This is a genomic window from Salinivibrio sp. MA351 (genome assembly GCF_001996065.1).
GTDB classification, from domain to species: Bacteria; Pseudomonadota; Gammaproteobacteria; order Enterobacterales; family Vibrionaceae; genus Salinivibrio; species Salinivibrio costicola.
Genome location: NZ_MUFG01000007.1, coordinates 57,672 through 115,342, shown reverse-complemented (window position 1 = coordinate 115,342; position 57,671 = coordinate 57,672). Strand labels below are relative to the sequence as shown.

Annotated in this window: 53 protein-coding genes and 1 tRNA gene (2 of these 54 cut by a window edge); 37 read left to right on the top strand and 17 right to left on the bottom strand. The window is 49.9% G+C overall.

What is annotated here, in order from left to right; all coding sequences use genetic code 11:
* The 5 genes from accD to purF all read left to right on the top strand — a co-directional run.
* Positions 1-702, top strand: partial view of an acetyl-CoA carboxylase, carboxyltransferase subunit beta gene (gene accD, locus BZG78_RS06160; RefSeq protein WP_077660671.1) — the 3' portion only. 231 nt of this gene lie to the left of the window's left edge; only the last 702 of its 933 coding nucleotides appear in the window; the start codon falls outside the window, past its left edge; the stop codon is at positions 700-702.
* A 65-nt stretch (positions 703-767) separates the two neighbouring features.
* Positions 768-2,018 carry a bifunctional tetrahydrofolate synthase/dihydrofolate synthase gene (gene folC, locus BZG78_RS06155; RefSeq protein WP_077660670.1) on the top strand — a complete coding sequence of 417 codons (1,251 nt, stop codon included), beginning with the start codon at positions 768-770 and terminating at the stop codon, positions 2,016-2,018.
* A 12-nt stretch (positions 2,019-2,030) separates the two neighbouring features.
* Positions 2,031-2,588, top strand: a complete 558-nt coding sequence (locus BZG78_RS06150; RefSeq protein ID WP_021022876.1) for an SPOR domain-containing protein — start codon at positions 2,031-2,033, stop codon at positions 2,586-2,588.
* Positions 2,589-2,649: 61 nt separating this feature from the next.
* A complete protein-coding gene (locus BZG78_RS06145) occupies positions 2,650-3,147 on the top strand; it encodes a CvpA family protein (RefSeq protein ID WP_021022877.1) in 498 nt (165 codons plus the stop codon).
* Between the two features lie 31 nt (positions 3,148-3,178).
* Positions 3,179-4,693: an amidophosphoribosyltransferase gene (purF, locus tag BZG78_RS06140; protein ID WP_077576276.1), complete on the top strand. Its 1,515-nt coding sequence runs from the start codon at positions 3,179-3,181 to the stop codon at positions 4,691-4,693.
* A gap of 55 nt (positions 4,694-4,748) precedes the next feature.
* Here purF and BZG78_RS06135 read toward each other — a convergent pair whose 3' ends face one another.
* Positions 4,749-5,348: a Yip1 family protein gene (locus BZG78_RS06135; protein WP_077460340.1), complete on the bottom strand. Its 600-nt coding sequence runs from the start codon at positions 5,346-5,348 to the stop codon at positions 4,749-4,751.
* Between the two features lie 507 nt (positions 5,349-5,855).
* Here BZG78_RS06135 and BZG78_RS06130 point away from each other — a divergent pair.
* Together BZG78_RS06130 and rfaH are read left to right on the top strand one after the other, a co-directional pair.
* On the top strand, positions 5,856-6,911 hold the full coding sequence (locus tag BZG78_RS06130; protein ID WP_021022880.1) for a response regulator: 1,056 nt from the start codon (positions 5,856-5,858) through the stop codon (positions 6,909-6,911).
* Between the two features lie 160 nt (positions 6,912-7,071).
* Positions 7,072-7,572 (top strand): transcription/translation regulatory transformer protein RfaH, encoded by a 501-nt coding sequence (rfaH, locus tag BZG78_RS06125; protein WP_077646337.1) that lies wholly within the window; start codon positions 7,072-7,074, stop codon positions 7,570-7,572.
* Between the two features lie 109 nt (positions 7,573-7,681).
* Here rfaH and folD read toward each other — a convergent pair whose 3' ends face one another.
* A complete protein-coding gene (gene folD, locus BZG78_RS06120; protein ID WP_077460343.1) occupies positions 7,682-8,542 on the bottom strand; it encodes a bifunctional methylenetetrahydrofolate dehydrogenase/methenyltetrahydrofolate cyclohydrolase FolD in 861 nt (286 codons plus the stop codon).
* A 299-nt stretch (positions 8,543-8,841) separates the two neighbouring features.
* Here folD and BZG78_RS06115 point away from each other — a divergent pair.
* From BZG78_RS06115 to BZG78_RS06070, 10 genes are all read left to right on the top strand, one after another.
* A tRNA-Arg gene (locus BZG78_RS06115) sits at positions 8,842-8,918 on the top strand.
* 340 nt (positions 8,919-9,258) lie between these two features.
* Positions 9,259-10,563, top strand: coding sequence for a trigger factor (gene tig / locus BZG78_RS06110; RefSeq protein ID WP_077460344.1), 1,305 nt, complete (start codon positions 9,259-9,261; stop codon positions 10,561-10,563).
* Positions 10,564-10,840: 277 nt separating this feature from the next.
* Positions 10,841-11,464 carry an ATP-dependent Clp endopeptidase proteolytic subunit ClpP gene (clpP, locus tag BZG78_RS06105; protein ID WP_021022248.1) on the top strand — a complete coding sequence of 208 codons (624 nt, stop codon included), beginning with the start codon at positions 10,841-10,843 and terminating at the stop codon, positions 11,462-11,464.
* 144 nt (positions 11,465-11,608) lie between these two features.
* Entirely contained in the window at positions 11,609-12,886 is a 1,278-nt protein-coding gene (gene clpX, locus BZG78_RS06100; RefSeq protein WP_077576279.1) for an ATP-dependent protease ATP-binding subunit ClpX, read from the top strand.
* A gap of 138 nt (positions 12,887-13,024) precedes the next feature.
* Positions 13,025-15,397: an endopeptidase La gene (lon, locus tag BZG78_RS06095; RefSeq protein ID WP_077660669.1), complete on the top strand. Its 2,373-nt coding sequence runs from the start codon at positions 13,025-13,027 to the stop codon at positions 15,395-15,397.
* Positions 15,398-15,583: 186 nt separating this feature from the next.
* Positions 15,584-15,859: a nucleoid-associated protein HU-beta gene (hupB, locus tag BZG78_RS06090; protein WP_077460346.1), complete on the top strand. Its 276-nt coding sequence runs from the start codon at positions 15,584-15,586 to the stop codon at positions 15,857-15,859.
* 169 nt (positions 15,860-16,028) lie between these two features.
* Positions 16,029-17,912, top strand: coding sequence for a peptidylprolyl isomerase (gene ppiD, locus BZG78_RS06085; protein WP_077660668.1), 1,884 nt, complete (start codon positions 16,029-16,031; stop codon positions 17,910-17,912).
* A 212-nt stretch (positions 17,913-18,124) separates the two neighbouring features.
* Complete coding sequence (locus BZG78_RS06080) at positions 18,125-18,433, top strand: helix-hairpin-helix domain-containing protein (protein ID WP_021022253.1); 309 nt, start codon at positions 18,125-18,127, stop codon at positions 18,431-18,433.
* Between the two features lie 110 nt (positions 18,434-18,543).
* The gene (gene yfbR, locus BZG78_RS06075) at positions 18,544-19,146 is read left to right on the top strand and encodes a 5'-deoxynucleotidase (protein WP_021022254.1); all 603 of its coding nucleotides are present in this window, start codon (positions 18,544-18,546) and stop codon (positions 19,144-19,146) included.
* A complete protein-coding gene (locus tag BZG78_RS06070; RefSeq protein ID WP_077660667.1) occupies positions 19,136-20,491 on the top strand; it encodes an anti-phage deoxyguanosine triphosphatase in 1,356 nt (451 codons plus the stop codon). Before yfbR ends, BZG78_RS06070 begins: the two co-directional genes overlap by 11 nt.
* Here the strand turns inward: BZG78_RS06070 and BZG78_RS06065 are convergent.
* Together BZG78_RS06065 and BZG78_RS06060 are read right to left on the bottom strand one after the other, a co-directional pair.
* Positions 20,481-21,110, bottom strand: a complete 630-nt coding sequence (locus tag BZG78_RS06065; protein WP_077660666.1) for a tRNA-uridine aminocarboxypropyltransferase — start codon at positions 21,108-21,110, stop codon at positions 20,481-20,483. The two genes, BZG78_RS06070 and BZG78_RS06065, sit on opposite strands and share 11 nt — an antisense overlap.
* Before the next feature lie 76 nt (positions 21,111-21,186).
* Entirely contained in the window at positions 21,187-22,407 is a 1,221-nt protein-coding gene (locus BZG78_RS06060) for a pyridoxal phosphate-dependent aminotransferase (protein WP_077576283.1), read from the bottom strand.
* Between the two features lie 292 nt (positions 22,408-22,699).
* On the opposite strand from BZG78_RS06060, the gene BZG78_RS06055 reads away from it, so the two are divergent.
* From BZG78_RS06055 to BZG78_RS06030, 6 genes are read left to right on the top strand one after another with little or no spacing between them, the layout of a single operon-like run.
* Complete coding sequence (locus BZG78_RS06055; protein WP_158011785.1) at positions 22,700-23,998, top strand: isochorismate synthase; 1,299 nt, start codon at positions 22,700-22,702, stop codon at positions 23,996-23,998.
* Complete coding sequence (gene menD / locus BZG78_RS06050) at positions 23,998-25,767, top strand: 2-succinyl-5-enolpyruvyl-6-hydroxy-3-cyclohexene-1-carboxylic-acid synthase (protein ID WP_077660664.1); 1,770 nt, start codon at positions 23,998-24,000, stop codon at positions 25,765-25,767. The genes BZG78_RS06055 and menD overlap by 1 nt, the downstream gene beginning before the upstream one ends.
* Positions 25,767-26,549 carry a 2-succinyl-6-hydroxy-2,4-cyclohexadiene-1-carboxylate synthase gene (gene menH / locus BZG78_RS06045; protein ID WP_077576285.1) on the top strand — a complete coding sequence of 261 codons (783 nt, stop codon included), beginning with the start codon at positions 25,767-25,769 and terminating at the stop codon, positions 26,547-26,549. The genes menD and menH overlap by 1 nt, the downstream gene beginning before the upstream one ends.
* 60 nt (positions 26,550-26,609) lie before the next feature.
* A complete protein-coding gene (gene menB, locus BZG78_RS06040; RefSeq protein WP_077576286.1) occupies positions 26,610-27,476 on the top strand; it encodes a 1,4-dihydroxy-2-naphthoyl-CoA synthase in 867 nt (288 codons plus the stop codon).
* A gap of 8 nt (positions 27,477-27,484) precedes the next feature.
* Positions 27,485-28,519 (top strand): o-succinylbenzoate synthase, encoded by a 1,035-nt coding sequence (gene menC, locus BZG78_RS06035; protein ID WP_077660662.1) that lies wholly within the window; start codon positions 27,485-27,487, stop codon positions 28,517-28,519.
* A complete protein-coding gene (locus tag BZG78_RS06030; protein WP_077660661.1) occupies positions 28,516-29,901 on the top strand; it encodes an AMP-binding protein in 1,386 nt (461 codons plus the stop codon). Before menC ends, BZG78_RS06030 begins: the two co-directional genes overlap by 4 nt.
* Here the strand turns inward: BZG78_RS06030 and BZG78_RS06025 are convergent.
* Positions 29,898-31,760, bottom strand: coding sequence for an MFS transporter (locus BZG78_RS06025; protein ID WP_077646351.1), 1,863 nt, complete (start codon positions 31,758-31,760; stop codon positions 29,898-29,900). The two genes, BZG78_RS06030 and BZG78_RS06025, sit on opposite strands and share 4 nt — an antisense overlap.
* A gap of 115 nt (positions 31,761-31,875) precedes the next feature.
* A complete protein-coding gene (locus tag BZG78_RS06020) occupies positions 31,876-32,271 on the bottom strand; it encodes a TM2 domain-containing protein (RefSeq protein ID WP_077660660.1) in 396 nt (131 codons plus the stop codon).
* Between the two features lie 188 nt (positions 32,272-32,459).
* On the opposite strand from BZG78_RS06020, the gene BZG78_RS06015 reads away from it, so the two are divergent.
* A complete protein-coding gene (locus BZG78_RS06015) occupies positions 32,460-33,329 on the top strand; it encodes a TIM44-like domain-containing protein (RefSeq protein ID WP_077660659.1) in 870 nt (289 codons plus the stop codon).
* Positions 33,330-33,426: 97 nt separating this feature from the next.
* On the opposite strand, the gene BZG78_RS06010 is transcribed toward BZG78_RS06015, so the two are convergent.
* Positions 33,427-33,693, bottom strand: a complete 267-nt coding sequence (locus BZG78_RS06010) for a YkgJ family cysteine cluster protein (protein ID WP_021022267.1) — start codon at positions 33,691-33,693, stop codon at positions 33,427-33,429.
* Between the two features lie 164 nt (positions 33,694-33,857).
* Here BZG78_RS06010 and BZG78_RS06005 point away from each other — a divergent pair, with 164 nt between their 5' ends.
* The 8 genes from BZG78_RS06005 to BZG78_RS05970 all read left to right on the top strand — a co-directional run bounded on the left by BZG78_RS06005 (position 33,858) and on the right by BZG78_RS05970 (position 40,394).
* A complete protein-coding gene (locus BZG78_RS06005) occupies positions 33,858-34,298 on the top strand; it encodes a YcgN family cysteine cluster protein (protein WP_021022268.1) in 441 nt (146 codons plus the stop codon).
* A 101-nt stretch (positions 34,299-34,399) separates the two neighbouring features.
* Entirely contained in the window at positions 34,400-34,759 is a 360-nt protein-coding gene (locus tag BZG78_RS06000; protein WP_077460358.1) for a hypothetical protein, read from the top strand.
* Positions 34,760-34,808: 49 nt separating this feature from the next.
* Entirely contained in the window at positions 34,809-36,932 is a 2,124-nt protein-coding gene (locus BZG78_RS05995) for a protein-disulfide reductase DsbD domain-containing protein (RefSeq protein WP_108743362.1), read from the top strand.
* A complete protein-coding gene (locus tag BZG78_RS05990) occupies positions 36,929-37,447 on the top strand; it encodes a protein disulfide oxidoreductase (protein WP_077660658.1) in 519 nt (172 codons plus the stop codon). The genes BZG78_RS05995 and BZG78_RS05990 overlap by 4 nt, the downstream gene beginning before the upstream one ends.
* Before the next feature lie 29 nt (positions 37,448-37,476).
* A complete protein-coding gene (locus BZG78_RS05985) occupies positions 37,477-38,208 on the top strand; it encodes a DsbA family protein (RefSeq protein ID WP_158011784.1) in 732 nt (243 codons plus the stop codon).
* Between the two features lie 119 nt (positions 38,209-38,327).
* On the top strand, positions 38,328-39,308 hold the full coding sequence (dusC, locus tag BZG78_RS05980; RefSeq protein WP_021022274.1) for a tRNA dihydrouridine(16) synthase DusC: 981 nt from the start codon (positions 38,328-38,330) through the stop codon (positions 39,306-39,308).
* A gap of 8 nt (positions 39,309-39,316) precedes the next feature.
* Entirely contained in the window at positions 39,317-39,952 is a 636-nt protein-coding gene (locus BZG78_RS05975) for an SEC-C metal-binding domain-containing protein (protein WP_077576294.1), read from the top strand.
* Between the two features lie 4 nt (positions 39,953-39,956).
* Entirely contained in the window at positions 39,957-40,394 is a 438-nt protein-coding gene (locus tag BZG78_RS05970; protein WP_077660657.1) for a (deoxy)nucleoside triphosphate pyrophosphohydrolase, read from the top strand.
* Between the two features lie 85 nt (positions 40,395-40,479).
* Here BZG78_RS05970 and dsbB read toward each other — a convergent pair whose 3' ends face one another.
* Positions 40,480-41,019, bottom strand: a complete 540-nt coding sequence (dsbB, locus tag BZG78_RS05965) for a disulfide bond formation protein DsbB (protein WP_077460364.1) — start codon at positions 41,017-41,019, stop codon at positions 40,480-40,482.
* Between the two features lie 88 nt (positions 41,020-41,107).
* Positions 41,108-42,700 (bottom strand): Na(+)/H(+) antiporter NhaB, encoded by a 1,593-nt coding sequence (gene nhaB / locus BZG78_RS05960; protein ID WP_077660656.1) that lies wholly within the window; start codon positions 42,698-42,700, stop codon positions 41,108-41,110.
* Between the two features lie 393 nt (positions 42,701-43,093).
* On the opposite strand from nhaB, the gene fadR reads away from it, so the two are divergent.
* Positions 43,094-43,945 carry a fatty acid metabolism transcriptional regulator FadR gene (gene fadR, locus BZG78_RS05955; protein WP_077660655.1) on the top strand — a complete coding sequence of 284 codons (852 nt, stop codon included), beginning with the start codon at positions 43,094-43,096 and terminating at the stop codon, positions 43,943-43,945.
* A 136-nt stretch (positions 43,946-44,081) separates the two neighbouring features.
* On the opposite strand, the gene BZG78_RS05950 is transcribed toward fadR, so the two are convergent.
* Genes BZG78_RS05950 through BZG78_RS05940 form a run of 3 tightly spaced genes read right to left on the bottom strand, consistent with a single transcriptional unit; the run spans position 44,082 to position 48,910 of the window.
* A complete protein-coding gene (locus BZG78_RS05950) occupies positions 44,082-45,629 on the bottom strand; it encodes a SpoVR family protein (RefSeq protein ID WP_077576297.1) in 1,548 nt (515 codons plus the stop codon).
* 41 nt (positions 45,630-45,670) lie between these two features.
* Entirely contained in the window at positions 45,671-46,942 is a 1,272-nt protein-coding gene (locus BZG78_RS05945; RefSeq protein WP_077460368.1) for a YeaH/YhbH family protein, read from the bottom strand.
* Positions 46,943-46,975: 33 nt separating this feature from the next.
* The gene (locus BZG78_RS05940; RefSeq protein ID WP_077660654.1) at positions 46,976-48,910 is read right to left on the bottom strand and encodes a PrkA family serine protein kinase; all 1,935 of its coding nucleotides are present in this window, start codon (positions 48,908-48,910) and stop codon (positions 46,976-46,978) included.
* A 276-nt stretch (positions 48,911-49,186) separates the two neighbouring features.
* Here BZG78_RS05940 and BZG78_RS05935 point away from each other — a divergent pair, with 276 nt between their 5' ends.
* Positions 49,187-49,948 (top strand): MipA/OmpV family protein, encoded by a 762-nt coding sequence (locus BZG78_RS05935; protein WP_077660653.1) that lies wholly within the window; start codon positions 49,187-49,189, stop codon positions 49,946-49,948.
* A gap of 116 nt (positions 49,949-50,064) precedes the next feature.
* Here the strand turns inward: BZG78_RS05935 and BZG78_RS05930 are convergent, their stop codons facing one another.
* Together BZG78_RS05930 and gap are read right to left on the bottom strand one after the other, a co-directional pair.
* Positions 50,065-50,946 carry a D-hexose-6-phosphate mutarotase gene (locus BZG78_RS05930; protein ID WP_077660652.1) on the bottom strand — a complete coding sequence of 294 codons (882 nt, stop codon included), beginning with the start codon at positions 50,944-50,946 and terminating at the stop codon, positions 50,065-50,067.
* 113 nt (positions 50,947-51,059) lie between these two features.
* The gene (gene gap / locus BZG78_RS05925) at positions 51,060-52,055 is read right to left on the bottom strand and encodes a type I glyceraldehyde-3-phosphate dehydrogenase (protein ID WP_021022285.1); all 996 of its coding nucleotides are present in this window, start codon (positions 52,053-52,055) and stop codon (positions 51,060-51,062) included.
* A 185-nt stretch (positions 52,056-52,240) separates the two neighbouring features.
* On the opposite strand from gap, the gene BZG78_RS15405 reads away from it, so the two are divergent.
* Entirely contained in the window at positions 52,241-52,417 is a 177-nt protein-coding gene (locus BZG78_RS15405; protein WP_158009962.1) for a hypothetical protein, read from the top strand.
* Here BZG78_RS15405 and BZG78_RS05920 read toward each other — a convergent pair.
* On the bottom strand, positions 52,391-53,239 hold the full coding sequence (locus BZG78_RS05920; protein ID WP_077576300.1) for a DUF2989 domain-containing protein: 849 nt from the start codon (positions 53,237-53,239) through the stop codon (positions 52,391-52,393). The genes BZG78_RS15405 and BZG78_RS05920 overlap by 27 nt on opposite strands.
* A gap of 153 nt (positions 53,240-53,392) precedes the next feature.
* On the opposite strand from BZG78_RS05920, the gene BZG78_RS05915 reads away from it, so the two are divergent.
* Positions 53,393-53,674, top strand: a complete 282-nt coding sequence (locus BZG78_RS05915; RefSeq protein WP_077460372.1) for a DUF1315 family protein — start codon at positions 53,393-53,395, stop codon at positions 53,672-53,674.
* 156 nt (positions 53,675-53,830) lie between these two features.
* Here the strand turns inward: BZG78_RS05915 and ansA are convergent, their stop codons facing one another.
* Together ansA and sppA are read right to left on the bottom strand one after the other, a co-directional pair.
* Positions 53,831-54,844, bottom strand: coding sequence for an asparaginase (gene ansA / locus BZG78_RS05910; RefSeq protein ID WP_077576339.1), 1,014 nt, complete (start codon positions 54,842-54,844; stop codon positions 53,831-53,833).
* Positions 54,845-54,976: 132 nt separating this feature from the next.
* Positions 54,977-56,863 (bottom strand): signal peptide peptidase SppA, encoded by a 1,887-nt coding sequence (gene sppA, locus BZG78_RS05905; protein WP_077660651.1) that lies wholly within the window; start codon positions 56,861-56,863, stop codon positions 54,977-54,979.
* 215 nt (positions 56,864-57,078) lie between these two features.
* On the opposite strand from sppA, the gene BZG78_RS05900 reads away from it, so the two are divergent.
* On the top strand, positions 57,079-57,671 hold the beginning of the coding sequence (locus tag BZG78_RS05900) for an NADPH-dependent 2,4-dienoyl-CoA reductase (protein ID WP_021022291.1). 1,420 nt of this gene lie beyond the right edge of the window; 593 of the gene's 2,013 nt are visible here — the first part of the coding sequence; it begins with the start codon at positions 57,079-57,081; its stop codon lies beyond the right edge, outside the window.

Here is a 57,671-nt window from a genome sequence, read left to right as displayed (position 1 = left end):
GAACTGGAGCCTAAAGACGTATTAAGATTTCGTGATTCGAAAAAGTATAAAGATCGCCTGTCAGCCGCGCAAAAGTCCAGCGGGGAAAAAGATGCACTCGTGGTCATGAAAGGCAGTGTGCTAGACGTGCCCGTGATTGCTTGTGCGTTTGAATTTAAGTTCATGGGCGGTTCGATGGGCGCAGTCGTCGGCGCACGGTTTGTTAAAGCGGTCGAGCACGCGATCGAAAACCATTGTGGCTTGGTGTGTTTTTCGGCCAGTGGTGGGGCGCGCATGCAAGAAGCCTTGATGTCATTGATGCAAATGGCGAAAACCAGTGCGGCACTTGAGCGTTTATCGCGTCACAACTTGCCATTCATTTCGGTACTCACTGATCCAACTTACGGTGGGGTGACCGCGAGCTTTGCTATGCTCGGAGACATTAATGTCGCAGAGCCAAAAGCGATTATCGGTTTTGCTGGCCGTCGTGTCATTGAGCAAACCGTACGCGAGAATCTGCCAGACGATTTCCAAACCAGTGAGTTCTTGCTTGAGCATGGTGCGATCGACATGATTGTTGATCGTCGTGAGATGCGCCAGCGTTTGGCGGGCCTATTGGCGAAGCTGGGTAACATTAAGTCGCCATTAGTCGTCGATGTTGAGCAAGATAAACCTCAACCTCCAGAAGAGCCTGAAGTGGCACCTTCCTCTCAAGAGCAATAATTGACCGTGTTCCATGGCGTTATCCTTGGTATCATTTGCCCATCATCGAGTAACTGACCAAGTCAATGTCTGAACTACAGCATCCAACAGCCACATCCTCAATGGATACGTGGCTGTCTTATCTAGAAAATATCCATACCAGTGCCATCGATCTTGGCCTTGAACGCGTCGCGGCAGTTGCGGAGCACGCCCAATTGACCAAGCCTGCGCCTAAAGTGATTACCGTTGCAGGGACCAATGGCAAGGGGACCACCTGCGCCTTATTAGAGGCAATATTACAGCACGCGGGTTACCGTACGGGGGTTTACAGCTCACCACATCTTATTCATTACAATGAGCGGGTCCGTGTCAATGGCGACGTGCTGGCCGATAGTGAGCATACTCAAGCGTTTGAGGTAATTAACCAGGCACGTGGCCAAACCAGTCTGAGCTTTTTTGAATTTGGTACCTTAGCCGCGTTACAGCTATTTAAACATCATGCGCTTGATGTCGTGATCCTCGAAGTGGGTCTCGGTGGCCGTTTAGATGCCACCAATGTGGTGGATCATGACGTATCAGTGATCACCAGTCTCGCGCTCGATCATTGTGATTGGCTGGGCAATGACATTAATCAGATTGGCTATGAAAAAGCAGGCATATTCCGGAAAGATAAACCGGCGATATGTGGTCAGCCTGCGCCACCTGCGAGTGTTGCCGCGCATGCTGATGCGATTGGCGCGGAATTAAATCAGTTAGGCTATCAGTACCACTATGCCATGACAGGCGATACGTGGCGTTGGGCGGCCGGTGCTTTTGAACTGACAGAGCTACCTATTCCGGCTATTCCGCTACAAAATGCGGCAACGGCTTTAATGGCGCTGGGCGTCGCTGACCTCGACATTGCTGATACACACATTACTGAGGGATTAGCGTCTGTCGCGGTTACCGGTCGGATGCAAGTTATTACTGACGCCCCTTACACGATTTTTGACGTCGCCCATAATCCGCATGCTGCCGCTTACCTAGCAAAGAAACTCGCTGAGCAAAAAGCGAGATTGACAGGACGCGTGCATGCCGTGGTGGCGATGTTAGCAGACAAAGATATAGAGGGTACCTTAGCCTGTTTTGATGGCATTGTGGATTGCTGGTACCCCGCTTCTTTAGCCGTACCTCGTGGCGCGTCAGCCGATAAATTGCCGGTGGTGGCATCAATGCAATTCAGCTCACCGAGTGACGCCTATCAACATGCGTTGAGTCAGGCTGAACCTGAGCGAGACTGTGTGGTCGTATTTGGGTCGTTCCATACCGTTGGGCAGGTGATGGAAACGCTTAATTAAAACGGAGTCATTGTGGCCAGTAAGTTACAAAAAAGAGTGGTCGGCACCCTAGTGTTAGTCTCTATCGGTGTGATAGTGCTACCTGATGTGCTCGATGGCAAAAAAGAGCATTACCAAGAAAACTATCAAAGCATCCCCCTGCGGGATGACTTTGATGGCACAGTGAGCCAAATGCCGGTTGAAGAACCCGAGGTGATTGAGGTGACAGCGCCCGATACCCAGGTAAACGATACCCGTTCAGCTGACACAAATGCGCAGGCTGAGACGGAAAAAAGTGACCCAACGCCCACGCCATCAAGTACAGCGTCAGTCAACGACGGAGACAGCGCATGGATGATCCGTTTGGGGACCTTCCGTAACCAAGAGAATGCTCGTCGCTTGGTTAAGCAATTACGTGACAAAGGGTATCAAGCACATATCTTACCCAGAGACATTCAACCCGGTGACTTAGCAAAAGTGGTCGTCGGGCCACATGTTTCTAAAACCACACTCGAATCGCAACTGACTGATCTGCAATCGCTGACAGGATTGAAAGGACAGTTGCGCAAATTTGACCCACTTACCCAATAAGAAAACGTTTGCGTGAGCATTTTTTCTGTTAGAATGCGCACGTCTCGAGCAAGTGAATACGATGAATTGGATTGATTATCTTATTATTGGCGTCATTGGTTTTTCGGCGTTAGTGAGTGTGATTCGAGGCTTTGTAAAAGAAGCCTTGTCATTAGTGATTTGGTTTGGGGCGTTTTTTATTGCCAGCCAATTCTACACGCAGCTAGCGGTGTATTTGACCAATATCCAAGATGCGGTTATCCGTAATGGTAGTGCTATCGCCTTGTTGTTTATTGCCACCTTATTGGTCGGCGCAGTAGTCAATTATGTGATTGCCCAGTTAGTAGAAAAAACGGGATTGTCTGGCACGGATAGAGTGCTTGGTATGGTGTTTGGCAGTGTGCGCGGCGTGTTAATCATCGCGGCGGTGCTTTTCTTCCTCGATGCCTTTACATCGGTCGCCAACAACCAAGCGTGGGGACAATCGCAACTTATTCCTAACTTTGCGGTAGTGATCGAATGGTTCTTCCACTATCTCGAGAACAGTTCCAGTTTCTTACCTGAGATCGCAGGATCTTAGGCTGATATTCGCGTAACAAGGAATCGCTGACATGTGTGGTATTGTTGGAATCGTTGGTAACACTCCGGTCAATCAGTCCATTTACGATGCACTGACTGTGCTTCAACATCGAGGACAAGATGCAGCCGGCATTGTCACTATCGATGACAATCGTTTCCGGCTTCGAAAAGCCAATGGGTTAGTCCAGGATGTGTTCCAACTGAAGCATATGCAGCGCTTGCAAGGCCAGGTTGGAATAGGGCATGTAAGGTATCCAACAGCGGGCAGCTCTAGTGCATCAGAAGCACAGCCTTTCTATGTCAACTCGCCGTATGGGATTACTCTCGCCCACAATGGTAACTTGACCAATGCTGAGGCGTTGCGCCAATCTTTATTTGAAAAAGATCGTCGTCACCTTAATACAACGTCTGACTCTGAAATTCTCCTCAATGTCCTTGCCCATCAACTGTCGACTGCGACTTCTCATCCTCTTACTGTTGATGATATGTTTACTGCGGTGAAAGCGGTCCATCGACAAGTCTCCGGCGCTTATGCCGTTGTGGCAATGGTGATTGGGCATGGCGTTATCGCTTTTCGTGATCCTAAAGGCATCCGCCCGCTTTGTTTAGGGAAGCGCGATACGCAAACAGGTACCGAGTATATGGTTGCGTCTGAAACCGTTGCATTGGATGCCGTGGGTTTCGATTTCGTGCGTGATGTCTCACCCGGAGAGGCGGTTTATATCACCTTAGAGGGACAACTTCATACCTGTCAGTGTGCGGACTCACCGAGTCTTAACCCTTGCATCTTTGAGTTCGTTTACTTTTCTCGTCCCGACTCATTTATCGATAAAGTATCCGTTTATGGGGCCCGTATTCGTATGGGTCAAAAGCTTGGCGCTAAAATTCAGCGCGAGTGGGAAGACGTGGATATTGATGTCGTCATTCCTATCCCTGAGACATCTTGTGATATCGCGTTAGAAATTGCGCAAGTGCTAGGTAAACCCTACCGCCAAGGCTTTGTTAAAAATCGCTATGTAGGTCGTACGTTTATTATGCCGGGGCAGCAGATGCGTCGAAAATCCGTACGTCGTAAACTCAATGCCATCCGTTCAGAGTTTAAAGACAAGCGCGTACTCTTGGTCGATGATTCGATCGTGCGAGGCACAACCTCAGAGCAGATCATCGAGATGGCACGTGAAGCAGGCGCCAAAGAAGTCTATATGGCCTCCGCGGCCCCTGAAGTACGCTTCCCCAATGTCTATGGCATTGATATGCCGAGCGCCAACGAGTTGATTGCTCATGGTCGCGAAGTGGATGAAATTGGCCAATTAATTGGTGCCGATGGCTTGGTTTATCAAGATCTGCCTGATCTCGTCGCCGCTGTTGGTGAGGCCAACCCAGCGATTGAGCGCTTCGAAACATCGGTGTTTAGTGGCGAATATGTCACCCAAGATGTGGATCAGGCGTACCTCGAGTATTTACAAAGCTTACGTAGTGATGATGCTAAAACTGTACGAGAGCAGCAACAAGAGCTTGCGAACTTAGAGATACATAACGAAGATTAAACAAATACGCCGCGAGATTATCGCGGCGTATTTGTCTTTTTAGCGAGAGAAGGTCTTAGTGTGTGAAAACAGGCCCCATGCCGACATTCCACAGAATCACGGAGGCGGCAAGGATAGCGACCAACAGGACTAAGCCGCAGGTGACGACGGAGCTTGCATAAATAAAACCGCGCTCTTCAGGGATCTCCATGAGTATCGGCACGCCGGTATACAGCAGATAAACGGAATAAGCGACACCGATCAAGCCGACAATCATGACAAACCATACCACCGGATAGAGCGTTGCAAGCCCGACCATAAAAATCGGCGTCGCCGTGTAAGCGGCCAGCTCAAGGCATTGCGTATAGTTAGGCGCAGAGCCAAATGTTCGACTCATCCACAAGGTTAGGTAGGCAAGGGCAGCAACCCCACCGAGTAACGCTAAATACATAGCACTGGCAATAAAAAGCGCGCTTTGTGGCGTCATGAAAATGGGCTCTCCCGCGCCGATTTGCCAGCCGATATTGACACTCGCGTAGTAGGCACACACAGGTGGGATCAACGCTAACAATAGCGCATGTCCGATGCTACTTGAAACGCCCTCGTGTCGTTCGCCAATTGTTTTCCATTCTTTTTTGGGATGGGTATATAACCCGACTAAGTGACCTAAAATCATAGTAACCCCGCTCGTTATTCCCTAAATATAAACAAAGGTGCAATGGTCGGCGCACGACAGCTGGTAACGGCTAGCTCGGCTGTGCGAAGACAGATGCCCAAATCTTCTTTCCTTACCTAACGAATAGCTCTTGACATCATAATTGGCAAGTTTTGTGCGCTATAACAACCTTCCTCACGAGGCAAAGGGCGAAGTCGCTCGGAAATAAAGCGAGGAAAATATGCATTATGTGATGATTGTCATGTATTAATTGTTGAACATCTCACTTTTAATACAGAGTGGCGTACCCTGGAGTGTTGCTGATTTTTAAGTGTTTTTTATCGTACTCCTTGTTGTACGTTAAGATGCATGTGAGTTTATATTGATAAAATTGTTATTTTAAACAGCTGTTTATTGTTCGCTATCAAATTAAATATCATAAGCAGGCACGGGGTGTCTGAGTTCAGCTACGATTAGTACAGAGCGATTTAAAACAGCCGCTGCTTTGCAGTCCGGGAGGAGAGCGTCGTGTTGCACAGTAAAGATATTTTAATTGTTGAAGATGATCCCGTCTTTAGTCGAATGATTGCCTCGTTTCTTGAAAGAGAAGGTGCGACGGTCCGTGAAGTAGAAAATGGGCTAGAAGGGCTACAAGCATTGAGGCAATCTATCCCAGATTTACTGATCAGCGATCTTTCCATGCCGGTCATGACGGGGCTTGAGTTCGTTGAGGAAGTGAGCCTCGAATACCCGATGCTGCCCATGATTGTGATTTCAGGTACCGGAGGCATGGCCGACGTTGCCCAGGCGCTTCGCTTTGGAGTAAAGGATTTTTTACTCAAGCCCATTGAAGACATCAAATCGGTTAAAAAAGCCATTGAAGCGGTGATTGATGATGCCAACGATGATGTGCATGCCAGTGATGACTTTAGTCAACAGTGGTTTAAAGTGAGTGAAGATGCGGACAAAGGCGCCTCAGAAAGCGAACTAAAATGGCACCTTGATGCGCTACGTCATAATCCTGGCAGTGCGCGAGAGTTGCTGATGGGGTTGATGCCTGAGCCAGACTCACAACAAGGCGCGTGGCGTTTGTCATATCACTCGCTGCAATCGGCAGACGCCAATCCTATTGTGCTCGACTATGCTTGGCTGCTCGGCGGGAAAATGGCGTTCTATGTGGTTGACTCAGCGTCAGCTGAAGAAGATGGGACGGCAACGACTTTGATGATTCGGGCCTTTTTTAATGATTTTGTCCGCTCAAGTGATGTGAATGAACGCGGATTCCTGACGCTGGTAAAACGGATTGAAGATGCGATTCGCGCATCGGCTTATACATCACCGGTCCGTGCCATGTTTGGTGTCTTAAACATGGTTGATAGCCAACTTGATATTCTGCCAGCAGGTTTAAAAGCCACGATTGATAGTAGCGGAACCACGAAATTAGTTCGTAGTGAGCATTGGCTAGGTCGCGATGCCTTTAGCAGTGAATTCCAAACTGTGGATATGCAATCAGGCGATGCGCGTGTGTCTTTAAACGAAGTCGGCCTGAATAGCTTTAGCGTTGATATTCAAAAGATTGCCTAATATAGGCCATCAATGATTGTGGTGTCCCGTCATCTCCATATCACCAGTTCAAGCGATGCACGTCCCGCTCTGCTTGCTGGTGATGATTTACATCCGTATACTCACGTCGCTCTGGATGGGTTGTTACCTTACCTTCGATAGATATCAGGGACAGATCGGCATGAAACATTGGTATTTACTTTATTGTAAACGCACGGAACAACAACGTGCGGAACAAAACTTGAAGCGGCAAGGCGTGGACTGTTACTACCCGATAGTCACAGTCGAAAAGTTGCGTCGAGGCAAATACCGGCAAGTTGAAGAACCGCTCTTTCCGAATTACATCTTTGCTTGTTTTGATCCTGAATCGGTTCAATACACGTCTGTTCGCTCTACACGTGGCGTTGTTGATTTTGTTCGCCAAGGTGCGAAGCCGATCCACGTCGATATTCAATTAATTCAACACTTGATGATGATGGAAGACAGTGATGAGCAACGAGAATTACTGTATCAAGGCTTCAAGCCTGGTCAAAAAGTAACCGTTGAGAGTGGCCAGTTTGCCGGGGCTGAAGCGATTTTTAAAGAAAAAGACGGCGAAAAACGCTGTATCCTTTTAATCAAAATACTCAACCAACAAACAGAATTACGGATCAATAACTCAGATATAAAAGCGTCATGCTAAGCGACTTACGCGTCGTAGAACGTGCCGATAGGTCGTTGTATCAGGCCAAAAAAGATGGGCGAAATCAATGTGTGAAAGCTAATCAAATTGACTTCGCCACCTTGTGATGCTAGCCAACGTCGTGATACTGCTCGCACGCCATGAGTGTGTTTTCAATCAAGGTGGCGACTGTCATAGGGCCGACCCCGCCAGGTACAGGGGTGATATGACTGGCTCTTTCATACGCGACATCGTACTCAATATCCCCGATTAATTTACCGTCATCCATGCGGTTGATGCCCACATCAATCACGATTGCCCCGGGTTTTATCCAATCGCCAGGGATGAACTTAGGTTTACCGACCGCAACCACGAGCACATCGGCTTGTCGAACATGCGTTTCTAAATCTTGGGTAAATCGATGGCAGGTGGTGGTGGTGCAGCCGGCGAGCAACAGCTCCAACGTCATCGGGCGACCGACAATATTGGATGCTCCCACAACCACAGCATGTTTACCACGTAGCGGTACATTATAACGATCGAGAAGAGTAATAATTCCTTTCGGCGTGCACGAGCGTAGTGTCGGCATACGTTGGCACAAGCGGCCCACATTAAAAGGATGAAAACCATCTACATCTTTATCTGGGCGGATTCGTTCCAATACGGACGTGGCATCAATCCCCGCCGGCAACGGCAGTTGAACGAGAATACCATCAATGCAGTCATCGTCATTCAAAGTGTCAATCAACGAGAGGAGCTCATGCTGTGAGCAAGAGGCTGGGAGGTCATAGGAGCGTGATACAAATCCGACTTCGTCACAGACTCGGCGTTTACTCCCCACGTAAACTTGTGATGCAGGGTCCGATCCGACCAAAATAACGGCTAAACCAGGTGCGCGGCGACCTGCCTCTGTGCGGGCGGCGACGCGTGCAGCGACCTCACGACGCACCGTTTGCGCGATCAGCTTTCCATCAATCAATTGTGCGGCCATAACTATCCTTTGGCTAAAGCAATATTCGTCAGTATTGTGACAAAAATCGTGGCTAAAAGCTATTGCGCAAACGTTTGCCTTGGCTTTGATAACGGAATATTCCAGATATACTATTGAGAGAGAATATCACGTCATTGTCTAGCCCTTCGCGTCATTAGGTTGGCAAAGTGGCCCAAAAAAAGCGATAGGCGGTGATTGACAATAAAATGGCGCGGTTTTGAGCAACTAGGTCAACATTTTAGGGAAAAGCGTTGACGGGACCTGACGTCGCTTTATAATCCACGCTGCATATCGTTATTGCGCCCTTAGCTCAGTTGGATAGAGCAACGGCCTTCTAAGCCGTGGGTCACAGGTTCGAATCCTGTAGGGCGCGCCATTTTTATGCGTCTCCCCGTATTTGCCTTGTCTGAGTGCTCTGAAAATAATCAATCGCGCATAAAACAGTAAAATCTGTGATCTTACGCGGTTGAATTGTGAGATATCACCCCAATTTCGATATTGAAACGCCATCGGTTGCCCCTTGTCTCGACTCAGTTGACGGGTGCCGCTATAATAGCGCGTCTTAATTTTCAGTCTCGGATGAGATAGCTCGATACGCCAATTGCGTGTATCCGGATTCGCAGGGGCTATGACGGACTCATAGCTCGGATGATGCCACCAGTCAAACTGGTAAACATCACTCAGTACCCCTGAGTAAATTTGAGGTTAAATTTATAATGCAAGTTACCGTTGAAACCACCGAAGGCCTTAAGCGCCAAATGACCATCACAGTGCCTGCTGCCAATATCGATGATGCAGTCACTAAAGAGCTACGCAATATCGCTAAGAATCGTCGTTTTGATGGTTTCCGTAAAGGTAAAGCGCCATTGAAAATGGTGTCACGTATGTACGGTGATACCGTGCGTCAAGACGTGCTGGGCGAAGTGATGCAGCGTCACTTTATTGAAGCGATGATCCAGGAAAAAGTGAACCCAGCGGGCGCACCAACCTTTACCCCTGTAGAGAACGAAGCAGGAAAAGATCTGGTATTTAAAGCTGACTTTGAAGTGTATCCAGAGGTTGAGCTACAAGGCCTAGACGCGATCAGCGTCGAAAAGCCAAAAGCCGACGTACAAGAAAGCGACGTTGAAGAAATGCTCACCACCTTGCGCAAGCAACAAGCGAGCTGGGTAGAAGCAGAAGGTGAAGCGAAAGATAACAGCCGTGTGACGCTGGACTTCGTCGGCACCATCGACGGTGAAGAATTTGAAGGCGGCAAAGCCGAAGGCTTCCAGCTAGAAATGGGTCAGGGTCGCATGATCCCAGGCTTTGAAGACGGTCTTGTCGGCAAAAAAGCGGGCGAAGAATTCACCATCGACGTGAACTTCCCTGAAGACTACCATGCTGAAAACTTGAAAGGCAAAGCGGCTCAGTTCGCGATTAAACTGCATCAAGTAGAAGAGCAAGAGCTACCCGAGCTAACAGAAGAATTCGTTCAGCGCTTCGGTATTGCAGATGGCAGTGTTGAAGGCCTGAAAGCGGAAGTACGCAAAAACATGGATCGCGAACTCAAGCAAGCGATCAAAAACAAGGTAAAAGAACAAGTACTGGACGGTCTGGTTGAGCAAAACCAAATCGACGTACCGTCAGCCTTGATTGACCAAGAAATTGGCACATTGCGTCAGCAAGCGGCACAACGTTTTGGTGGCAACATGGATAGCGCTTCTCAGCTACCGCGTGAGCTATTTGAAGAGCAAGCGAAGCGTCGTGTTAGCGTCGGCCTGCTGCTTGGCGAAGTGATCAAGTCTGAAGAGCTTAAAGCCGATGATGAGCGCGTTAAAGCACTGATCGAAGAAATGGCGTCTGCGTATGAAGACCCATCAGAAGTTGTCGCTTACTATGAAAAAGACGAGAAGCTGATGGAAAATATGCGTAACGTTGCGCTTGAAGAGCAAGCGATCGATGCGTTATTAGCAAAAGCAACCGTTACTGAAGCTGAAGTCGGTTTCAGTGATCTAATGAACGCTTCTCAGCAAGCGTAATTCGGATTAAAAAACGTCTGTGTTTTATTGACACTGCGTAAACGTATCTGCTTACAATGGCCCTAATGACTTGTCATTCGGGCCATTTTTTCCATCTATTGGTCGCAATGGTGATGAAACCAATCGACGTTAGAGAGCCTTGTTTTTAAGTAAAAACTCTCGATGGATCATCAAGCTGCATACACCGATATAAGATTTTAGTGACCTGTTACAGCATTTTGTGCTAAACCTTGGTTAAGGCAAGAGTGATAACAAATTCGATTAGGGATATTACGTTATGAGCCATCAAGATAGAAATGCCATGCCACCCATTACGGACGCCCTTGTCCCTATGGTGGTGGAACAAACCTCGCGCGGTGAGCGCTCTTACGATATTTACTCTCGCCTACTCAAAGAACGCATTATCTTCCTGACAGGGCAAGTGGAAGACCAAATGGCGAACTTGATTGTGGCGCAGATGCTGTTCTTGGAATCTGAGAACCCAGAAAAAGACATTTATCTGTATATTAACTCACCAGGCGGCGTGGTGACTGCGGGGATGGCGATTTATGACACCATGCAGTTTATTAAACCGGACGTGAGCACCTTATGTACAGGCCAAGCCTGTTCGATGGGCTCTTTCCTGCTTGCGGGTGGCGCCAAAGGTAAGCGTTATTGTTTACCAAACTCGCGCGTGATGATTCACCAGCCGCTAGGGGGCTTCCAAGGCCAGGCGTCTGATATTGAAATTCATGCGCAGGAAATGATCAAAACGAAGCACCGTCTCAACACTATATTGGCTGAACATACTGGCCAGCCGATGGAAGTGATCGAGCGCGATACTGACCGTGATAATTTCATGGCGGCGCAAGAAGCGGTGGACTATGGCTTAGTTGACGCCGTATTGAGTCAACGAGACTAAACCCAATTCGCCGCAGAGCGTTGAAATGAGACAAACTTCGCTCATTAGCCAAGGCTTGATGGTTGTTGGGTCGGAAAAAGTGGCCGATTTGTTGTAAACTCAACATAAGGCAACGACGGGCAAGTGCCCCAAAGAGGTTAGCGAATGACAGACAAGCGAAAAGACGGTGGAAGCGGAAAGCTGCTTTACTGCTCATTCTGTGGTAAGAGCCAACACGAAGTTCGCAAGTTAATTGCTGGGCCATCGGTCTACATTTGTGACGAATGTGTTGACCTATGTAATGACATTATCCGTGAAGAGATCAAAGAAGTGATGCCGAAGCGTGAAGGTGATTCTTTGCCTGCGCCAAGCGAAATTCGCGAGCATCTGGACGATTATGTCATTGGCCAAGAGCAAGCCAAAAAAGTGCTTTCGGTTGCGGTATACAACCACTATAAACGCTTGCGAAACGGCGATAAAAGCGCCGAGGGCGTGGAGCTAGGTAAGAGTAATATCCTGCTGATTGGCCCCACAGGGAGTGGTAAAACACTGCTGGCTGAAACCCTCGCCCGCTTCTTGGATGTGCCATTTACGATGGCTGACGCAACGACATTAACCGAAGCCGGTTATGTGGGTGAAGACGTCGAAAATATCATCCAAAAGCTGCTGCAAAAGTGTGACTACGACGTCGCTAAAGCAGAGCGCGGCATCGTGTATATCGATGAAATCGACAAGGTGTCACGTAAATCGGATAATCCATCGATTACCCGTGATGTTTCTGGCGAAGGCGTACAGCAAGCCCTGCTTAAACTGGTCGAGGGAACGGTTGCATCGATCCCGCCACAAGGTGGACGTAAACATCCACAACAAGAGTTTCTCCAGGTTGATACCTCGAAAATTCTATTTATTTGTGGTGGTGCGTTTGCAGGACTAGACAAAGTGATAGAGCAGCGTGTTGATACCGGCTCTGGCATTGGTTTTGGCGCGCAAGTAAAAGGCGCGACTGAACGGTCAGTCGATGAGTTCTTCGGTAAAGTAGAACCAGAAGATATGGTTAAATATGGCCTGATCCCTGAGTTTATCGGCCGTTTGCCAGTGACTGCTGTGCTTAGAGAGCTTGACGAAGACGCACTCGTACAGATTTTGCGTGAGCCAAAAAATGCCATCACCAAACAATACAGTGCGCTGCTTGAGCTGGATGGTGTCGAGCTTGAGTTCCGTGATGACGCCCTACGTGCGATCGCCAAAAAAGCGATGACCCGCAAAACAGGTGCACGAGGTTTGCGTTCGATTGTGGAATCTGTGCTGCTAGATACTATGTATGATCTGCCATCCATGAAAGGGGTGACCAAGGTCGTCATTGATGACTCAGTGATCCGAGGCGAATCCGCACCTCTATTGATGTATGAGCACACTGAGAATCAAGCCGCAGGCGGTGAATAACGCTTTCACTTGTTTTATCAGCGATAAAGAAAAAAGGGAGTTATCACTCCCTTTTTTATTTTCTGACGGTTGAGCCGTTGAAACCTGTCCAACAGACCCCATATACTCTTAATCAGATTGAACGGAAGAGAGAAGCATATGAACTTGGAGCGTTCCGAGCGCATTGACATTCCGGTGCTGCCACTTCGGGATGTGGTGGTTTATCCTCACATGGTGATCCCGCTCTTTGTGGGAAGGGAAAAGTCGATACGCTGCCTTGAAGCGGCGATGGACAACGATAAGCAGATTCTATTGGTGGCGCAAAAAGATGCGGCAACCGATGACCCAAGTATCTCAGATTTATATACCGTTGGTACGGTAGCAACCATCCTACAGCTTCTTAAACTTCCAGATGGAACGGTAAAAGTTCTGGTCGAAGGGATGCAGCGTGCAAGTATTGACCAGTTTAGTGAAGACGATTTCTTCACCGCGCAAGCTGATTATCTGACCACGCCAAGTTTGGATGAGCGCGAGCAAGAAGTCCTGGTACGGACGGCGATCAGCCAGTTTGAAGGCTTTATTAAGCTCAATAAAAAGATTCCGCCGGAAGTACTGACGTCGCTAAATGGGATTGAAGAGGCGGCCCGTCTCGCCGATACCATTGCGGCCCATATGCCGCTTAAGCTTGAAGATAAGCAACAAGTTCTTGAGCTTGTTGATATTTCCGAGCGTCTAGAATATCTGATGACGATGATGGAATCTGAGATTGACTTGCTGCAAGTCGAAAAGCGGATCCGTGGTCGCGTCAAAAAACAGATGGAAAAAAGCCAGCGCGAGTATTATCTCAACGAGCAAATGAAAGCCATCCAGAAAGAACTGGGTGAGCTAGACGATGCGCCGGATGAGTTTGAAACGCTGAAGCAGAAAATCGAAGAATCAAAAATGCCGCAGGAAGCACGGGAAAAAACCGAGCAAGAACTGCAAAAGCTTAAAATGATGTCGCCGATGTCTGCCGAAGCCACAGTGGTGCGCAGTTATATTGACTGGATGATCAGCGTACCTTGGGCGAAACGCTCGAAAGTGAAGAAAGATTTAGCGCGCGCTGAAGAAGTATTGAATGCCGATCATTACGGCCTTGAGCGTGTCAAAGACCGGATTTTGGAGTATCTTGCGGTTCAAAATCGGATGAAAAAACTAAAAGGTCCGATTCTTTGTTTAGTCGGTCCTCCGGGGGTCGGTAAAACGTCTTTGGGGCAATCTATCGCTCGGGCGACGGGACGTAAATATACCCGTATGGCACTGGGCGGGGTTCGCGATGAAGCGGAAATCCGAGGTCACCGTCGTACCTACATCGGTTCGTTGCCCGGTAAATTGATCCAGAAAATGTCAAAAGTTGGCGTGCGTAACCCACTATTTTTGTTGGATGAGATCGATAAAGTCTCCTCTGACATGCGTGGCGATCCTTCCTCTGCGTTGTTAGAAGTGTTGGATCCCGAACAAAATAACGCCTTCAACGATCATTACTTAGAAGTGGACTATGACCTTTCTGATGTAATGTTTGTAGCAACATCGAACTCGATGAATATCCCTGGCCCATTGTTGGATCGGATGGAAGTGATTCGTCTATCGGGTTACACCGAAGATGAAAAATTGAATATTGCCAAGCGTCATTTAGTGGATAAACAAGTTTCACGGAATGGTTTGAAGCCGCACGAGATCACTATCGAAGACTCGGCGATTATCGGCATTATTCGTTACTACACTCGTGAAGCGGGCGTGCGTAATCTAGAGCGTGAAATTTCTAAGCTGTGCCGTAAAACGGTTAAAGAAATTTTGCTCGATAAAGACCTAACGCAAGTCACGGTAACCAATGACAATCTATCCGACTATTTGGGTGTGCGTCTCTTCGATTATGGTAAAGCCGATGAGCAAAATCGTATCGGTCAAGTTACCGGTCTCGCTTGGACCGAAGTGGGCGGTGATCTGTTAACGATTGAAACCGAGTCCATGCCTGGTAAAGGTAAACTGACACATACCGGCTCATTGGGTGATGTGATGCAAGAATCGGTGCAAGCGGCCATGACAGTGGTGCGTAGCCGAGCCGATAAGTTGGGGATTAATAGCGACTTCTATGAAAAGCGTGACATCCATGTGCACGTTCCAGAAGGCGCGACACCGAAAGACGGCCCCAGCGCGGGCATCGCGATGTGTACAGCTTTGGTCTCAAGCCTCACGGGTAACTCAGTGCGCTCCGACGTGGCGATGACTGGCGAAATCACGCTGCGCGGCGAAGTGCTTCCGATTGGTGGATTGAAAGAGAAGCTGCTAGCGGCACGGCGCGGTGGAATCAAAACGGTGGTGATTCCAAAAGAAAATGAGCGTGACTTGGAAGACATTCCAGCCAATGTGAAAGAAGAATTATCGATTCATCCAGTACGATGGATTGATGACGTGTTAACCATCGCATTAGTGAATAATCCGCTTGGGATTGAGCTGGTTGACGCTGAAAAGAGTGACATGCAGCAAAATTAAGCAACGTAAAACGCTGACAGACCGCAAAAGGCTTGTCAGCGTTTTTTTTGCTCGCTAACGTTGCTCTGGCGTACTGTCTGCATGGGGCAGGCAGTTGCTTACAACGTCTTGCGTCGACAAAGCGTCTGTTATTGAAACCGCAATGCGCATAGGATTTGCGGAGAAGTTATTTAAGGGGATGAAAAAGTGAATAAGTCGGAACTGATTGATCATATTGCAGAGAGTGCTGATATTTCTAAAGCCTCGGCGGGGCGAGCACTGGATGCGTTCGTAGACTCTGTCTCTGACACACTCAAGTCAGGTGATCAAGTCGCACTCGTCGGTTTTGGTACCTTCTCAGTGCGCGAACGTGCCGCACGTAAGGGACGCAACCCGCAAACCGGTGCTGAAATTGATATTGCCGCTGCAAAAGTACCGGGCTTTAAAGCCGGTAAAGCGTTAAAAGACGCGGTAAACGAGTAATTATCACGTGAGGTCGTGCCGAATTATTCGCGTTTGACAGGGTGTTGGAGCTGCAAAGCCACTAACAACCGCGTATAATTCGGTGCACAAGAGCGTAAAGGCGCATCAAAAGATGCGCCTTTTTAGTTGAAAAACAACCAGTCCAAACCAGTTGGAGTACCGGCCCGTTATGATGGAACGTATACGCGAAGGCACCAATAGTCTTCCGGTTAAGATCATTTTAAGCCTTATTATCTTTTCCTTTGCTTTTGCCGGTGTCGGTAGTTATCTGGCCGGTGGATCCACACCGCCTGCTGCAACCGTCGGTGATAAAGAAATTAGCCGAGCGGAACTGGATCGCGCGTATCAAAATGAGCGTGCACGTATGCAGCAACAAGCGGGCGAGCAATTCAATCAGCTTCTCGGTAACCCCGAATACGTAAAACGTTTTCGCCAAAATATTCTTGATCGTATGGTGAATGACTTGCTTTTAGAGCACGAAGCCAGTGAATTAGGATTACGCGTCAGTGACGCACAAGTGAAAGCGGCGATCCGTGCCATGCCTCAATTCCGTCAGGCGGGTCAGTTTAATAACGAGCGTTATCAAGCAGCATTGCGTCAAACCGGTATGAGTGCAGATGAATTTGCTAACTATATGCGCACAGATTTAATGCGCCAGCAGTTGGTCAATGGCTTACAAACAACCGCATTCGTATTACCTAGCGAACTGGAAAGCTTATACCGTCTCGAAGCACAGAGCCGTGAAGTGCGCACTTTAACCTTGCCAGTTGAGGACTTTGCCAACCAGGTGTCGTTAACGGATGAGGAGCTGGAAGCCTATTACCAAGCGAATCGTGATGATTATATTCAACCACGTATGGTGAAAGTCGCGTATGTGGAATTAACCGGTGAAGGGCTAGCCAGTGACATTCAAGTCACGGATGAAGATATCGCCACTTACTACCAAGACAACCAGTCTCAGTATGGCTCACAAGAGCGCCGTAAGGTTAGCCACATCTTAATTGAAGGAACAGGAGACGACGCCAAAGCTCGTGCTCAACAAGCGTTAGATCGCCTCAATCAAGGTGAAGCGTTTGCGACCTTGGTCAAGGAAGTTTCTGATGACACCTTTAGTGCCGAGCAAAACGGATCATTGGATTGGATTGAACCCGGTGTGATGGATCCTGCGTTTGAAAAAGCCGCTTACGCACTGGCGCAAAAAGGCGATATTAGTGGCTTAGTTAAATCTGATTTCGGCTATCATATCATTCGCTTAGATGATATTGACCCAGCCGATGTTACGCCATTGTCTGACGTAAAAGACGACATTCGTCTTGCTCTGCAACAAGAGCAAGCGGCGGATCGTTTCTATGCACAGTCAACGCAACTGGCTGAAGTGGCGTTTGAAGAGGCGAATGGCCTTGAGCCAGCCGCAGAAGCGGTGAATGCGAAGGTGCAGTTTACGGGTTACTTTGCGCTCGATAATGCCCAAGGCTTAATGGCGCGCCCTCAAATCCAGCAAGCGCTTGATAGCTATGATGTGCGTGAAAATGGCCTTAACTCTGAGCTGATTGAGCTGTCAGGTGAGCACGCGATTGTGGTGCGTCTCGACGACGTGAAGCCTGAAAAGCAATTGAGTTTTGCCGAAGTAAAAGACCAGGTGCAGGCGACGCTCGCGGCAGAAAAAGGCCGTCAGCAGGCGCAAGAAAAAGCGGACCAATTGGTCGCGCAACTTGAGCAGACCGGTACGCTAGATCAGGGTGATTATGTGTTCAGTGATGCGCAAGTGATCAATCGTGTTTCTCAGCAGCAAGCGGTGTCGGAGCTCGCTTTCTCGTTGCCTCAGCCTAACGATACAGGCGCAAGTTATGGGGTGACGCAGAACCGTCAGGGCGATATTGTGGTGGTTGCGCTGGATAACGTGATTAACCCAGCGATGCCAGACATTAGCCCACAAAGCCAAATGGCCGATCGCGTTGCACGTGCGATGAGCAATATGTCTTTGTCTGCCACACTCGAAGCGCTGCGTGAGCAAGTGGATGTGACTTATGCAGAGGTTGACGCACAACAATAAGCGAGTGTAGTGAGCGTTTAAACGTGAGAAAGCGCTCAGCGTGAGCGCTTAACAGGATCGCAGAGAGTTAGACGTCTCTCGCATTCGTTTGTGTGAAAATAGAAAAACGACGCTAGGATTTTGTCCTGCGTCGTTTTTCTGTTTGCGGGGACATGAAAAGGCGCAAACAGTGATTTACCGTGTCGGCGATATTGATGACATGGAGATCAAAAATGAAACACCTACTATCCAGTATTCTATTTGTGTTGGCACTAGTGACTGCGCCCACTGTGCTAAGCGCTAGTCAAGATGCGTCTCAGTCCTCTGAACAGGTTGAGACGCGCTCGGTGGATATTAACACTGCCAGTGTACAAATCCTCTCAGAGCAGCTCCGCGGTATTGGCCCTGCCAAAGCGAAAGCCATCGTCGATTATCGCCAGAAACACGGAAAGTTCGCCTCACCAGACGATTTAGTCGAAGTAAAAGGCATTGGCGCATCGACATTGGAGAAAAACCGCGACCGGATTAACGTGTCGTCATAGTGATGGAGAGTTCAGCGCAAAGACGTCACCGTCTTTGCGCGAATAATCCTTGTGTCTGCCGGCCGGAATGCACACAATGAAATCTGGTTGTAGGAAAGTAGCAGGACGCAATGACTCACAAACAAAGTCACTTTTTTGCTCATCTTGCCCGGATGAAGCTGATTTACCGTTGGCCTTTGATGCGCAATGTTTCCGTCGAAAATATCTCTGAACACAGTTTACAAGTCGCGTTTGTCGCCCACGCCTTAGCGCTTATTCACAATAAACGTTTTGAAGGGCAGTACCAGCCAGAACGTATTGCGGTACTGGCGATGTTTCATGACTGTAGCGAAGTCATCACAGGCGATTTACCCACCCCGGTCAAATACTTTAATCCGTCGATTGCCGCTGAATATAAAAAAATCGAGAAAATGGCGGAGAAAAAGTTGATCGCCATGCTGCCGCCAGAGCTGCAGGATGAATACAGCGGGTTGATTGATTCAGACCATATTGATCCAGATGATTATTTGTTGGTGAAACAAGCGGATATTTTATGTGCTTACTTAAAGTGTCTGGAAGAAATCGCCGCCGGTAATCATGAATTTGAGCAAGCTAAGAAGCGACTTGAAGCATCACTAGAAAAGCGTCGTTCGCCAGCCACCGATTACTTTATGGCCACCTTCGTGGATAGCTTCACCTTATCGCTGGATGAGATCAGTGACGATGGATTTTGAACTACCAGATACCTGGCAAACACGCCAGATGAGCAATGAGAACAAGAAGCGCCGTCACGATAAGCGTACCGTTTATCAGCGTGACCGTGCGCGTATTTTACATTCAGCCGCATTTCGTCGCTTACAAGCCAAAACACAGGTGTTGGGGGCTGAGCATAGCGACTTTTATCGCACCCGTTTAACCCACTCGCTCGAGGTGTCACAAATTGGCACCGGCATTGTTGCGCAGCTTAAAGAAAGACAGCCTGAGTTTCGGCCACTTTTACCGTCCACTGGGCTGATGGAAAGCTTATGTCTTGCCCATGACATTGGCCACCCGCCATACGGGCACGGTGGTGAAGTGGCATTAAATTATATGATGCGAAACGACGGTGGCTTCGAAGGCAATGCCCAGACATTTCGGATCGTGACGCTGCTTGAACCTTATACCCAACATCATGGCATGAACTTGGCGCGTCGCACTTTGCTGGGCGTAATGAAATACCCCGCGTTTATCAGCGCTGCATACAATGGTTCACAGCCAACGCCTGTCAGCGATTTTCGTCATCTCAAAGCGCGTGATTGGCAACCTGCTAAAGGTATTTATGATCATGACAGTGTACGCCGAAACTGGGTACTTGAGCCGTTCAGTGCCGCCGATCGGGCGTTATTTTTGACGTTCAGAGACAACACGCCTGCTGACCAGCATCGCAAGACGCGTTATAAGTCGTTGGATTGCTCCATTATGGAGTTAGCGGATGACATCGCTTATGGTGTCCACGATCTGGAAGATGCAATTGTAATGGGATTGGTCACCCGTGAGCAGTGGCAAGAGGCCGTGGCAAGTTATATCGCTGAATGCGGCGATCCTTGGTTAGAAGCCAATATTGGTGAACTGAGCGAACAAATGTTCGGTCCTCCGTATGAGCGCAAAGATGCGATCGGGGCCTTGGTCAACACCTTATTAACCTCCGTCGAGGTGGCCCCGACGGTTCAAGATGGCACCTATCGCTTTACGTCTCCTTTGTTAGCCTGGAACGCCTATCTAACCGAGGTGATGGCTGGCGTGCTTGAGGTACTGAAGCGATTTGTCAGTGAATTTGTAGTGAAGCAGCCTGAGCTTCAGGTGGTTGAGTATAAAGGTCAGCAATTGGTGATGGAGTTGTTTGACGCCTTTGCCTCTGATCCCGAGCGCCTGTTGCCTAAAGACTATCGACAAGATTGGTTAACAGCACAAACCGCAGGGGAGTCGGGCATGCGCGTGATTGCCGATTACTTATCGTCGATGACAGACAGTTTTGCTCAGAAGCTACACAGCACCATGTTTACCGCCGCGAGCAACGGTCCTTTGTACGCTATTCGCTAGGACGGGGATGATTGGATGATGCCGGCATAAAGGCAAGCTGGCGTTCGATCATCGCCTCAAAGCTTGTGAGTAAGGGCTGATAATGTTCACGATCACCACTTAACTCACTCAGTGCAGCAAATCCGGCCTCTAGGGTCGAAAGGGCCCCTGGCTTACTACTTTTGCGGATGGTGTATTGGCTCGGTGGCATGGTGGTAATCTTGACTGTGGGTAAATCATGGAGATTCTTTGATAACTGATACAGTTTGTAAGCTTTTTTCCATGTTCCGTCGAGTAATATGATCCCCCATGATATCTTGCGGTCGCTTTCTTTGGCTGATGCTAATGGCTTGGTCAGCGATGATAGAGCGATAGCATGCTCGCCCGGATATAACACTGCATAGCGGCGCTGGGACCGTGCGAGCCTTTCATTCAGCGCGCGGTGCTCGCTAAAATCTTCTCCTATCCAACGCTCACAATGCTCTAATGCTAACGCGAGTAAACAAGCACTGTTTTTCGGGTGCGAGACTTCATCGGGATGCTGCAAGATAATCACCGGGATTGTATTGGTGATTGGTGTAATGGCATCGCATACGCAAATGGCTTTCGCTTTATGGCAAGATGAGCAGTATCGAGACATGATGGTCACTGTTTAATAACGGAATCAAGCAGCGTTTTACCGCTGCTTGATAATAAACGCAAGGTCGATTAAGCCGTTAGGTGGCTTGGCTATAACCGCAGAGAAAACGCTCAAAACGACTGATTGCCATTTCCAAATCATCCACCCGCGGGAGCGTGACTAACCGGAAATGGTCCGGCTGTTGCCAGTTAAAGCCGGTGCCGTGCACCATGAGGACTTTTTCTTGCAACAAAAAGTCGAGCATCAGCTTTTCGTCGTTATGGATGTTGTAGCGCTTGGTGTCGATTTTAGGAAACAAATACAATGCTCCCTTGGGTTTTTTACAACTGACACCAGGGATCTGATTGATCAGCTCATAGGCTTTGTCGCGCTGCTCCAGTAATCGACCGCCCGGCAGGATCAATTCGTTAATGCTTTGATAGCCGCCGAGCGCAGTTTGAATCGCATGCTGCATCGGTACGTTGGCACACAGGCGCATCGACGCCAGCATTTCAAGCCCATCGATATAACCACGCGCATGCTGTTTGGGCCCGGTCACGAGCATCCAACCGGCACGAAAACCACAGACTCGATACGCTTTAGACAAACCGTTAAAGGTCAAACAAAGCACATCGGGAGCGAGGGTAGCGATAGAATAATGCTGCGCCCCGTCATAGAGAATTTTATCGTAAATCTCGTCGGCAAAAATGATCAAATTATGCTGGCGGGCCAGCTCGACAACCTGCAACAAAAAGTCACGGCTATAGACGGCGCCGGTCGGGTTATTGGGGTTAATCAACACCAGTCCGCGAGTCTTTGGCGTAATTTTGCGCTTGATATCGTCTAAATCTGGATACCAATCAGACTCCTCATCACACAGATAGTGGACTGGATTACCGCCTGATAACGATGCTGCGGCTGTCCAAAGTGGATAATCCGGCGAGGGCACGAGTAGCTCATCGCCATTATTCAGTAACGCTTGCATGGCCATGACGATCAGTTCGGAGGCGCCATTGCCCAGGTAGACATCTTCGACATCCAGATCCATCAAGCCGCGCTTTTGGTAGTGCTGTACAACGGCTTTTCGGGCTGAATAAAGGCCTTTCGAATCACAATATCCTTGCGAGGTCGGCAAATTCCGGATCACATCGACCAGGATTTCGTCTGGGGCATCAAAACCAAACGGCGCAGGATTGCCGATATTGAGCTTTAAAATCCGGTGGCCTTCCTCTTCCAGGCGTTTGGCTTCTTTCATCACTGGGCCGCGAATGTCATAACAGACATTATCCAGCTTGGCGGACATACCGATTGGTTGCATTACCCTTCCTGTCAATCAAAGGTGAAAATTGTTATTAGGCTTTTTAAGTAACTTACACTATTTCTCACCCTCTTCGAAAGATGGTTGATCGATTTGATAAGCATTGGTTGAATCGAGTGCTGTTTCGCTTGTATCGGCAAAAAATCAGCCAATTTTAACCGAAGACTGATCTAGCGCATATTTGTCTTATGCCCTGACAGGTTAGACTGACAAGCAAGAATAACGTGCTACATAAATAGCAGCAGGTACAGACTTGCGAATAGGACTGCCGCCTAGGCGGTTGGAGGATGTCGTGACTACCTTGATTCAAGCGGCCAATCACTTGCAAAGCCAGTTGGCGATCAGTCAAGCGCCAACACAGTTGCAAACCGATTTTACTTGGCCAGGAGATTTATCACCGATTGCGTGGCTAGACGCCCAGCCTGTCTACCCGAAAAGCTATTGGCAGTCGCGTGATGGCCGGGAAGAGGTGCTAGTACTGGGCGCCTGTCGTCAGTTTACGCAAATTCAGCAGGCGCAGGCTAGCTTATTACCCGAGCAGCGAATCTGGGGATGCGTTGCGTTTGATGATACACCAGGCAGTGGTGATTTCTTTCTTCCCGTGGTGGAGCTTATTCGTCGCGATAAGCAGTGGCAGCTTTGTGTCAACCTTATCGCTGAAACCGACAGCCAAGCTATTCTCAGCCAAATTATCTGGCAAGGCCGACCCCTCGCGCCGATGGCTGGACGAATCCGTCAAGAAGTACATACCCCAAGCCATCATCAATGGTGTCACTCGGTGACGCGTGCATTGTCAAACATGGCCCACACTGAGCTGAAAAAAGTGGTGCTTGCGCGGCAAACCCGTTTAACCTTGGACGGGGCGGTGAGCGGTGGACAGCTTCTTAGCCACAGCCAACAACATAACAGCGAGAGTTTCCATTTTCTGTTCGCAACGGGGCCGGACGATGCTTTTGTCGGGTCGACCCCAGAGCGACTCTATCGGCGTCGAGATTGTCGCGTGACCACAGAAGCGGTCGCGGGCACCGTACGTCGCGGCGCGAGCTTTAGTGAAGATCATCATCTCGGTGAGTGGTTGCTAAACGACATTAAAAACGTTCATGAGAATCAGTTGGTCGTTGATGATATTTTTGCCGGCTTACGGCGTCATTCGTTAACGATTACCGTTGATCCTGAACCCCATTTGATTGTGCTTCGTCATCTTCAGCATTTGCGTCGTCGTATTAGTGCCATCGTTGGTCCTGGTGTCGATGACAGTGTGATCTTAGGCGCGCTTCAACCGACTGCTGCGGTGGCGGGACTTCCTCGTGATACGGCCCGTGCGTTTCTCGCCGAACAAGGGATCACACGCGGTCGTTACAGTGGAGCCGTGGGCTATATTTCACAACGTGAAAGCCAATTTTGTGTGGCGATCCGAAGCGCGCAATTGACCGATAATACGGTGGATTTATTTGCGGGGGCAGGAATTGTTCCCGGCTCTGATCCTGAGGCTGAGTGGCATGAGTTAGATAACAAACTGACGACCATGCGTCAGTGTCTCCCTTATCGTCATGCCCACGAGCACGACGACGCCATTGTTGGAGTGTGTTAATGTCGCTGACACTCACGCATATATGGGCCGAAACCCTTATCGACGAGTTATCGCGCTTGGGCGTCAAACATATTTGTATTGCCCCAGGATCGCGATCGACGCCGCTCACACTGGCCGCCGTGAAACAAAGTCAGCACCCTCAGCGTCCGGTGACCTTACATTGTCACTTTGATGAACGTGGTCTTGGTTATCTTGCCTTAGGCTTAGCCAAAGCCGGACAGGCACCGGTGGCAGTGATTGTCACTTCCGGAACCGCGGTGGCGAATTGTTTGCCTGCGGTAGTCGAGAGCGGGTTAACCGGTGAGCCATTAATTATTCTGTCTGCAGATCGTCCGTTTGAATTGGTCGATTGCGGGGCGAACCAAGCGATTGTGCAGCGCGATCTGTTTTCGTCCCATGTTACTGCCCAACTGGATTTACCTACGCCAGACGCGGGGATGCCACTGAGTGCTTTATTGACCAAGGTGGATCAGGTGCTTGCCCATCAAGCGGCACGTGGTGGCAGTGTGCATATTAATTGCCCGTTTCGAGAGCCATTCTATGGCGAACGAGATGCAGCGCTTGAGGCTGAGATCCGTGCGCCGATTGCTAACTGGTATCAAAGTCAACAAAGCTATACGCGCCATCATGGACGGTTTTCTACGCCGATAGAGCGAGATAGCCTCCCGCCCAGTTTGCCATCCGATCGCCCCGTAAAAACGGTGATTGTGGCGGGTGCGCTGCCGCACGGATTATCAGCATCGGTTAACCGCTTAGCCACAGCGCTGAATGCGGTGGTATTAGCCGACCCGCAATCGGGCATCACGAGCACGGCACCTGGCTACGATCTTTGGTTAAACCATCCCAACTTGCAGGCGCAGTTGTCTCAGGCGCAATGGGTGATCCAGCTCGGCGGGCGTTTAGTGTCAAAACGCTTGGGACAATGGTTGGCGCAAACCTCGGCGCAATATTGGTTGGTGACGGATAATGCGCAGCCACTTGACCCTCATCATCGGGCGGTTGAACAGTGTGTTGTCGACAAGCGCCACTGGTCGTTATGGCTTGATGCACTGACTGACCAGGTGAGTGCGGCGTGCTCAACGTCTGAAGGGCTCACTGCGTCGGCGGACTCGCCCCTTGTTTGGCAACAAGCATTGACGAATGAGGCGAGAGCACAGATGGAGAAAGCGACTGACAGACTTTCTCCCTCATTGCTGTCAGAGCACCGCTTATTCCAACAATTACCCACGATGCTTCCCGAGCACGTCGATATTTTTATCGGCAACAGCCTAGCGATTCGTTTGGCGGATATTTGGTCGCAACTTGGCGCCTATCCGGTGTTTGCCAATCGCGGTGCGTCAGGCATTGACGGGCTATTTGCCTGCGCTGCAGGCGTTCAGCGATGCCGACGTCAGCCGATGCTGGTGGTGCTTGGCGACACGAGCGCGCTTTACGATCTTAATAGTCTTGCGCTATGGCGTGAGACGGCTGCCCCGGCAGCCATGCTTATCCTCAATAACAATGGCGGCGGCATTTTTGATTCCTTGCCAGTCGATCCGCAGCTTTGTGACGCCTATTATCGCATGCCGCACGGTCTGCGCTTTGAGCAGGTTGCCGCGCAGTTTTCCTTGAACTATCAACAACCAACCTGCGAATCTGCTCTCGCTGCTGCGCTCGTCCAAGCGTTTAATACACCAGGGACTGATGTGATTGAAGTGGTGACGCCCGCGGGTGAAGCGGGGAAAATCTTAACAGAGCAACTTGCCAATATGGCAGCGCAGGAGGGATGATGCTGGGGTATCAGCAGGGGGGCAAGGTGGACGGTCCCAAGGTGGTTTTTTTACACGGTTTGCTGGGGAGTCAACAAGATTGGCAAGGTGTTACCTCGCGCTTAAAAGCCTGTCACTGGCTCTGTCTTGATTTACCCGGCCATGGTGACAGTGTTGATTGTCCAAGCGTTGATTTTGCCACTACTGTCGACGCGGTGCGCCAGACCTGTGACCAGGTGTGGGGGAATCAGCCAGCGTATTTAGTGGGGTATTCGCTTGGTGCACGCATCGCGATGCATTTAGCCACCGCGTATCCAGCTCGTTGGCAGGGTGTATTCCTCGAAGCGGGACACCCTGGTTTACTGCATCGCCATGAACGTCATCAACGGTTGGCCCATGATCAAGCCTGGGCTCAGCGCTTTACGCATGAGCCGCTCTCGATGGTATTAAACGATTGGTATCAGCAATCGGTGTTTCAATCCCTTGATGCGACGCAGCGCGCCAAACTGATGACAGTGCGTGGTGACAACCATGGGCCCGCGATTGCCGCTATGCTCGATGCCACATCGCTCGGTCGGCAAGCTGATCTGCGTCCCGCATTAGGTGATGCGTTGCGACAAGGGTTGTCGATTGACTACCTTTGTGGGGAGCAAGATCCTAAGTTTATCTCGTTGGCCCACTCGCTACAGCGCACAACCGGGATCCCCTTCACTTTGATAAAAGGGGCGGGACATAATTGTCATTGGGCCAATCCGTCGTCGTTTGTGCAGGTGCTATCAGATAACGACCGGTTATCAGCGTAACGATTTTTATCTTCCAATTTTCGGGGCCTTGTACCCCATCAACCAATTAAGGGGAAAGCCATGGCTGTAACGCCGGGAATGACCGAACAAGAACTGTATGCACCCATTGACTGGATGCCGACTGAGCTAACGTTTAGCGATATTTTGTATCACAAATCCGCCGATGGTATTGCGCGTATCACCATTAACCGCCCTCAGGTTCGTAATGCGTTTCGTCCGCAAACCGTTAAAGAAATGATGCAAGCGCTCGCCGATGCGCGCTATGACAGCCGAGTAGGCGTGATCATTCTGACCGGTTTAGGCGAAAAAGCATTTTGCTCTGGGGGCGATCAATCGGTACGTGGTGATTATGGCGGCTATCAAGACGACGAAGGCACTCATCACCTGAATGTGCTCGACTTCCAGCGTCAGATCCGCACCTGTCCCAAACCTGTGATTGCCGCGGTTGCCGGTTATGCTGTCGGTGGTGGTCATGTTCTGCATATGATGTGTGATCTAACCATTGCGGCCGATAACGCCCAATTTGGTCAAACAGGCCCCAAAGTAGGCAGTTTCGACGGCGGCTGGGGTGCCTCTTATATGGCGCGGATTGTGGGGCAGAAAAAAGCGCGTGAAATCTGGTTCCTTTGCCGTTTTTACAATGCGCAAGAAGCGTTGGACATGGGACTGGTCAACACAGTGGTGCCCTTGGACGAGCTCGAGCGAGAGACCGTACGCTGGTGTCGCGAGGTGCTGCAGCATAGCCCAATGGCATTGCGGTGTTTAAAAGCGGCACTCAATGCCGATTGCGATGGTCAAGCAGGGCTTCAAGAATTAGCCGGCAACGCCACCATGATGTTTTACATGACCGACGAAGGGCAAGAAGGGCGAAATGCCTTTAACGAGAAACGTCGGCCAGAGTTTGATCGTTTCCCACGCAACCCATAGAGGTCTTTATGAGACAGGCACGGATATATCAATACACCTTGCCGGTCACTGCCGGTCTATTTTTACGTGACCAGCGTTTAACCCAGCGTGAAGGCTTGGTGGTGGAATTAAGCGAAGGCGCACAACGCGGGTGGGGCGAAATTGCCCCTTTGCCTGGATTTAGTCAGGAAACCTTCGCCGAAGCACGGCACGCTCTGATTGCCGCGACTGCTGTTTGGTGTGATCACCGTAATATCGCCATGCCCCAATTGCCACCTTCGGTTGCATGGGGGTTAAGCATTGCCCAAGCGGAGTTGGATCAACGCTTGCCGACCCCGTCCTCGTTTCAGACGGTGCCCGTGTGTACCGGGGATCCGGACGCGCTATTCGCCGCACTGGGACATGTGTCGGATGGCCCGCACTCGGATGGCCCGCACTCGGGTGGCCCGCACTCGGATGATCCATCCGATGAAGCCAAAGTTAAAGTGGGTGAGTATGAAGTGGCGCGTGATCGCTTAATGGTGACCACGTTGCTCGATGCCATTCCTCACCTTAGGTTGCGTCTTGATGCCAATCGTCGTTGGCGGCCTGAACAACTTGCGGCCTTTTGGTGTGGTCTGAGTCAGGCGCATCAAGCGCGAATAAGCTGGATTGAAGAGCCCTGTCGTGATCCTTATCAGTCTCTTGCTCAAGCAGAGGCATTAGGGGTGCCATTAGCATGGGATGAAACCTTGCGAGATAGCGACGACACAGGGTTAAAAGAAAGTGATCATGTAAGGACTTGGGTGATCAAACCAACAATGATGGGTGATTTCGCGCAGGTGAGTCAATCCGTTACACGCGCACACGCACTCGGTAAAATAGCCGTCATTAGCTCATCACTTGAAACCAGCTTGGGACTGACGCAATTATCGCGCGTTGCCAGCTCGCTCACCCCGAATGTTGTGCCTGGGCTCGATACCTTGGGCGTGTTTGAACAACAGCTGGATCGAACCTGGCCTGGCGCCAATCAGCCTTTGATTCCACTCGATGACCAGCCGTTAATTTGGGTCAATACCTTGTGACGTCTCGATGCTTTGCTTTTAACACCTGGCCGTGGCGTTACTGGGCGGCTGACGCGCCTGATGCCATCGCGATAGATAGCGAGACCCCCCTCACATGGCAGGCGTTGCGTGCTTTAGTCGATGCCCAGCAGCGGACGTTTAATGATGCGCCAGTGGTGGTATTAAATAGCCACGATGCCCTGCAGTCTTTGGTGGTCACCTTGTTGGCTGCTTGGCAAGCCGGTAAACAAACCTTGGTATTAAATCAGGCATTAAGTGCGGATGTACAAACGGCAGTGCTCGATAATCTAGGTCCTTTTCAATGGGCCCACGCTCACCAATCGGTGCCTGACGCGCAATCGGCACGCAATATGGCGCCTTGGCATATCGACATGCCGTTAACCCTTACCTTGACGTCAGGATCGACTGGCGCGCCCAAAGCGGTGGTACACGGCGGGCGTCAGCATCTTGCCAGTGCTGCCGGTCTGATCAAGCGGCTACCGTTTACAGGCGTCCGTGCCTCTCAAACGCCGGATCGTTGGTTGCTTTCTTTACCGCTTTATCACGTCTCTGGTCTTGCCATTGTGTGGCGTTGGTTGTTAGCCGGGGGGGAGCTTGGCATTTATCCGTGTCGAGGGGAGCACTTAGTCAATGCGTTAAAACGGGTGACCCATGCATCACTGGTCCCAACCCAGCTCTATCGCGTCTTGCCCGCATTGAAGGACGAGGCCGAACCACGGCGTTTGGCCCATGTATTATTAGGCGGTGCGGCGATCCCTACCGCTTTAACCCAAGACGCCGAAGCGATGGGCATTGCCTGCTGGTGCGGCTATGGTATGACGGAAACGGCATCAACCGTGACGTTAAAGCGTGCCGATGGTCAAGATGATGTCGGCGCGCCGCTGCCTTATCGTGATGTGCAGATACGTGACGATGGTGAGATTATCCATCGTGGTGAGACGTTAGCTTTGGGATATTGGCAAGCGGGCCAGCTACACCCCTTAGATGCCGAGCAAGGCCTTGCGTCGCGGGATCTCGGTCGTTGGCAGACCCAGCAGGCGGTGTCGGTACTACGCGTTGTCGGACGTCTAGATAATCAATTTATTTGCGGCGGCGAGAATGTTCAACCTGAAGCGATCGAAGCGCATTTACAGCGTTTGAAAGGCGTGACGCAAGCGATGGTTGTCCCGATTGTCGATCGCGAATTCGGTCATCGCCCACTAGCCATTGTGCAGAGCGCGAGCCCTTTTTCGCCCCGAGTGTTGGCCGAGCATTGTGCCTCACTGGCGCCGTATCAGCGCCCGGCACATTACCTTTGTTGGCCTGAGACGCAACAAGACGGCCAAATCAAACCGTCCCGTCACGCTTTGGCCCAATGGGCGCAAGCTTATATGAAGAGTTAAGCGTTATCTTCTTGGAGGCGAATCACTTCGTCACGCAAATAGTCAGCATTTGCTTGCTCAGGTTCAACCGCTGGCCCGGCGGCAACCGTCACCTTAGACCAAAACCGTTTTGGAAGCTTTAACATCGCTTTGCCGCCATGGCGGCTGAAGTAACTGCCCCACAATCCTTGCAATGCAAGGGGCACAACGGGGACAGGTGAGCGTTGCAATATCATGTCCATACCCCGGCGGAACTGATCAACCTCCCCATCATAAGTAAGGTGTCCTTCAGGGAAAATGAGCACGACTTCGCCATTATCCAGCGCACGTTGGATCTCATTCATCGCGGTACGAATTGTGCGGCCACGATGACTAATGGGGATCACTTTTGAGGTGCGGAAAAACCAATGGAGAACCGGGATCTTGTATAAGTCTTCAAACATCACAAAGCGTATAGGGCGATGACAGGCGCCCGCGAGTAAAGGGGCATCCATGTAACTGACATGATTACAAATCAGCAGTGCGCCCCCTTTGTCCGGAATATGGTGCAGATCTTTGTGCGTCACACGATATAAGGTGTGCGTGATCATCCAGGTAAAAAAGCGTAGAGCAAAAATAGGCACGAGCTTACTGACGTAAAGCGCGACCACCAGATTGAGTAAAGTGAGCAACAGGAAAAATTCCGCAATCGAGAGCTCAACGACCACCAACATAGTGATCCCCAGTATGGCACTGGCCACCATAAACAAGGCATTAAAGATATTGTTCGCGGCAATCACACGCGCACGTGCGGCTTTATCGGCGCGTTGTTGCATCAAGCTATACAGGGGCACAATAAATATGCCACCAAAAACGCCGATCATCAGCAGATCAATAAACACCCAAGTTAACGCCGGGTCGGTGACAAAAGCGAGCAAATCGGCGTGAGGTGTTGGGTTGGCCGGAGTAGCAAAAAATAGGTGCAGTCCAAACACCGTTAAACCAATACTGCCCAATGGCACAATCCCAGGTTCGATACGATGGCCAGAGAGTTTGTCGCACAATAATGCGCCGACCGCGATCCCAATCGAAAATAGCGTCAATAAAAACGAGACACCTGTTTCACCGCCCCCGAGCAGTGCCGTGTATTTCGGAAATTGTGTGAGATAACTTGCGCCTAAAAACCAAAACCAGCTTATGCCTAGTATCGCTTGCAGGGTTACCTTATCTTTACGCGCAAAGCGCAAGGTTTGCCGCATCAGTGATACGGGTTTGTAGCGTAAGTTGAGTCCGGGGTTACCTGCTGGCGCGGGGGGGATAGCATGAGCGGAGAGCACCCCCAGTAAAGCAAAGACGAGTACCGCAATCCCCGCAATAAGATTGGAATCAGGATGATGGGCGATAAAGCCCGCTAATAATGTCCCGAGCAGAATGGATAAAAATGTCCCCGTTTCTACCAACGCATTGCCAGAGACCAGCTCTTTATCACTCAAGGTTTGCGGTAACAGCGCATATTTCACCGGACCGAAAAAGGCCGATTGAGTGCCCATTAAAAACAAGAGAGCCAAGAGGACGATCCATGCTTGGACATACAGTGCGACGGCTGCACAAGACATAATCAGCACTTCCAGCCACTTTACTCGTCGCATAATCCACGCTTTATCGTGTTTATCGGCAAGCTCACCGGCAAACGCTGAAAACAAGAAAAAGGGAAGAATAAACAGCCCGGCAGCCGCATTGATAAATAAGGTGGCATCCATAGGGAGCTGATCTGCGGAGGCAAACGCGACCATGATCACCAATACGTTTTTATAAACGTTGTCGTTAAAGGCGCCCAGTGCCTGAGTAATAAAATAAGGCAAAAAGCGTCGCTCGCGCAAAAGTTGAAACTGTTGGCTCATGAGTGCATTGGTCCATTTTAGCAAGGCGGTCAGCGCGTTATACTAGCAATGCGAGGCGAGGGCGCAACCCATTAAAGATTGCGCCGTCATAACGTTAGCGGGGGATTAGCGATGATTACGAAAAGGTTTGCATGTTTTTAATCGAGACTTGCTCGTTCAAGGTCCAAAAGTCGTAGAGAATACCGACTAAGAAAAAGCCTCCCGTAAACAAGTAGATAATCCCCGTGATCCACTTTCCCATATACATACGGTGAATGCCTAAGACCCCTAGAAAAGTCAGCAAAAGCCAAGCAATGGTAAAGTCAGTCGAACCGCTACGAAAACGAAGGTCGGCTTCTTTATCCATGGCCGGAATTAAGAACAAATCGACAATCCAACCAATTAAAAACAGCCCTAGAGTAAAAAACCAAATAGTGCCGGTCACCGGTTTACCGTAATAAAAGCGGTGTGAACCAAGAAAACCAAAGATCCAGAGTAGGTAACCGACGAGTTTGCTGTGTGTATCATTCATGGTTCGGGCCTGTATGTGTCTTTAAGTTAGATAATGGCTTGGAGTGCAGTGGCGTCAAATGGTTCCTTAACGCGCAAAAACAACGGCGGAGAGGTGATGTTTGGTAACAATTTCTTTCCCCCCTTTAATTGACTTCATCGATAAAGACTCTAGCATGAGAAGCGTCTTAAACCACAGATGATGCGATCATGAAAAAATTACTCTCTGTTGCAGCTTTGATGTTTGTCTTTGTTGTCACAGCGCCTTATGCAGAAGCGAAGCGCTTTGGCGGCGGCAAGTCCTTTGGTAAAAGCTTCAAAACGGCGCCAGCGCCAAAAAATAACACCACAAACACTAACACGCTCAAGCAAAATACCACCAAAAGCGGCAAAAAAGGGCTCGCGGGTGGTCTGCTGGGTGGCTTGCTTGCTGGTGGCCTGCTCGCGGCCTTCTTTGGCGGTGCCTTTGAGGGGATCCAGTTTATGGATATCCTGATCATGGGTCTGATTGCCTACTTTGCACTGAAGTTTTTACGCGGATTGACGCAAGCGAAGGCGGGGGCCCAAGCACAAGGGCCAGCCTATGCGGGTGAGAGTAAAGGTTATTATCATCAGCAACCTAATGCCTTTCGAAACCATGCGGCTGATAGCTCAAGCAGGGCTGCGACAGGTGGCTTTGGTGCCGACACGCAAAATGATGTGCCGTTTAACTTTCCGCCACAGTTCGATATGCAAAGTTTTTTAAGTGGTGCGCGTGAGCACTATCGTATTTTGCAAGGTGCATGGAACCACAATGAATTAGAAAAGATCCAAGAATACGTCACCCCTGAGCTATACAACGACTTAGCGGCAGAACGCGCGCGCTTAGGTACTAAGCAACATACCGAAGTGATGTACGTCGATGCAGAGATTGTCCGTGCTGATCACGACAGCCGTCGCGCACAGTTAAGCTTAAAATTCACCGGCCGTTATTGTGACCGTGTGGAGGGTGTCGAAGAAGATATTACTGATATCTGGCATCTTGAGCGTGACTTGTCCCAAGCCAATGCGCCTTGGCTGATTGTGGGTATCCAAAGCTAATTCTGCAGAAAAGCGCCAATAATACAGAAAGGCTAGTACTGCGGTAAAAACAAGCCAATATGATAAAAGCGCTAGCTTGTAGTGAGGTAGCGCTTTTTTATGTCGCCGCTTCCAGATATATCAAGTTGTCGAGCGCTTGTTGGTAATGATCGCCACAGACATCCGGGTCGGCGTCAAATGCGGCGCAAACGCCTGGGCGGTCGGGCGTACCGAAAAGCTGGCATAAATTGTTGTCATCGAGCTGCACACAGCGAGTGCCTGCAGGTTTACCATAAGGCATACCTGGAATGGGAGATGAAATACTAGGCGCGATGCAGCAGGCGCCACAGCCTAGACGGCACGAAAATGTCGATGCAGTGGGCATATTGTCGGCTTCCTCAATGTGCAGGGGCGGGCACTTTATCATTCGGCTGTACACTCTCCAACCCATCCCAATGCCTGCTTGCACTTTATCGCTATGATGGTTATAACAGCGGCGCAATGTCTTGCCGCTCCGCGCGGTTTTATTATAAAAAGAGAGCCAGCATCATGAGCACGCCCTTTTGGCAACAAAAAACCTTAGCGCAAATGAGCGATGAGGAGTGGGAGTCGTTATGCGACGGTTGTGGCCGTTGTTGTTTGCATAAGTTGATCGATGAAGAAACTGATGAACTCTACTATACCAACGTTGCCTGCAGTTTGTTGGATGATAAAACCTGCTCATGCAAAGACTATCCTAATCGTTTCTCGTATGAAGAGTCCTGTTTGAAGCTTACCCGCGACAAAATCGACGAGTTTTACTGGCTGCCAGAAACTTGTGCCTATCGTTTGTTGGCAGAAGATAAACCGCTACCTGATTGGCACCCGCTGATCACCGGATCAAAAGCGGCAATGCACAAAGCGGGGATTTCGGTCAAAGACAGCGTGGTGTATGAAATTGATGTGATTGACTGGGAAGATCATATTCAGCTTACCACGCGGCCAAGATAGGGATGCGAACCGTTAGCCTCCCGTTTGCCTGGCATCAAGGCTAACCCATTGTTTATTTTCGAGCGTGGGGCATAATGAGTGCCAACTCGACAGGAGGTGGAATGCAAAGGTACACGCGTCGTTCTAAAGCTGGCTGGGCCCTCGCAATAGCGTTATGGGTTCTGGCAGTGTGTGCCTTGCAAAATCAGCTTAGCCTGCAATCAGGGGCGCAAGCTGCCTGCCAAGTTGGCAACTTGGGAGAGCATGGTGATGAGGTCAATACAGTGGGCAAGAAATGTTCGCTGTCTGAGCAATTGATGCATCCTTCTGTTCTGACCCTAGATTGGCTGCCTTCTCCACTTTGGTGGTTGATTGTGTTGCTTGCCGTTATGGCAACCGTCAGCCTCGCGGTGGTATTACCCACGCATGACCCACCCACGTATCGACGGCGGCATCTTTGCTTTTGTGTGTTCCGAGAATAAAGCGCCTTTTCTTTCCATGGCGTATTTATTTTCAACAAGGAACAGATTTATGACTCGAATCAATCACTATTGGCGCAGCGTAACACCAAGTAGCGTATGGCAAGCTTTGGTCTTACTACCGCTTTTGTCTTTATATTTACTGTTACTCAGCCCTTCTGTACTGGCAAATACGCCCGATACAGGTTGGCTGTCTAACCCTGATCACCCTCCCGTTGAGGTGCGTTTAGCGCTCACTGGTCAAGGTAATCCAGAGACTCACCACCTCGATGGCTTGCTTTCCGTCCGTTTACAAGGCGATTGGAAAACCTATTGGCGCTCGCCAGGCGAGGGCGGGGTCGCCCCAGAGCTTATCATTAACGATAGCCAAAACCTGGACGATATTACCTGGCATTGGCCAGCACCGAAGCGCCACGAGCTACTTGGCCTGACCATGTTGGGCTACAAGGGGCAGGTGACTTTCCCGCTGACCTTTGAGGTTGAAACCTGGCAACAGCCGGTTTCGTTGGATGCTACCTTGCGCTTGTCTTCGTGCACCAGTGTGTGCGTGATCACTGACTACCCCATCTCGCTCGACGTGACGCCCAGCGCACTGAAGGCTGATGGTGAGCGGATGTATCAGTTCAACCAAGCGATGAGTCAGGTGCCTAAGCCGCTACCTAGTGTGCAGGTTGAGTCTGCGGTCTGGGATGCTAACAAGCAGCAGCTCGCCGTCACTGTCACCGGTAACCAAGCTTGGCAACAGCCAGATATGCTGGTGGATGGCGAGGCGGTTATTGATGACACCTTTGGTGTACCCAGTCTCCACCGTGATGGCGACACCCTGACCGCGACCTTTGATGTCACCAATTGGATAGAAACCCCCAAGCTGACCGGTAAACCGATTCAAGTCACTGTTATTGATGAGCAGCTTCTGGCTGAGCACAGCACCACAGTGCGTGCCGGAAGTGTCGCGTCGCAAGCCGGATTATCTGTTTGGGTGATTGGTGGCATTGCCCTCTTGGGGGGGCTGATTTTGAACGTGATGCCCTGTGTGCTCCCTGTACTTGGACTCAAACTTAACAGCATTGTCGCCAACCCGAATGCCACCCGTCGGGCGGTTCGTAGCCAGTTTCTGGCCTCAGCTGCCGGTATTCTGGTGTCGTTTTGGGCGATAGCTGGGCTGCTGATGACATTAAAGCTAACGGGGCAAGCCGTGGGTTGGGGCGTCCAGTTTCAAAGTCCAATCTTTATCGGCGTCATGACGCTGGTCATTTGGCTATTCGCGCTGAGCTTGTTTGATGTGCTGCGTATTGATTTGCCATCAAGCTGGCAAACTTGGCTTGCGACACGCGGTGGCCACACAACAAGCGGTCACTTTGTCCAAGGGGTATTTGCCACCTTACTAGCCACACCATGCTCGGCACCTTTTTTAGGCACTGCGGTGGCATATGCACTGGGGGGATCCTTGACCGCGCTCTGGCTGATTTTTACCGCGCTGGCGGTCGGGATGGCGCTGCCGTGGTTGCTTGTGGCGGTTTTCCCTGGATTAACTCGCACGCTGCCTAAACCGGGTCCGTGGATGAATCACGTGAAACGGGTATTTGCGCTCTTGCTGGTTGCTACCACGGTGTGGCTATTCTGGCTGTGGATGCCTTATCTGGGCGTTGTTGGCGCTATCGCAGTGGGGGCACTGTTGCTTGCTACCAGTGTGTGGCTGACATATCGTACCCTTGGTAAGCTTGCCGCGATTAAAGGCGCAGCTGGACTATTGGCCGTTATGGTATTAGCGATTGTTGGCGCCTCCTTGACGGCAGAGCGTTGGGCAACGCCGATGAACTCGGATCCGGATTGGGTGGCGCTGGACGAAGCTGTGATCGCTCAAGCGGTGGACCAGGGCAAGCTGGTGTTTATCGATGTCACCGCGGATTGGTGTATTACCTGTCATGCCAACAAAGTGGGTGTGATATTGCAATCGCCCGTTTATGATGCCATTACCGCGTCTAATGTGGTAGCAATGCAAGGTGACTGGACCCGACCCAGTGAACGTGTGACGCAATATTTACAAAAGCACCAGCGCTATGGTGTGCCGTTTAATATTGTTTATGGTCCGGGGGCACCAAACGGCATTGCACTGCCGGTAATTTTGACCGATAAGGCCGTCATGAGCGCGCTTGAGCAGGCAAAAAAACCATGACGAGCAGTAAAATGAAACGGTCGTGGCGTGAGCGGGTCAAACGTGGTGCGCGTGACGTGTGCTGGCTCATCGTGTTTGTGCTGATATCTAGCACTGCCGTCGATTGGTGGCGAAGCCGTGATATCGACACCAGTCAGTTTCCTGTGGACACGGTCCGCTTGCTGGATGGCCGCCAACAGGATTTGCTCGCCATGTCGCAGCACGAACCCGTGCTTATCTATGTATGGGCGAGTTGGTGCGGTGTGTGCCGTTTTGTGACTCCCTCGGTAGATTGGTTGAGTGATCATGCGCAGGTGGTCTCGATCGCGTTACGCTCAGGCTCAGCGAAAAAAGTAAATGGATACCTTGCTCATCATGGTTACGATTTTTCGGTCGTCAATGATCCAGATGGACAACTCTCACGTCGATTGTCAGTGAAAGTGACGCCGACGGTAATGGTGGTTGAGCAAGGAAAAATCACCGCGATAACAACAGGCTTTACCTCACCGGTTGGCCTATGGTTAAGAATGTTGTGATGACGACAAACGTTAAAAAAGGAAACCGAATGTCCCTATCTCGTTTTTTTGCACCTTGGCTGGTGCTTCTTATGCTGGCTTTTCCGGTGAGTGCTAATACGCTATCTGATACGGAGCAAACACAGCTGGATGAAATCGTCGATTTGCTCGAAGCGAATCCTGCGCTGATTGCGAATCTTAACCAAAGCTTGCAAAAATATGTTGAGCAGCAAAAGACATTAAAACAAAACCTCGCCGCGCGCCGAGACTGGTTTGAATCGGACACCCACAGCTGGATTGGCGCGGAGGATCCGACGGTCACCGTGATTAACTTTATGGACTACAACTGTCCATACTGTAAAAAGCTTGAAGACGAGCTACAGAAACTGGTTGCCGCCCACGACGATGTGAAGGTGATTAATATTGCCGTGCCGCTAAAACAACAGAATATCGAATCGCTTGATACCAACTCTGCCGTGTATGCGATGAATGTGTGGCTGGAAAAACCTGAGGCCTTTGCGCAGGTTCATGAATTATTGATGAAAAAGCGCGGTATGCATGATGCACGTTCTTTAGAGAAAATTGCGCAAAAAACCGATACCGAATCACTGCTTGCGGGCAAAGAGCGAACCGGAGAAGCGGTAGCTGACAACTACCGCGCCTTCATGGAGCTTGGGTTGCGTGGTACACCAGCGATGATTATTGGTGATCAAGTTGCACCTGGCTATCTACCCTATCCACAGCTAGAAGCCATGGTTAAGGCGGCCAAACAAGAAGGCTAAGCGTGAGTGATACTCGCTAACTATTTGAAAGCCAGTCAAAAGATGACTGGCTTTTTTTGTGTGCTGCGATTTGAGGGAAAAGCTGGCAAAATAGCGCGCCTTAACGGTAAAGGTACGGCATGAGTCAAACGAATTATCAATCACCACGCATTGTATTAGGCCCTATGGAAGGCGTACTTGATCCCTTAATGCGCAAGCTACTGACTGAGATTAATCACTATGATCTCTGCGTGACCGAGTTTGTGCGTGTGGTGGATCAGCGTTTACCGGAAAAAGTCTTTTATCGCTTCTGCCCTGAGTTACATCAAGGTGGCTTTACCGATGCGGGGACGCCGGTTCGGGTCCAACTACTGGGGCAAGATGTTGATGCGATGGCCAGTAACGCGCAGCACGCGATTCAGTTAGGGTCGCAAGGGATCGACATTAACTTTGGTTGCCCCTCTAAAACGGTGAATGGCAACCGCGGCGGCGCAGCGTTATTAAAGACGCCTGAGCATATCTACGAGGTGGTGAAAGCGGTGCGTGAAAGCGTCGCGCCTGAACATACGGTGAGTGCAAAAGTGCGTTTAGGATTCAATGATCTGGATGACTATTTAGACATTGCCCAAGCGGTTAATGATGCGGGAGCCGACGAGCTGGTGGTCCATGGCCGTACCAAGCGCGACGGTTACAAGGCAGGGACGATTCGTTGGGATTTAATTGCGGAGATTAACCAACAGTTTGCGATCCCTGTAACGGCAAACGGTGATATTTGGGGACGGGATGACGCGCTTAAGTGCCAAGCACTCACAGGCTGTGACACATTAATGGTTTGCCGTGGCGCGCTAAATATGCCCAACTTGGGTCAACATATTCGTGACAATGTTGAGCCCATGGATTGGCCTGCGGTGTTGGCCTTGTTAGTGCGCTATAGCGCACAGGAGCGCCAAGGAGACAAGGCGGTGTATTTCCCTAACCGCATTAAGCAATGGTTTAAGTATTTGCGTCAGTATTATCCGCAGGCTGACGCGTGCTTTAAGGTTATTCGCGTCCTTAATCGCGCTGATGAGATAGCCAGAGCGCTCGATAACGCGCGTGCGCAAACAGAATTCATAAAATAGGAAACCTTATGTCAACACTTATGACACTCTCTGATGACTGGGACGGCATGCCGGCCAGTTTTGTTGAAGGGGCGCTGCTGGCTGCCAACATTTGTCCTGTGCCGATGGACCCAGATACTTGGTTGTCGGTGTTAGTGACCGCCGGGGTTGAAGACGATGAAGTCGTGGCGCTTAATGACAAGGACAAGCAGGCCATACTCGCGCACCTGGAGCAACAATATCATGCGTTGATGCGTAATGATTACACCTTGCCTGACGCGTTAATGATTGCGATGCGCGGCGAGCTCGCACAAGCCTTTTCAGAAGGGTTTCTTGCCGTATGGCCCCATATTGAGCCGCATTGGCATGATGTCACACTCAATGATGGTAGCCGCCGTATGCTTTCCGCATTAGTGACCACTATGCTGCTACTGCATGACGAGGCCGGTACCTTAGCGCAAATGAAAGAGGTAGGGATTGATGTTGAGCCTGGCCAATATGTTGAGCAATTAGATCTTATGATCCAAGAAGTCGCGAAAGCGGCCGATGAAGCACAACAAGGAACGCACGGCGCGCATCAGGTGAATCCGTTTAAATCGGTTGGCCGTAATGATGCCTGCCCGTGCGGTAGTGGCGCTAAGTTCAAAAAATGCTGCGGGCGTTAATCGGATGATATCAGCAGCGCAGACGACTGCAATTCGCGTAGTGGCCGGTGTGGCCACGCACAGTCACCACGTTTTAGTGGCGCAACGACAGCCAGATTCGCAGTTTATCAGCTGGTGGGAATTTCCTGGCGGCAAAGTCGAGCAAGGCGAGACCGACCAGCAGGCACTTAAGCGTGAATGGCTTGAAGAGTTCGGCGTTGAAATCAACGTCGGCGCAGCCATCGTCGAAACCGAATACGATTATGGTGACAAGGTGATTTTACTGTGCAGCTATTGGTGCGAGATCCTGGATACGCCATTAACGTTGAAACAGCATCAGGCCGTATACTGGAGCGACCCCCAGCGGCTTGACCCCGGGGTATTTAGCGCCGCAGACCGGCCGTTAATACGTCAGTTGTGTCATTCAGTAAGCGACCATCAACTCATGCAAAGCGCCGAGTAAATCGGCGTTTTCTTTTTTATCCGGTTATCTTGGTGCCTAGTGCCTAGTGCCTAGTGCCTAGTGCTTAGTGCATAGCCGCGAGTTATTAAGAAAAAATCCGACGCGGTGGGCGACCGATAAACTGGGCGATAACCACCAGCCCCCAGATCACGAGCATGGCCGAGAAAATGCCCACCAGCCATTGTGGCATGGACCAACCTAACCATTGCCAGACCACTTTACTGCAATCTCCAGACGCTTCAAACACCTGAGGCAGCCACTGGTTTAAAGGGGCCCAAGAAGGGAAGTTTACCGCCACATCACAGGTCGGGCCAAAGAGTTGGTTAGGATCGGGGAATTGATAACTGACATGCTCTAATGAAAGCTTTAGCCCCCAAGCGGCGGTGATGCCATAGGCCAGCAACCCTAGGGTACGCCAAAAGGGCTCCTCGGGAGCAATCAGTCCGAGTAACGCTGCCGTGCCCACACCAAATAAGGCGACACGTTCATAAATACACATCACACAGGGCGCAAGTCCTTGGCCATGTTGGAAATACAGCGCGGTTGCTTCGAGGCCAACCACACAGAGAAGCAACAACAGCCAGGACGCTCGGCTGCGAGAAAATTGATTTAAGGCGCGCCACATAACTCACTCCTGATAAAAAACAAGGCTCTACACTGAGAGCCTTGCTATTCAATCGTTTGTTGAGACGAAGGTCAATGATAGAAATGCGTTAGTGCGCACTGGGTATCGCTTGTTGGGTCATATGGATGGTTTCAGATATCCAGCCTTGGTGTAGCATCCACTCGGTTGCTGGCACCAAAAAGAACTCGATACCCATCACGCCCAATAAGCCCATCACAATGGTATAGGGCAGTGCCATATACACCATGCGCCCGTATGACAGGCGTAGCAAGGGAGCCAGCGTCGAAGTAAGCAAGAACAAAAACGCAGCTTGACCATTAGGGGTCGCAACGGACGGCAAGTTAGTCCCTGTATTGATAGCGACCGCCAACATATCAAACTGCTCGCGATCAATGACCCCATTGAGGAGCGCTGTTTTCACCTCATTGATGTAGACGGTCCCCACAAAGACATTATCAGACACCATGGACAGCAAGCCGTTTGCTACATAAAACATGGTAAGTTGCAAATGGCCTTCCAATGACAGCACCAGATCAATCACCGGTGCAAACAAGTGCTGGTCAATAATCACCGCGACTATTGAGAAAAAGACCGCCAATAGCGCAGTGAAAGGGAGTGCCTCTTCAAACGCTTTGCCGATATGGTGTTCATCGATTACCCCGGTAAACGAGGTGGCCAAGATGATAATACTGAGACCAATCAAGCCGACTGCGGCTAAGTGAAGGGCAAGGGCGGCAATCAACCAAACGGCGATCAACGCTTGAACCACGAGTTTGGCCACATCTTGTGGCGTGCGTTTTGCGCGTTGTACTTTATCGTACTCGACCAATATGTTTAGCACGTTATTCGGCAATTTTGCCCCGTATCCAAACCAGCCAAACTTTTCAACGATTATGCAGGTTAACAAACCAGCAAAGAAAACGGGCAGGGTCACCGGTGCCATGCGTAGGATAAATTCACCAAAATGCCAGCCAGCTTGATCGGCAATAATCAGGTTTTGCGGCTCACCGACCATCGTCATCACGCCCCCGAGTGCAGTACCCACCCCTGCATGCATCAATAGACTGCGTAAGAAGGCACGATAATTCTCCAGATCGTTGCGGCTAAGCTCATCACTTAAGCTGTCATCTGAGGTGTGGTCATGGGCGGCACCAAGCTCCTTCCCCGAGGCAACGCGGTGATAAATGGAGTAAAAGCCGACGGCGACACTGATCACCACCGCGATCACGGTTAAGGCATCAAGGAAGGCCGAAAGCGCTGCAGCCGCGCTGCAAAATGCTAATGAAAGGGCAATTTTAGAGCGAATGCCCAGTAGTATTTTGGTGAAAATAAAAAGCAACAACTGCTTCATGAAGTAAATGCCGGCGACCATAAAAACAAGCAGCAGCAGAACTTCTACGTTGGCTACCAGCTCGTGCTTAACTTGAGCTGGGCTGGTCATCCCTATCGCGACCGCTTCAATCGCCAATAGCCCGCCAGGCTGAAGTGGGTAGCACTTTAACGCCATGGCCAAAGTAAAAATAAACTCGACCACCAGTAGCCAACCGGCCATGAAAGGGTTAATCGAGAAAATGATCGGATTAATAATTAAAAAGCCAACAATGGCCAGCTTGTACCAATCAGGGGCTTTGCCGAGAAAGTTCTTTAAAAACGCGGTGCTGAGCGTAATGGTCTTAGCCATAATGATAGTCTCATTGTTATCTATGTCTCTTAACGCGCACGGATGGGCGAGTTACGTGCTACATCGCTTAGTGTGGTGAGCCCATAAAGCTCGCACGCGAGAGGGTGACAGTTAAAAGTGACGGTACGACTATCGGTATGAGTTACCCGTTCAGAGCAACGAAGGATAGCCTTGTCAGATAGTAAGTGTGCGCCAGTTTGCCTTAGACATATTTTGTTACATCTTGTATGGCGTAGTTTTGCGAGTTATGCCCAAATTTTCATTGATCTGGTACAAAAAGATAGCAGATGTCACGCGATTGGTGGCGATATCACAGAGCTGTTTCTGCAACTCATGACTAGTGGTATGATGACTTATTAATCAGAGCAAGAAGCAAATTGGAATTTAGATTCAATGGTTATAAAGGCGGATAGCCCAGCAACATTTGCTGAAAAATATATAATTGAAAGTATTTGGAACAATCACTTCCCAAAGGGCTCTATTTTACCCGCAGAGCGTGAATTGTCTGAACTCATTGGCGTGACGCGCACCACGTTACGGGAGGTGCTTCAGCGCCTCGCCCGCGATGGTTGGTTAACCATTCAACATGGCAAACCTACTCGGGTCAATGATTACATGCGAACGTCGGGGCTCAGTATTCTTGATACGCTGGTGACCCTGGAAGGGCAGGACGTGCACGGGGTTCTCGAGGATTTACTTGCGGCGCGGACAGACATTAGCGGTGTCTATATGCGTTATGCAGCTAAAAATCGCCCGCAAGACTGCTTGGACCTCATTGATTTGGTTATTAAGCGCTGCCAACAAGTACTTGAGTGCGAGCGCTTTGAACAGTTCTTAGATCTGATTGATGAGAAAAGCGAAGTTCTGAAAGACGTCAAAAAAATTCAGGACAAATATGGTAAGCAGGATCCTGAGCTGTGTGAGCGTATTTGTATGGGCCGTGCTTTTAATCATTTCGATTATCGCTTGTTCCAAGGCATGGCGCACTTCTCTGGCAATAAAGTCTATGTGTTGACGATTAATGGTATGCGCCAAATTTATTCACGCGTGGGGGGCTATTACTTTATGGACCGCCGTGCCTGTGAAAATGCGCTGAGCTTTTATAGTGATCTACGCGAAATGGTGGCCAATAACCAACATCCAGCCATTGGTGACCGGGTAAAACAATACGGACGTGAGTGCGGGGGCTTATGGTTTAGTAACCGTGAGACCATTGCCTCTCACATGGCTGAAGAAGAAGCATAGGTCTTGGCGTAAAGACGCATAAACCTGAGCGTAAAGGCACATAAACCTGAGCGTGCATAACAAAAGCCGTCGTGATGAAAGCATCAGGGCGGCTTTTTTAATGGCGCTGGATGTCCCCTTAGGCTGGGGGCTGTTCCTAATGGCTACCCATTAACATATCAGGATCAAACTGGGGACGCTTGGGACAACTGCTAAGAATTTTTCCACGTCCTTCGCTGGTTTCTTCTTCCAAAACCACTTCAAACCCCCAGAGTCGGTGGACATGTTTTAACACTTCTTCATGAGAGTTGGCGAGCGGAATACGGTTATGCGGCACATACCTCAGTGTGAGTGAACGATTACCGCGCAAATCGACATCAAAGACTTGAATGTTTGGCTCGCGATTACTCAGGTTATATTGTGCTGATAAGTCTTCACGTAGCTGACGATACCCTTGTTCATTATGAATGCTGGTGACTTCAATATAGTTTTGTCGATCGTCGTCATTGACCGCAAAAAATTTCATATCCCGCATCACCTTGGGGGACAAAAACTGACTAATAAAGCTCTCATCTTTAAAGTTTGCCATCGCAAAATGGACCGTCTCAAGCCAGTCTTTGCCGGCAATGTCAGGGAACCAGTATTTATCCTCATCGGTTGGCTCTTCGCACATGCGGCGAATGTCCTGAAACATGGCAAACCCGAGCGCGTAGGGATTAATGCCGGAATAAAACTGACTATTGTAGGGCGGCTGCGCGACCACATTCGTATGGCTATGTAAAAACTCCATAATAAAGCTATCCGTGACCAAGCCTTCATCATAAAGGTGGTTAAGAATGGTGTAATGCCAGAAGGTCGCCCAACCTTCGTTCATCACTTGCGTTTGTTTTTGCGGATAAAAATATTGGCTCACTTTACGGACGATCCGCACAATCTCACGCTGCCAAGGCTCTAGGAGTGGGGAATGTTTCTCAAAAAAGTACAGCAGGTTTTCTTGTGGCTCTGATGGAAAACGGCGCGTTTCTGCCTCCTGCTCTTTTTTCCCGCCTGGGATGGTCCGCCACAGTTCGTTAACTTGGGTTTGCAGATAATCTTCTCGTGCTTTCTGGCGTGCTTTTTCTTCGGCAAGTGAGATCTTTTGCGGACGTTTATACCTGTCGACGCCATAGTTCATCAGCGCGTGGCAGGAGTCGATCAGGTTTTCGACTTCCGCGAGGCCGTACTTTTCTTCACACTCGCTAATGTAGTGTTTGGCGAACAGCAGGTAATCAATGATCGAGCCGGCATCGGTCCAGGTTTGGAACAGATAATTGCCTTTAAAGAAAGAGTTATGACCATAACAGGCATGCGCCATGACTAGCGCTTGCATGGTGATGGTGTTTTCTTCCATAAGGTAGGCAATACACGGGTCCGAGTTGATCACAATCTCGTACGCCAACCCCATGTACCCATGCTTATAGTTGCGCTCGGTTTCAATAAATTTTTTGCCGAATGACCAGTGGTTATAGTTGATGGGCATTCCCACACTGGAGTAAGCATCCATCATCTGCTCGGCGGCGATGATTTCTATTTGATTGGGATAGGTGTCGAGCTTGTAGTGTTCGGCAACCCGTTTAATTTCCTTGTGATACTGCTCAAGCAGGTCAAAGGTCCAATCCGGCCCATCGTGGAGTGGAGTCTTGTGTTTACCTTTGGTGACAGCCATACCATGCCTCCCTGATAAAATGCGTCTATGCCGGTATGGCGTCAGGCTTCGACCTGACGCTTAAACAATTCGCGAAATACGGGGAAAATCTCTTCCGCGGAGCGAATGTTCTGCATAGCAAAATTGTCATGGCTTTCGGCGAGTGACTGATACTCACGCCACAGTGTTTGGTGCGCACGACGTGTTATTTCAATATAGGCGTAATAGCGGCTCACCGGTAACAGCGTTTTTTGCAACAACTCGCGACAGCCCGGTGAGTCGTCAGCCCAGTTATCGCCATCTGAGGCTTGAGCGGCGTAAACATTCCATTCTGTCGGGTTGTACCTGTCTTTGATGATGTCATCCATCAGTCGCAGGGCGCTGGACACAATGGTGCCGCCGGTTTCTTGCGAATAAAAGAACTCATGTTCGTCGACTTCTTTCGCCTGTGTGTGATGGCGAATAAATACCACCTCGACATTTTTGTAAGTCCGTGAGAGAAACAGATACAGCAGAATATAAAAACGCTTAGCAATGTCTTTGGTGGCTTGGTCCATCGAACCAGACACATCCATTAAGCAAAACATCACCGCCCGACTATTTGGCTGAGGTCGCTTCTCGTAGTTTTTGTAGCGTAAATCGAAGGTGTCGATAAACGGCACGGCAGCAAGTTTGTTTTTGAGTGCCGCGATCTCTTCTTCGAGGCGTTTTTCCTCTAACGGTTGAGCAGGCTCAGCACGTTGAATCTGTCCGAGTGCTTGTTCAAGCTCAGCGAGCTCGCGGCGTTTTCCGGCTGACATCGCCGTTCGTCTCGCAAGCGAATTTTGTAAAGAACGGACGATAGCGATATTGGAAGGCACGCCGTTTGAGGTATACCCAGAGCGGTGTGTTTTGTACTCCACCATTTTCGCCATCTGGTTCTTTTTTAGATTCGGTAGTTCGAGATCTTCGAACAACAGATCCAAGTATTCGTCTTTCGAAATTTGGAAAACAAACTCGTCTTGTCCCTCACCATCTGGACTTGCTTGCCCTTCACCGGCGCCGCCGCCTTCGCCACCCGGTGGGCGAGCGATACGATCGCCAGGACTAAATTGGTCATTACCCGGGTGGACAGCCTCCCGCTGTCCCCCTTTGCCTTGGTGAAACGTGGGTTCACGGATGTCGCGTGATGGAATCGAAATGTCCTCACCACTTTCGATATCGGTGATCGAGCGATTGTTGACGGCGTCGGCAATGGACTCTTTTATCTGCCGCTTGTGGCGGCGTAGAAAGCGCTGCCGGTTGACAGTGCTTTTGTTTTTGCCATTGAGACGACGATCAATAAAATGCGCCATAACTTTCTCCCGTCATCTGCGTCAACCCGTAGGCTACGACGATTTACGCACGCGCAAATACCATTCGGCGAGCAAGCGAACTTGCTTGCGGGTATAGCCTTTTTCCATCATTCGGGCGACAAAGTCGTCGTGTTTTTTCTGCTCGTCGCTTGAGGTCTTAGTATTGAACGAAATCACCGGCAGCAGATCTTCCGTATTGGAGAACATCTTTTTCTCAATCACGGTTTTCAGCTTCTCATAACTGGTCCACGCCGGATTCTTGCCTTCATTATTCGCTCGAGCACGGAGCACAAAGTTAACGATTTCGTTACGGAAATCTTTCGGGTTACTGATACCCGCTGGCTTTTCGATTTTCTCCAACTCGCCATTAAGCGCTGAACGATCAAACAGCTGACCAGTATCTGGGTCGCGGAATTCTTGATCTTGAATCCAGAAATCGGCATACGTGACATAGCGGTCAAAAATATTCTGGCCGTACTCAGAGTAAGACTCGAGATAGGCGGTTTGGATCTCTTTGCCAATAAACTCGATATATTTAGGAATTAAGTAGCCCTTCAAGTGCTCTAAATAGCGTTCGGCGACCTCTTGTGGGAATTGCTCCCGCTCGATTTGCTGCTCCAGGACATAGAACAAATGCACAGGGTTAGCCGCGACCTCGGCGTGATCAAAGTTGAAAACACGTGACAAAATCTTGAAGGCAAAACGGGTTGATAGTCCATCCATACCCTCATCGACCCCAGCAAAATCTCGGTATTCTTGGTAAGACTTGGCTTTTGGATCGGTATCTTTGAGTGTTTCCCCATCATACACACGCATCTTCGAATAAATGCTTGAGTTTTCAGTATCTTTCAAGCGAGACAATACCGTAAAGCGCGCCAGAATATCGAGTGTGCTTGGCGAGCAAGGCGCATGGCGTAATTCACTGGTCGCCAACAATTTGTCGTAAATATGGATTTCATCCGAAATTCGCAAACAATAGGGTACTTTGACAATGTAAACCCGGTCGAGGAAGGCCTCGTTATTTTTGTTATTGCGGAATGATTGCCATTCGGATTCATTTGAGTGGGCCAAAATGATGCCGTCAAATGGCAATGCCGAAAGCCCTTCCGTACCGTTGTAGTTACCTTCTTGCGTTGCCGTGAGTAGGGGATGAAGCACTTTGATCGGTGCTTTAAACATCTCGACAAACTCCATCATGCCTTGGTTAGCCCGGCAAAGCGCACCGGAGTAGGAATAGGCATCAGGATCATCTTGTGAATAATGTTCAAGTTGGCGAATATCTACTTTACCAACCAAGGCAGAGATATCCTGGTTGTTTTCATCGCCTGGCTCAGTTTTGGCAACGCCAACTTGATTGAGAATAGAGGGACGGAGCTTAACCACTTTAAATTGGCTGATATCGCCGCCAAATTCTTTTAATCGCTTAGCGGCCCAAGGCGACATAATATGTTGAACGTAGCGCTGTGGAATGCCATATTCTTGTTCGAGTAAGTGGCCATCTTCAGTCGCATCAAACAGGCAAAATGGGTGATCATTCACTGGGCTACGTTCGCCATTGGCGGTTAGTACATAAATCGGCATCTGCTGCATCAAGCTTTTTAGCTTCTCGGCTAATGACGATTTCCCCCCACCGACAGGGCCCAGTAAGTAAAGAATTTGTTTGCGCTCTTCTAAGCCTTGAGCGGCATGTTTAAGGTATGAGACGATTTGCTCGATCGAATCTTCCATACCATAAAAGTCTTTGAACGTTGGGTAACGTGAAATGACACGGTTAGAGAAAAGTCGGCTGAGCCGAGGGTCGAGCGAAGTATCAACCTTTTCCGGTTCGCCAATCGCCATCAGCAAACGTTCCGCGGCATTGGCATACGCGCCGCGATCATCTCGGCATAGATCCAAGAATGCTTGAAGGCTCATTTCTTCGTCTTTCGCTTCTTCGTAGCGCTGACGATAGTGATCAAAAATAGTCATGGTCTTGCCCCCTAAATCGTCTGATAACTCGAAAAGAAAAGGCGCAAAGTTGGCTGGATGTTCCCTTTCCTTTTTATAAGGTTAGACCGCATTGCTCGATCTTGCGTGAAAGAATTGTTTGTTTTTTCGATAATTTTTGTTGAGTGATTTGTATGCCTGTCTTGCCAATATATTGACAGCGGGTGTTCAAGCTAGTGAGATATGCTGGTGGTGATTATTTTGCCAGCTAGGGGGACTGGGCTTACATTGGCCAGCCGTTAAACAATAAAGGAAAGGATGATGAATATAGCAAGAGAAACGGCTTGGGTAGTGTGTGCGTTGGCACTGACTTCCGGCAATGTTTATGCAGACACGCGGGTATCAGCAGGGGTGATCGGCGCGTTTTCACCCCAAGTGTACAAAGACACGGATACCGACCCACTTGTGGTACCGACAGTCAACCTTGATACCGACCACTTTTACTTTCGCGGTCTCACTGCCGGCGCACGTCTGGCACCGAAAGACTCGACACACAATCTCGTCGTATCAGCGACCTATGACCCTCGTCGTTTCGATCCTGCCGATACCGACGATCCGCAATTGAGCCAGCTCGACAAGCGCGATGCATCGATTGTGGCAGCGCTTGCCTACCAATACCATTCACCTATCGGACGTTTTCAGGCGGCTGTTGGCGAAGGCGTGACCCATGATAGGGACGGGGTATATGGCGAAGTGAATTGGAAATATGGATTTAATCACCCGCGTTGGGGCGTCTCTCCGGAAGTAGGGTATGCCTACAATAGCCATGAGTTAAATAAGCACCTTTATGGGGTCAGCGCCACTGAAGCATCGCGTGTTTCAGGCATTGAGGCGTATGAGCCAGGCTCTGCGGGCCATTACTTTGTTGGTGCCAGTGGCTATTTTATGCTGACCGAGCGCATCCAACTGCTTGGTGGTGTGCGCTATACCAACCTCGATGATGAAATAGCGAACAGCCCAATGGTGGACCAATCTACCGCCGCTTCCGGCTATCTCGGTGTTAATTATGTCTTTATGTAGCCAAGTGTTTATGTAGCCAAGTCTTTATGTAACCAAGTCTTTATGTAACCAAGTCTTTATATAAAAAAGTCTCTATGTAACAAAGCGGCCACCTTATACCAAGGTGGCCGCTTTGTTTAGCGTCGCGCTTTTTCATCACATAACGTTGTGGCCAGGGTATAGGTTTGCCCTGGCGATACCAGGGTATCTGGTTGCTCAAGCGCGGCCTCAATGCAAACAAAATGTTGATAGCCATCGTCATCCATGTCTGCCATTTGTACTGAGGCAGCTTGTCCAGGGTTCCATATCACCGCGCTGGTCGCGCCTTGGTTGGTGACATAAACGCGACGGTTACCGGCCGGATCGGTGAGTGACAGTGTATCGCGCGCCCCGGTATAAATGCGATCCACGGGGTTTTCAAACGTGACCTTTCCCGGAGCAGGTTGAGCCGCACCGGCACTGAAATTATCGAGGTACTGATTACCAACCCCATCTACATAAGCCTGCTCGCTGTCCGCGACGGTCAGATAGCTGTGTAATGCGCCGCCCATCGTCCAATCATGCTGATCGGTATTGGTGACGGCGAGGGAAATCGTGGCTTTTTGTGTCAGGGTGAAAGTGACGGTTGCTTCAAAACGATGGGGCCAGAGTGCCATTGACTGGGCAGATTCAGACAGCTTCAGTTGCACAATCACGCCATCCGGTTGCTCGTCAACCTGCGCCAATTGCCACATCTGTCGACGCGCAAAGCCATGCGAAGGCGAGCCCGATTGTCCAAACCAAGGCCAACAAATAGGGACGCCGCCTCGTAATGGTGTTTGCGCATCGTAGACGGCGTTGCGACTCATCCAAACCAGTGAGGATTCACCTGTAGGCGCAAAGGAGAGTAAGTGGCCGCCGAAAAGACTGATGGTGGCGGCGCACGATGGGTGACTCACGCGAAGAATCGGGACCGATTGCCGATAGCATAAATCGACCGAGGCGGAGAGTTGACGTTCAAAAAGCAAAGACATGGACATAGCTTAAACCTCTTCGGGGAGTGTCTACGAACAAAAACCGGCTCATTGGATAGGCGCCAGATACACAAAAGGCGGCTCTAGGCCGCCTTTATCGATACTATTGTAATTGCTACTTACTTAGAGATGTGTGCAACTAGGTCAAGTACTTTGTTTGAGTAGCCGATTTCGTTGTCGTACCAAGAAACCACTTTCACGAAGTTGTCAGTCAGCGCGATACCTGCTTTAGCATCGAATACTGAAGTTTGTACTTCGCCGATGAAGTCTTGAGAAACAACTGCATCTTCAGTGTAACCAAGTACACCTTTCAGCTCGCCTTCAGACGCTTCTTTCATTGCCGCACAGATTTGGTCATAAGACGCTGCTTTTTCTAGGTTAACAGTCAAGTCAACCACTGAAACGTTGGCAGTTGGCACACGGAACGCCATACCAGTCAGTTTACCATTAAGCTCTGGCAGTACTTTACCAACCGCTTTGGCTGCACCTGTTGAAGATGGGATGATGTTCTGAGATGCACCACGGCCGCCGCGCCAGTCTTTCGCAGAAGGACCGTCAACGGTTTTCTGAGTCGCAGTGGTTGCGTGAACAGTAGTCATCAGGCCAGATACGATACCGAACTTGTCGTTCAGTACTTTCGCGACAGGCGCTAGGCAGTTTGTGGTGCAAGATGCGTTAGAAACGATATCTTGACCCGCGTAATCGCTGTGGTTAACACCCATAACGAACATTGGCGTTGCGTCTTTTGATGGACCAGTTAGAACAACTTTCTTCGCACCCGCTTGGATGTGTTGACGCGCTGTTTCGTCAGTTAGGAAGATACCGGTCGCTTCAGCAACAACGTCAACACCCACTTCATCCCACTTAAGGTCTGTTGGGTTACGTTCTGCTGTTACGCGTACGGTTTTGCCGTTAACGATCAGGTTACCACCTTCAACTTCTACGGTGCCGTTGAAACGGCCGTGAGTTGAATCGTATTTCAGCATATAAGCCATGTATTCAACGTCGATAAGATCGTTGATTGCTACCACGTCGATGTCGTTACGTTCTACAGACGCACGAAATACGAAACGGCCGATACGGCCAAAACCGTTAATACCTACTTTGATAGTCATTATGTTGCTCCACAACTTAATTTCTAGTGAGATTAAACTGGTAGTAAAATTACAGAATAGGACCCCGCCATGCAAGGATAATCGCAGCCAAAATTGTCTAAAATCAAAAAAAAGTACGGATTTTTTTTACATCGCCTAAACATTTGGCGCCCTTACGGCCATGCCTGTGTTGTCTTTAATCAACCGTGGATAAAGAACAATCAGGCTTGGCGCAACAACTGGTACTTGATAGCGTAGAAGCAGAAGGGCAATTACGAAAGGCAAACTGGTACGACAAGTTTGACGTGACCGGTTTACCTTTGATTGAGCGTTGCTTTTTACTGAGTGGTTGCCTTTTACTGAGTAATGGGTGCGAGCAATGACGCTTGAAAATTGCCATCGTCGATCGCGGCTGATATTTCAAATGCCAATCGCTGCAGTGACGTCTCCTGTTGTTCGCTCAGTGTATAAAGTCGAGACAAACGATCACTGTTGGCAATGGGAAGATTGTAACTTTGCCCCACTTTCGCCCACAAATACGCATGTTCAAAGCGTTTAAGCGCATGATTGGTGGTGGCGAGTGATTTAATCACCTCTGGAATCACGTCTTGCTTTACGGTGAGATCGCGGCCGTCATACAGCTCCAACGCGTGCAATAAAATCTCCACGGTTTTAGCTTTATCCCGTGAGACATAATAGGTCGCCAGACCAAGTTGTAACTGGGGCGTTTCCAGATGGGGAGTGCCTTCAAGCTTTAAAAACTGGGGTAGGGCGCCGTTGTCACCCTGAGACCAACGGTAGTAAATCACCGGTGGTTGATAAGAGGCTTCCAGTTCATCTTCCAAACGAGCAATCGCATCATAAGCATGGTAGACCGCCTCCGTACGCTTGGTTTTGCGTTGTTTGAGTGTGGTAGGCTCAATTTCAGCTACCAGCTCCATACAGCGCAAGTAGGCTTTTGTTTGCTTGAGTTCGGTGAGTTTATTGAGATCGGTTGGCTTTTGGTCAACCGCCAAACGATCGAAAATCAGGTCCGAGCGCTCAAATCGGCATTGTCCGTCGCCAATGTTTAGCCCTTCGCATAATTCGGGGTGCGTTTCGCACACTTGATTGGTGGTCGGTTGTCCATCGCAGCCGACGAGTAGCAGTAAACTCGTGACAAGACCGAGACGATAAACGTAGCGAGTAAGTAATCGTAAATTCATTATTTGTCGTACCCTGAGTCAACTACGTCGAGTATACGTTATCTTTGAGTGTAGTTGATGCGTAAAAGCGTGATAAAGCGCACTGTGCTAAACATGCCGTCTACCGACCAAGATCAGGCATAATAGTCGGACCCGGACCACACAGAGGTAATCATGGATATAGAACAAGTCTTAAAAGCAATGACGCCTGAAATATACGATCGTTTGTGTTACGCGGTAGAAACCGGTAAATGGCCTGATGGTACCAGCCTTAATCAAGCACAACGCGATCAAGCCTTGCAAGCCGTTATGCTTTACCAATCACGTCATAACAGCCAGCCTCAGCATATGACGGTCGCGAAAGGGGGTCAGGTGACTTGGAAATCAAAAGCCGAGCTCAAGCGTGAATTTGCCGGTCAAGATGGGCAGCGCATCGATATTGAGACCAAGCACTAGTGCTAACTCAATCAGCACCAATGCTGATCGAATAGGTTGGGTGGCACGCCTTTTGTGGGATATGGTTTGCTGAACGTGTCCTCGCTAAAGCGTAAACGCCGGCATTCGGCCGGCGTAATCGTCACAATAGCGTTCACCGTCACTTCTGTTCACACGCTAATAATAGCTGAGCTCACCACGTAAATCTTTTTGCACCCAAGTTCGCAAGGTTTCAAAGGGTAATGACTGACTGAGCAAGAAGTGAAGCTTGGCTAACGCCGCTTCGGGTGTCATGTCATAGCCACTCAGTACGCCCGCATCGGCCAGCGCACAGCCGGTCGCATATCCACCCATATTGACCCGTCCTGCCAAGCATTGAGTGAGATTTAACACCAGCACACCGCGATCCGTAGCCTGTTTGAGTAAATCGAGTAACTCGGGATTTTGTGGTGCGTTGCCGACCCCAAAGGTTAATAAGATCATCGCATTGACGGGCTGTTTAAGCGCATTTCTGACAACGTCTGGCGAAATGCCCGGATACATCATGATCACGGCAACCGGTTGATCGCTAATAGTATGGACCTTAAACGGCCCTTGCGAAGGTTGATTGAGCTTGTCCGCTTTTACCTCAATATGAATCCCAGCTTCAAGCAACGCTGGCAAGTTGGGTGAGGTAAACGCGTTAAACCCGTCAGCATGCGACTTAGTGCTCCGATTGCCGCGCAGAAGTTGGTTGTTAAAAAACAGCGTCACTTCGTTCACCGGATAATTCGATGCAATATGCAGTGCGTTGAGCAGGTTGGCTTGCCCGTCGGAACGCAACTCAGCAATCGGGATCTGTGAGCCGGTGACTATTACCGGCTTTTCTAAATTTTCTAACATAAATGACAGCGCCGATGCTGTGTATGCCATGGTATCTGTGCCATGCAATATCACAAAGCCGTCATATGCGTGGTAATTTTCGCCAATATCGTCCGCAATCCGTTGCCAATCCGTTGGCGTCATGTCCGATGAATCAATGAGTGGTTCGTACTCATGGATAGTAAAAAGCGGCATTTCTGGACGATGGAATTCAGGCATGTTTTCCAACTGTTGCTGGAGAAAGCCGGACACTGGGACATAACCATGATCAGATTTTTGCATCCCGATCGTGCCACCAGTGTAAGCAATATAAATATGTTTACGTTCCATCATGTCAAATCTGCATTTAATGAGCGTGAGCACAGTATACATGTAACGATTACATCGGTAATACCGAGCGACACACAGAATAGAAGAAAAACAGAGAAGAGGCCCTGACCGAACGGCCAGGGCGAGTGGTTCCTACTGATACTCACAGTTTAAGCAGAATAAGTAACGACCTTGCGGATCGTTAAACTTTTCCAGCAAGGTTAACGACTGCCACTGAGGCGATGCCGTCAACTGGCGCGCAACCGATGGCATTGTCGCTTGCACCGCTTCACCGAGCACGTTGGCGCTTTGCCCCAGCACTTCGTTGATAAATTGCTCAAACGGCGTCAGTGGCTGTTGCATCCAATCTAGTTGATAGTTTTCGAGGTTAGCCAGTTCAGCGGCGGCAGACACGGCGTCGTCAAAGTCACCCAAGCTGTCAACTAATCCCAAACTCAAGGCATCTTGTCCCGTCCATACCCGACCTTGAGCGACTTGGTTTGCCTTTTCCATCGACATATCGCGATGGTTGCTGACCAATGACAAGAAGCGATGGTAACCATGCTCAATGCCTAACTGCATGATATCTCCTACCTCGTCTGGCAGTGCCCGCGTTACGCCAACCCCTGCAAACGGTGTGGTGCCGACACCATCAGACTGCACGCCGAGATCACCCAGCGTGTTCTCAAAGGTGGTGAACAAGCTAAAAATACCGATTGAGCCGGTAATCGTGGTGGGCTGAGCGATAATACGATCGGCGCTGGCAGATAACCAATAACCGCCAGAGGCGGCGACACTCGACATCGAGACCACCACAGGTTTACCCGCTTCGCGTAGCGCATCCACTTCATTACGGATAATTTCAGAGGCGAATGCACTGCCCCCTGGACTATCGACGCGAAGCACGACCGCTTTCACACTGCTGTCAAGGCGGGCATCGCGCAGCATAGCGGCAGTGGTATCGCCACCCACGGTCCCTGGGCGCTGACGTCCATCCATGATCGGACCACTGGCGACCACGACGGCGATATTATCACTGCCTGGCAGGCTAAAGCCGCTTTGTATTTTTGGCAGATAATCGTAATAGCCGGTGTATTCGAAGCTGTCTTTACCGTCACTGCCAAATTTATCGGCCAAATAGCGACGAATTTGCTGACGCGTCATGCGCTTATCGATAATGCCAAGATGCTCAGAGAGGGCGGCAAAATCGCCATCAAAGTCACGCAATGAGGCCAGTAATTGCTTCGCGCTCGGGGACAGAACACTCGGCTCGATGCCACGATTGTTCGCCACATCGCTGACATAGGCATCCCACAGCTGAGATAACCAAGCTTGATTGGCTTCTCGGGCAGCGTCTGACATATTGTTGCGTGTGTATGGCTCCACAAATGACTTATAAGTACCGACTCGGAACACGTGTGTGCTCACATCGAGCTTATCGAGTAGGTCCTTCCAATATAAGTTGTAACTGCCGTAACCTTGCAGCATCACCATACCATCGGGCGACATCAGGACTTCATCGGCATAACTGGCCAAGTAATACTGGCTTTGACTGTAGGTGCCGCCAATTGCAATCACAGGTTTACCGCTGTCTTTGAAGTCTTCGATGGCTTTGGCGATGTATCGTAGCTTGGTCAGACTGGTAGAAGGCATATCGCCTAGGCTTAAAACTAAGCCATTAACCTGTTCATCCGTCGCGGCATGGCGCACGGTATCAACAATATCAAACAACACGTTCTCGGTTTCTATCGGTTGTCCGAGCGCATTGCGAGATAAGGTATCAACAGGACTTAAGCGCTGTTGTTGTTCAACAATAGGGCCGTCAATATTGAGTAGGAGCGCCCGTGGCTCTGGCTCACTTTGCGCCACTTTTGCGGTAGCGGGGGCCTTTGAGGTCAGCGGCGTATCGGCAGTAAAAGCAAAGTAGATTGCCACGATCACGCCTATGAAAAGGACGTTTAACAAAAGTTGGCGGGCGAAACTGAGAATACGCCACAACCATCGGAATAGGGATGCAATAAAGCGAAACAGTTTTTTCATACGTGAGTCCATCGGTGCATGTCGCTGATATCCTAGCTGATCAGAGCTCTGATCGATAGGCTATCAACTGCGTCATTGTTCTATAATACCGAGCGAAAGTCCTACCCAGATCAATAATTCACGATTTCATGTTGCCAGCTTGTAAACGAATGTTTGAAATCACGTGTCCGTCAGCGCTATAGTCTGGTCAGACCACAACAATAAGTGAGCAAGCGATGGAACAGCACCCTTATCCCCACATGCTAGCCCCGCTCGATCTTGGGTTTACTACCCTGAAAAATCGTGTCTTGATGGGCTCGATGCACACCGGGCTTGAAGAAGCAAACGATGGTTTTAAAAAATTGGCGGCCTTTTATGCTGAGCGAGCCAAAGGTGAGGTGGGGCTCATTGTAACAGGTGGATTTTCGCCTAATTTTCGTGGCCGTCTAACCCCATTTAGTGCCCAGTTTAGCTCTGGACGCGCGGCGCGTGCACACCGCGCGATCACCGAAGCCGTTCATGAAAATGGCGGCAAAATCGCGCTGCAATTACTTCATGCCGGTCGTTATGCGTTTCATCCGTTTGCCCAAAGTGCGTCAGCAATTCGCGCGCCAATCAGTAAGTTCACCCCGTTTGAAATGAGCGAGCGGGCGATTTGGCGTACGATTAAAGCCTTTGGCCGCAGTGCCGCGCTTGCTCGCGAAGCTGGCTATGACGGGGTCGAGATCATGGGCTCTGAAGGCTACCTGATCAATCAGTTTTTCTGCCACCGCGCCAACCGCCGTTATGACCAATGGGGCGGGCCAGTCGACAATCGTATGCGGTTTGC

Bases quoted from the DNA above. Each gene is read 5' to 3' on its own strand.
- BZG78_RS06080 (WP_021022253.1), top strand. From the start codon at position 18,125: ATGAAACACCTACTATCCAGTATTCTATTTGTGTTGGCACTAGTGACT.
- BZG78_RS06060 (WP_077576283.1), bottom strand. From the start codon at position 22,407: ATGCAACCAATCGGTATGTCCGCCAAGCTGGATAATGTCTGTTATGAC.
- BZG78_RS05935 (WP_077660653.1), top strand. From the start codon at position 49,187: ATGATGAATATAGCAAGAGAAACGGCTTGGGTAGTGTGTGCGTTGGCA.
- clpX (WP_077576279.1), top strand. From the start codon at position 11,609: ATGACAGACAAGCGAAAAGACGGTGGAAGCGGAAAGCTGCTTTACTGC.
- menD (WP_077660664.1), top strand. From the start codon at position 23,998: ATGTCGCTGACACTCACGCATATATGGGCCGAAACCCTTATCGACGAG.
- BZG78_RS06010 (WP_021022267.1), bottom strand. From the start codon at position 33,693: ATGCCCACTGCATCGACATTTTCGTGCCGTCTAGGCTGTGGCGCCTGC.
- BZG78_RS06025 (WP_077646351.1), bottom strand. From the start codon at position 31,760: ATGAGCCAACAGTTTCAACTTTTGCGCGAGCGACGCTTTTTGCCTTAT.
- BZG78_RS05920 (WP_077576300.1), bottom strand. From the start codon at position 53,239: ATGAATTTACGATTACTTACTCGCTACGTTTATCGTCTCGGTCTTGTC.
- BZG78_RS06070 (WP_077660667.1), top strand. From the start codon at position 19,136: ATGGATTTTGAACTACCAGATACCTGGCAAACACGCCAGATGAGCAAT.
- purF (WP_077576276.1), top strand. From the start codon at position 3,179: ATGTGTGGTATTGTTGGAATCGTTGGTAACACTCCGGTCAATCAGTCC.
- dusC (WP_021022274.1), top strand. From the start codon at position 38,328: ATGAGTCAAACGAATTATCAATCACCACGCATTGTATTAGGCCCTATG.
- BZG78_RS06015 (WP_077660659.1), top strand. From the start codon at position 32,460: ATGAAAAAATTACTCTCTGTTGCAGCTTTGATGTTTGTCTTTGTTGTC.
- BZG78_RS05970 (WP_077660657.1), top strand. From the start codon at position 39,957: ATGATATCAGCAGCGCAGACGACTGCAATTCGCGTAGTGGCCGGTGTG.
- BZG78_RS06020 (WP_077660660.1), bottom strand. From the start codon at position 32,271: ATGAATGATACACACAGCAAACTCGTCGGTTACCTACTCTGGATCTTT.
- BZG78_RS05915 (WP_077460372.1), top strand. From the start codon at position 53,393: ATGGATATAGAACAAGTCTTAAAAGCAATGACGCCTGAAATATACGAT.
- gap (WP_021022285.1), bottom strand. From the start codon at position 52,055: ATGACTATCAAAGTAGGTATTAACGGTTTTGGCCGTATCGGCCGTTTC.
- dsbB (WP_077460364.1), bottom strand. From the start codon at position 41,019: ATGTGGCGCGCCTTAAATCAATTTTCTCGCAGCCGAGCGTCCTGGCTG.
- BZG78_RS05950 (WP_077576297.1), bottom strand. From the start codon at position 45,629: ATGGCTGTCACCAAAGGTAAACACAAGACTCCACTCCACGATGGGCCG.
- BZG78_RS06065 (WP_077660666.1), bottom strand. From the start codon at position 21,110: ATGTCTCGATACTGCTCATCTTGCCATAAAGCGAAAGCCATTTGCGTA.
- BZG78_RS05975 (WP_077576294.1), top strand. From the start codon at position 39,317: ATGTCAACACTTATGACACTCTCTGATGACTGGGACGGCATGCCGGCC.
- nhaB (WP_077660656.1), bottom strand. From the start codon at position 42,700: ATGGCTAAGACCATTACGCTCAGCACCGCGTTTTTAAAGAACTTTCTC.
- fadR (WP_077660655.1), top strand. From the start codon at position 43,094: ATGGTTATAAAGGCGGATAGCCCAGCAACATTTGCTGAAAAATATATA.
- tig (WP_077460344.1), top strand. From the start codon at position 9,259: ATGCAAGTTACCGTTGAAACCACCGAAGGCCTTAAGCGCCAAATGACC.
- menB (WP_077576286.1), top strand. From the start codon at position 26,610: ATGGCTGTAACGCCGGGAATGACCGAACAAGAACTGTATGCACCCATT.
- BZG78_RS06145 (WP_021022877.1), top strand. From the start codon at position 2,650: ATGAATTGGATTGATTATCTTATTATTGGCGTCATTGGTTTTTCGGCG.
- sppA (WP_077660651.1), bottom strand. From the start codon at position 56,863: ATGAAAAAACTGTTTCGCTTTATTGCATCCCTATTCCGATGGTTGTGG.
- BZG78_RS05985 (WP_158011784.1), top strand. From the start codon at position 37,477: ATGTCCCTATCTCGTTTTTTTGCACCTTGGCTGGTGCTTCTTATGCTG.
- BZG78_RS05930 (WP_077660652.1), bottom strand. From the start codon at position 50,946: ATGTCCATGTCTTTGCTTTTTGAACGTCAACTCTCCGCCTCGGTCGAT.
- clpP (WP_021022248.1), top strand. From the start codon at position 10,841: ATGAGCCATCAAGATAGAAATGCCATGCCACCCATTACGGACGCCCTT.
- BZG78_RS05945 (WP_077460368.1), bottom strand. From the start codon at position 46,942: ATGGCGCATTTTATTGATCGTCGTCTCAATGGCAAAAACAAAAGCACT.
- menC (WP_077660662.1), top strand. From the start codon at position 27,485: ATGAGACAGGCACGGATATATCAATACACCTTGCCGGTCACTGCCGGT.
- ppiD (WP_077660668.1), top strand. From the start codon at position 16,029: ATGATGGAACGTATACGCGAAGGCACCAATAGTCTTCCGGTTAAGATC.
- ansA (WP_077576339.1), bottom strand. From the start codon at position 54,844: ATGGAACGTAAACATATTTATATTGCTTACACTGGTGGCACGATCGGG.
- rfaH (WP_077646337.1), top strand. From the start codon at position 7,072: ATGAAACATTGGTATTTACTTTATTGTAAACGCACGGAACAACAACGT.
- BZG78_RS05940 (WP_077660654.1), bottom strand. From the start codon at position 48,910: ATGACTATTTTTGATCACTATCGTCAGCGCTACGAAGAAGCGAAAGAC.
- yfbR (WP_021022254.1), top strand. From the start codon at position 18,544: ATGACTCACAAACAAAGTCACTTTTTTGCTCATCTTGCCCGGATGAAG.
- BZG78_RS06135 (WP_077460340.1), bottom strand. From the start codon at position 5,348: ATGATTTTAGGTCACTTAGTCGGGTTATATACCCATCCCAAAAAAGAA.
- BZG78_RS05995 (WP_108743362.1), top strand. From the start codon at position 34,809: ATGACTCGAATCAATCACTATTGGCGCAGCGTAACACCAAGTAGCGTA.
- folC (WP_077660670.1), top strand. From the start codon at position 768: ATGTCTGAACTACAGCATCCAACAGCCACATCCTCAATGGATACGTGG.
- BZG78_RS06000 (WP_077460358.1), top strand. From the start codon at position 34,400: ATGCAAAGGTACACGCGTCGTTCTAAAGCTGGCTGGGCCCTCGCAATA.
- BZG78_RS06005 (WP_021022268.1), top strand. From the start codon at position 33,858: ATGAGCACGCCCTTTTGGCAACAAAAAACCTTAGCGCAAATGAGCGAT.
- BZG78_RS05990 (WP_077660658.1), top strand. From the start codon at position 36,929: ATGACGAGCAGTAAAATGAAACGGTCGTGGCGTGAGCGGGTCAAACGT.
- lon (WP_077660669.1), top strand. From the start codon at position 13,025: ATGAACTTGGAGCGTTCCGAGCGCATTGACATTCCGGTGCTGCCACTT.
- folD (WP_077460343.1), bottom strand. From the start codon at position 8,542: ATGGCCGCACAATTGATTGATGGAAAGCTGATCGCGCAAACGGTGCGT.
- menH (WP_077576285.1), top strand. From the start codon at position 25,767: ATGCTGGGGTATCAGCAGGGGGGCAAGGTGGACGGTCCCAAGGTGGTT.